The following is a 54113-nucleotide window of genomic DNA, read 5'->3' as shown; positions in this document are numbered from 1 at the left end:
GGCATCGACATAGATCGCGATCGGTCCGCTGGCGCTCGTCATCTCCCGGCCTTCGCATGCGCCGGGCGCACTGGCAAATCCGTGCCAATTCATGACGCTTCTGCAAAACATCAAGCAGTTGCGCTTGCGATCATCGACGCCTGGTCATAAACCTCGCGCGCGCCCGCTGGGGCGCATCCTGTCCTCTCCCCCGGAGACCAGTCCCATGGCCTTTCTTGCCGATGCCCTGAAGCGCGTGAAGCCGTCCGCGACCATCACGATCACGCAGAAGGCCCGGGACCTGAAAGCCCAGGGCAAGGACGTGATCTCGCTCTCCGTCGGCGAACCCGATTTCGACACGCCGGACAATATCAAGGAGGCGGCCATCGCCGCCATCCGCCGCGGCGAGACCAAATACACCCCGGTTCCCGGCATCCCGCAGCTCCGCGAGGCGATCACCCGCAAGCTGAAGCGCGAGAACGGGCTCGACTACAAGGCCAGCCAGACCATCGTCGGCACCGGCGGCAAGCACGTCATCTACAACGCGCTGCTCGCCACGCTGAACCCCGGCGACGAGGTGATCTGCGTCGCCCCCTACTGGGTGAGCTATCCGGAGATCGTCGCGCTCTGCGGCGGCACCGCGACCTTCGCCCAGACCCATCTCAAGGACGACTTCAAGCTCCAGCCCGAGGAGCTGGAGAAGGCGATCACGCCCAAGACCAAATGGGTGATCCTGAACTCGCCTTCCAACCCGTCGGGCGCCGCCTACAGCCATGACGAGCTGAAGAAGCTCACCGAGGTGCTGATGCGCCACCCGCATGTCTGGGTGCTGACCGACGACATGTACGAGCACCTGACCTATGGCGACTTCAAGTTCGTCACCCCGGCCCAGATCGAGCCCGGCCTCTACGAGCGCACGCTGACCATGAACGGCGTCTCGAAGGCCTATGCCATGACCGGCTGGCGCATCGGCTACGCCGCCGGCCCCGAGCATCTGATCAAGGCGATGGACCTGGTCCAGGGCCAGCAGACCTCGGGCACCTCGGCGATTTCGCAATGGGCGGCGGTCGAGGCCCTCGACGGCACCCAGGAGCACCTGCCGGTGTTCAAGAAGGCGTTCGAGCGCCGCCGCGACCTCGTCGTCTCGATGCTGAACCAGACCCGCGGCTTGAAGTGCCCGACGCCGGAAGGCGCCTTCTACGTCTACCCGGACTGCTCGGAGCTGATCGGCAAGACCATGCCGAACGGCAAGAAGATCGAGACCGACGAGGACCTCGTCATCGGCCTGCTGGAGGCGGAAGCCGTCGCGGCCGTGCACGGCTCCTCCTTCGGGCTTGGCCCGAACTTCCGCATCTCCTACGCCACCTCGGACGAGAAGCTGGAAGAGGCCTGCCGCCGCATCCAGCGCTTCTGCGCCGAGCTGCGCTGAGACGATGGGCGCTGGCGCAGCGACGCGCCGCATGCTTCTGGCCGGGAGCCTCGCGCTCCCGGCCGCTTTCGTTTTCGGGCAGGCGCTCCCGGCAATCTCCGCCCGCGAGGCCCATGAAGCGGCGCAGGCCGGGCGGATCGTCCTCGTCGACATCCGCAGCGCCGGCGAATGGGCCGATACCGGCCTGCCGCAAGGCGCGATCCCGCTCGACGTCGACGCCACGGCCTTCGAGGTCAGGCTGGCGGGCCTGCGCCTCGACCATCCCGGCACGCGCATCGCCCTGATCGACCGCACCGGCGCGCAGTCGGTTGCGACCGTGATGAAGCTCGCCGGCAGAGGCTGGCGCGACCTCGTCGCCGTGCGCGGCGGCATGCTCGGGCCGGGCGGCTGGCTGGCGGAAAAGCTGCCGGTGACGGCGTATCGTTAGCCTTCCTTCTCCCCCGAGGGGTGAAGGGAAAGAAGATCCGGCCTTCTCTCCCGCGTGATCCTCTCCGCCTGCTCGCGCCGCCATTTCGCGATGCGGGCATGGTCGCCGGAGAGCAGGGCCTCGGGCAGGCCGCGGCCTTCCCATTCGCGCGGCCGGGTATAGTGCGGATATTCGAGCAGGCCGTTCTCGAAGCTCTCATCCTCGCCGGAAGCGACCTTGCCCATCACCCCGGGGATCAGCCGCACACAGGCGTCGAGCAGCGTCAGCGCCGCCATCTCGCCGCCGGAGAGGATGTAGTCGCCGATCGAGACCTCGATCAGTCCGCGCCCCTCGATCACCCGCTCGTCGACGCCCTCGAAGCGCCCGCAGACGATGACGAGGCCGGCCCCCGCCGCCCATTCGCGCACCGTCTCCTGCTTCAGGGGCCGCCCGCGCGGCGACATCAGCAGGCGCGGACGCTGATCGTCCGGCGGCACGGCCGCGTCGATCGCCGCGGCCAGCACGTCGCAGCGCAGCACCATGCCGGCGCCGCCGCCGGCCGGGTTGTCGTCGACATTGCGGTGCCGGCCGATGCCGTGCTCGCGGATCTGGTGGGTTTCGAGCGACCACAGCCCCTTGCGCAGCCCCTCCCCCGCCAGCGAGAGGCCGAGCGGGCCGGGGAACATCTCGGGATAGAGGGTCAGGATCGAGGCGCGGAACGACATGGCGACCTTGGATTGAGGCAGTTGCTTCCAGCCTGTCTCCCCGGCGGAGCCCTCGGATCCGACCTTCGGCCGGCTCGAGGATAAACGCCGCGCAGAGCCGGGATCCATGCCGGAACGGTTCAGCCGGGGGCCCGGACCGGCGCGACGACGTCGCTCGTCCGGGATGGCCCGCGGTTGGAAAAGGCAAGCTAACTGAAGCGCAGCGCCGGCAGCCCGTCCAGCGCCGTGAAGTCGCGAACCGCGGCGATCAGGTTGTCGAAGGCGGAAAAAGCGTCCGCATCGAGCATGGTCAGCAGCGCCACGGCCCGCATGCCGGCGCGCCGCGCCGCCTCGACGCCGAGCGGCGCGTCCTCGAAGACGATGCAGTCGGCCGGGTCGACCTTCATCCGCTCCGCCGCCGCCAGGAACATGTCCGGATGCGGCTTGCCGCGGAAGCCCTGCGAGGGCGAGACGATGGTGGCGAAGCGCGGACGCAGGCCGAGCGTGTCCAGCACCACCTCGATATTCGCCGGCGGCGCGGCGGTGCCCACCGCCATCGGCACGCCGGAGCGGGCGGCGCGGGCGATCAGGTCCAGAAATCCCTGATTGGCCGCGACATGCGGCAAATAGGCCGCGCGATAGAGTGCTTCCTTGGCGTCGCTCATCGCCTCGAGCTCCGCCATCGCCGCCTGCGGGAAATAGGAGGCGATGATCTCGTGCCCGGCCATGCCGGCGGTGCGGGCCGCGAAGGTCGCGCGGTCGAAGGGCAGGCCGTTGCCGAGATGCCAGCTTTCCCAAGCATCGTCGTGGTAGCGCATATTGTCGACGATGGTGCCGTCCATGTCGAAGATCAGCGCGCGGGCAGGCCTATCGCTCGTCATCGTCGGGCTCGAACAATCCCAGGGGCGGCTCGGCCTCGATCCGCCGCGCGGCGATGTCGATGCGCGGCGCGAAGGCCTTGGTGAAGGGCATCAGGACGGAACGCCCGTCCGGGGTCGCGACGGCGAGCAGGTCGCCGGCGCCGTAATTCTCGACGGCGGTGACGGAGCCGAGCATGGCTTCGCCCGGTCCGACGACCCGGCAGCCGATGAGATCGGCCTGCAGGAACTCGTCCTCGTCCTCGCTCTCGGGCAGCCTGTCGCGGGCGACGAACAGCTCGACACCGTTCAGCGCCTCGGCCGCCTCGCGGGTGGCGACGCCCTTGAGCCGGGCGACGACGACCTCCTTGGCCGGGCGGACGTCGAGGATCTCGACGCTGCGGCCCTTGCCGTCGCTGAGCGGGCCGTAGCCGGCGATCGCGAGCGGGTCGCCGGTGAAGGTCTTGATCCTGACCTCGCCGCGCACGCCATGCGGCGCGCCGACGACGCCGAGCAGGATGAGGTTCTCGTCAGGCATCCCCGCACTCCGTCCTTCCGGGGCTTCGCGTCAGCGCGGAGCCCAAAACCCAGAACCGATGCCGAAACGCGGATGAACGCGGCGGCCGGCCGGGCTTTCCCGCGCCCTGCGATTCTGGATTGCGGGCTCGCGGCTGCGCCGCGCCCCGGAATGACGAAGCGAGGAGCAAGCGGCTCACGCCTCGGCGGCGGCTTCTTCGGCGGCCGGAGCGGCGGCCTTCTCGGCCTTCTTCTCGGCGCGCTCCTTGGCCTTCTCGCCCGGGAGGGCCTTCTTCGGATTGTTGCGCGCCGGGCGCTTGACGAGGCCGGCGGCGTCGAGGAAGCGCAGCACGCGGTCGGTCGGCTGGGCGCCCTTGGCGAGCCAGGCCTGGACCTTCTCGGTGTCGAGCACGACGCGATCCTCGGCGTCCTTGGCCTTCATCGGATCGTAGGAGCCGATCTTCTCGATGAAGCGGCCATCGCGCGGCGAGCGCGAATCGGCGACGACGATGCGGTAATAGGGGCGCTTCTTGGCGCCGCCACGGGTCAGGCGGATCTTGAGGGACATGGGTCTTCTCTTTCTTCGGTTCAGGGTTGATACAGGTTTTTCTCTTCGTCTTTCAATACAGCTCTCGCCTTGTCGATCAGGGGGCGCAAACTGTCTTCATCAATAAACTTGCCTTTGAAATCCCGTTTGAACTTATCGAGTGAAAGCCTGTGGCATTGGTCGATGATCTCTTCCAGGCCGGCATGCGTAACCTTATTGTGGTCGAGAAGAAGCTTGATGTTGGATCTCAAGCTCTGACTTTTCTCCGTCAGGTCGGAGAAATCCGAATGCTCGAAGCCGAAACCCTTGCTTTTGCCGTAAGCCATCACGCCCAACTGACACTGCACGGAATGAAATTCGGCGATCTGGGCTCTGAGGTTCTCGATCTGCTCCTTGCGAAACTCCGAAAGCTTATCGCGTGAGCTCGACCGTGCCGAGCGAAGCGCCACGATCGCCGTCACGAGAGCCAGGCAAAAGGTTCCGAGTCCGACGACGAGATTACCGAAATCGACCTGGGCATTGATGCCGAGGATCGTGCTGCTCACTTCTTCTTCCCCCCGAACGGATTGCCGCCCAGGCCGGGCAAACCGCCGCCGAGGCCCGGCAGTTTCGGCATCATCCCGGCCGGCGGGGTGACGCCCTTGGGCAATCCGGGGAAGCCGCCGGGCGGCAGCGGCGGAAGCCCGCCGCCGGCGCCGAGCTGCTTCTGCAGTTCGGCGAGCTGGGCCGGGTCCATCTTGGACGGGTCGGGCATGCCGGCCGGCAGCCCGCCGCCGAGCCCGAACATGCCGCCGAGCTTGCCGAGCATGCCGCCCTTCTGCTTGCTCATCATCTTCATGGCGTCGGCCATGCCGCGATGCATCTTGAGCAGCTTGTTGATCTGCTCGGCCGTGGTGCCGGAGCCGGCCGCGATACGCTTCTTGCGGCTGTTCTTGAGCAGATCGGGGTTCTTGCGCTCGGCCGGCGTCATCGAGTCGATCGCGGCGATCATGCTCTTGAACATCTTGTCGCCGACGCCGGCATTGGTGAGCTGGGACTGGGCCTGCTTCATGCCCGGCAGCATGCTCATCACGCCGCCGAGGCCGCCCATCTTCTCCATCTGCTGGAGCTGGGCGCGCATGTCGGAGAGGTCGAACTGGCCCTTGGCCATGCGCTGCGCGGTGGCCTGCGCCTGCGCGGCGTCGATCGTCTGCGCCGCCTTCTCGACCAGCGAGACGATGTCGCCCATGCCGAGGATGCGGTTGGCGACGCGGGAGGGGTGGAAATCGTCGAGCTCGTCGACCTTCTCGCCGATGCCGACGAGCTTGATCGGCTTGCCGGTGACGGCGCGCATCGAGAGCGCCGCGCCGCCGCGCGAATCGCCGTCCATGCGGGTCAGCACGATGCCGGTGAGGCCGACGCGGGCGTCGAAGGCGCGCGCCGTGTTGACCGCGTCCTGGCCGGTCAGCGCGTCGGCGACGAGCAGCACCTCATGGGGATTGGTCGCGGCCTTCACCTGCGCGACCTCTTCCATCAACGTGTCGTCGAGCGTGACGCGGCCGGCGGTGTCGAGCATGACGACGTCGAAGCCGCCGAGGCGGCCCGCCTCGATGGCGCGCCTGGCGATCTGCACCGCCGACTGGCCGGCGACGATCGGCAGCGTCTGCACGCCGACCTGCTGGCCGAGCACGGCGAGCTGCTCCATCGCGGCCGGGCGTCGCGTATCCAGCGACGCCATCAGCACCTTCTTCCTGTTCCGGTCCGTCAGGCGCTTGGCGATCTTGGCGGTCGAGGTGGTCTTGCCCGAGCCCTGGAGACCCACCATCAGCACCGGCACGGGCGGCACGGCATCGAGATTGATGCTCTCGCCCTCGCCGCCCAGCGTCTCGATCAGGACGTCGTTGACGATCTTGATGACCTGCTGGCCGGGCGTGACCGACTTGAGAACCTCGGCGCCGACGGCGCGCTCGCGCACCTTGTCGGTAAAGCTGCGGACGACCTCGAGCGCGACGTCGGCCTCGAGCAGCGCCCGGCGCACCTCGCGGAGCGCCGCGTTGACGTCCTCCTCGGTCAGCGAACCCCTGCGGGTCAGCCCCGAGAGGATGCCGGAGAGCCTGTCGCTCAGCGTGCCGAACATGCGGACCTGCCTGCTTGCCTCAGGGAGCCTCCAGCGCCGGAACCCATTGCCAAACGGTTTCGCGCCCGAGGGCGCAATCGCGCTGTCGGACGTTGACCTCCGGGCTCATGGAAGCCGCAAGGCGGCCCGGTCGGCGGATGCGGTTTCGGCGATGTCGGCGAAACGGATGGCGCCCTTAAAGCGGAAGAATGTGGCGAAAGTCAAGGTTGGCGGGCGCGTTTGCGCGCATGGCGGGGCGCTCCGGGGCGGCGGGATCGGACGTCCCGCCCCGCCTGCGGAACCTGCCCCGCCGCTTCTCTCCCCAGCCATGACGGCGCTCGGCCCCAGAATGGCCCTGATCTGGCGGCATCGCATCGCGCCCCGCAACGAAGCGAAGCCCATGAAGATCGTGATCGCCCTGCCCCTGCTGGCCCTCACCCTCCTCCTCGCCGGCTGCGGCGGCGAGGCCCGTCGCGAAGGACCGCTCGACCCCCGCATGGTCGAGCGCCTCGGCGCCGTCACCCTCGACCCGGCCCAGGCGGGACGCATCCTCAACGCCTACCGCGCCAGCCACGGCCTCGGCCCCGTCCGGCCGGACCCGCGGCTGATGGCGATGGCCCAGCGCCAGGCCGACGCCATGGTCGCGAAGAACGCCCTCTCGCACGAGGCCGGCGGCCGCTTCGCCGCGCGCGTCGAGGCGGCCGGCCTCGATTCGTCCCGCATCGCCGAGAATCTGGGCGGCGGCTATTTCTCGGTCGAGGAAGCCTTCGACGGCTGGCGCAAATCGCCGGGTCACGACGCCAATCTGCGCATGCGGGAAGCGACGCGCTACGGCATCGCGCTCTCCAAGGACCCGCGCAGCAGCTACCGCGCCTGGTGGGTGCTGGTCGTCGCCGCCGAGCCGGAAGCGCGCGTGACCCTGGGTGACGGTGACAGGGCTCCGCAACCTCGGTAACGGACGCCGTCCCTCCCGATTGCGAGCCCGATGATCATGATGCCGATTCGCCTGCTTTTTGCTCTTGGCGTTGCCGCCTGCGCCGCCTTCGCCGGCCCCGGTGCAGCCCGGGCGCAGCCCTGCGCCACCAATTTCAGCAGCTCCGGCGTGCCGATGGTCTCGCAGATCACCTATCGCACCTGGGACCTGTCCAGGAAGGCACCGGCCGCCGTGCTGCCGGCGATCGTCCGGGCGATCAAGGCCGACGGGGACTTCGTCGACATCCGTACCGACAAGGCGAGCGGCACGATCTCCGCCATGCAGGAGGTCACCGGCTCCGGCCGCCCGCAGATCCTCAAGGTGACCACTCGCAAGCAGGCGACCGGCACGCGCATCGACATCGCCTTCACCGTGCAGCCCGGCCAGGTCGCGCCGGAGGGCGCCGTTCGCAAGGCCCTCTGCGACCTCCTCCGCGGCACGCGCTGAAGCGGCGCGCGGCCCCGTCGCGCTCCGGCGCATGGGCGAACCCACCCGGCGCCAGGCCCTTTACAAAGCCCCGCATCTGGTGATGGCTCTGGAGTTTAGCGGAGCCATCGTCATGACCTTCCAAACCTGGGCCGCCTTCGCCGCCGCCACCGCCGTCCTGCTCGTCATTCCCGGCCCGACCATCCTGCTGGTCATCTCCTATGCGCTCGGCCAGGGCTGGCGCACCGCCTTTCCGGTGGCCCTCGGCGTGGCGCTCGGCGACTTCACGGCGATGACGCTCTCGATGCTCGGCGTCGGCGCCTTGCTCGCGACCTCGGCCAGCGTCTTCGCCGCGCTGAAATGGCTCGGCGCGGCCTATCTCGTCTGGCTTGGCGTCAAGCTCTTCCGCGCCGGCGGCACGCTCGACGCCAGGCCGCGCGCGGATGCCGCTCCGGCCTGGAAGATGCTCGGCCATGCCTGGCTGGTGACGGCGCTGAACCCCAAGAGCCTCACCTTCTTCGTCGCCTTCCTGCCGCAGTTCCTCGATCCGAAGTCCGGGTTCTGGACGCAGATGCTGATCTTCGAGGCCACCTTCATCGGCCTCGCCTTCGCCAACGCCATGGGCTATGCGCTGGTCGCCTCCCGGGCGCGGGCCGTGGTGCGCAATCCCCGCGCCGTCGGCATCTTCAACAAGGCGGGCGGGACGCTGCTGATCGGCGCCGGCATCGCGACCGCTGCGATCCGCTCCGGCAGCAACTGAGGCGACGCATGGCCACCCGGGACGACCGGACGCTCGACTTCTACGCGGCCGAGGCCGGCGCCTATGCCGGGCGGGAGCGCGAGGCCGAGCACCGCCGCATCGACCTCTTCGCCGGGCGGCTTCGGCCCGGCGCCCGCATCCTCGAACTGGGCTGCGGCGGCGGCCAGGACAGCGAGGCGATGCTGGCGCGCGGCTTCGACGTGGTCCCGACCGACGGTTCGCCCGAGCTCGCGCGCGAGGCCGGGCGCAGGCTCGGCCGGCCCGTCGCGGTGCTGCTCTTCGAGGATCTGAACGAGATCGCGGCCTATGACGGGATCTGGGCGCATGCCTGCCTGCTGCATGCGCCGCGTCCGGCCCTGCCCGGCATCGTCGACCGGATCCACGCCGCCCTGCGGCCCGGAGGCGTCGTCTATGCGAGCTTCAAGGCCGGGGAAGCGGAAGGCCGCGACGGGCTGGGCCGCTATTTCAACTATCTGTCGCGGCCGGAAGCCGTCGCCGCCTTCGGCGCCGCCTCGCGCTGGTCCTCCCTCGCCGTCGAGGAGGACGAGGGCTCCGGCTACGACAAGGTGCCGACGCGCTGGCTGCATGTGCTGGCGATCAAGGCGCCCGAGTCTTGACCGGAGGCCGCAGCGACCTACCTCTCTCGGGTCATGGATCGCCGCAAGCTTCTCTCCTTCATCGGCCTCGGCGCCCTGCTGGCCTCGACCGGCGCGGCCTGGGCGGCGATCTCGCGCTCGCGCAATCCCTATTACCAGGGGCCGGTCAGCGACCATTTCGACGGGCTGGTCTTCAGCGACGGCCGCCCCGCCGGCAAGGGGCTGCTGGACGTGCTGCGCTGGCAGGCCGGCAAGCGCGACCGCGAGGCCTTCCCCGCCGTCTATCCGGCCCCGCCGCAGGACAGGCCGCCGGCCCGCGTCGAGGGCGTGCGGATCGTCCATCTCGGTCACGCCTCCTTCCTCTACCAGATCGCCGGGCTCAACCTGCTGGTGGACCCGGTCTATTCGCAGCGCGCGAGCCCCTTCAGCTTCATGGGGCCGAAGCGCGTCAACCCGCCCGGCGTCGCCTTCGACGACCTGCCGCCGCTCGATGCGGTCCTGATCACGCACAATCATTACGACCATCTCGACATCGAGACGCTGGCCCGCCTGCACCGCCGCGACCGGCCGCGCATGATCATGCCGCTCGGCAACGACGCCATCGTCCGGGCGCGCATCCCCGACGCCCGCACCGAGGCGCATGACTGGTCGGACCGCCTGACGCTGTCGGACGGGCTCGCCGTCACCCTCGTGCCGACCTATCACTGGTCGGCGCGCGGCGCCTTCGACCGGCGCATGGCGCTGTGGTCGTCCTTCATCATCGAGGCCCGCGCCGCGAAGATCCTCCATGTCGGCGACACCGGCTATCACGACGGCTCGCTCTACGAGCGGCTGGGCGCCGAGCACGGCCCGTTCCGCCTCGCCGTGCTGCCGATCGGCGCCTATGAGCCGCGCTGGTTCATGTCGGACAACCACATGAACCCGGAGGAAGCGGTCAGGGTCATGCTGGCGCTGCGGGCCGAGGAGGCCCTCGGCCACCATTGGGGCACCTTCCAGCTCACCGACGAGGGCGTCGAACGGCCGCCGCAGGCGCTGAAGGCGGCGCTGGCCGCCGCCGGGCTGCCGCAGGAGCGCTTCAGGCCGATGCGGCCGGGGCTGAGCTGGACGGCCTGACATCCTGCCGGTCGCCCCGCGGCCGAAGGGAAGCCTTCCGCGGCTGACGCCGCTTGTCCGGGATGACGGCGGAAAGCCGTCGCGCTATTTCGGCTGGACGTAGACGTTGATCTCGAGGTTCGGATCGCCCGGATCGGCGAGGTCGCTGACATATTCCTCGAGGAAGGCGTCCTTCACCACGATGTTCTTCGCCTCGAGATAGGCGGTGATCGTCTCGTAGGTGGAATCGATGTCGTCATAGGGCGCCTGGTGCAGGAAGCGCAGCGCCGCGCCGGCCGGCGAGGTCGACATCCTGAAATCCGCGCCGACCGTGGGCGCCTGCCCGCCGGGCGGAATCGCGACCGGCAGCATCGCGTCGAAGCGGAAGCCTTCGTCCGTGGTCTCGACGAAGAGGGTCAGCGGCCGGCCGGCGACGGCGAGCCCCGCCCGCTGCGCCTCGGCCCGCAGCGCCTTGAAGCTGTCGGAGAGCTTCTGGAAGCCCTGGTCCCAGCTCGTCTGCCCGGACAGGACCAGCACCGGCTTGGGCGAGAGCGTCACCTCGGCGACGTCGCTGGTGTCGGTGCCCTTGCCGGCGAGCGTCGCATTCGGGTCCGGCACGCCGGTCTGCTGCTGCTGCGGAACGAGCGGCTGGCCCGGGGCCGGCACGGCCGGCGGCGGCTGCACGGGCTGCGGCTCCAGCGGCCCCTGCGGGGTCGGCGCCGGCTGCACCGGCTGCGGCGTCACCGGATTGGGCGCCGGCGGGGCCGGCTGGACCGGCTGGGGCGAGGGCTGCGGGTCGGGCACGGCCGCGGGCGGGCTCGGCACGGGAGCGGCGGGCGCCTGCGCGGGGGCGGCGCCCGGCGGCGGGGCGAGCGGGCTCGCCTGCACGGCGGAGGGCGCCGCCACCGTCGCCTGCGCCCAGGCCGTCGGCGCAAGGCCGATGGTGCCGGCGCAAGCCAGAACACAAATCCGGAAATACCGCATCGTCACGGCCCTGAGCTTCTCGCGATTCGCGCCCTTGCGGAGCAGCATAGAATGTCCACCTTGTCACAGGAACGGGATGAGGGTGGCTTTTTCACGCCGCCTCCGCCATAGACCCGCATTTCATGGGACATGTGACCAAATGAACGCTCTGGCGCATCGCCGGTTCCTGAAGATGAACGGGCTCGGCAATCAGATCACCGTGCTCGACCTGCGCGGCACGAAGCATCTGGTGAGCGCGCAGGAGGCCCGCGCCATCGCCGCCGAGCCGCGCGCCCGCTTCGACCAGCTCATGGTGCTGCACGACCCGCAGGCCGCCGGCACCGACGCCTTCGTCCGCATCTACAATGTCGACGGCACCGAGGCCGGCGCCTGCGGCAACGGCACGCGCTGCGTCGCCTGGGCGATGATGGCCGACCCGGAGATGGGCGACCCCGCCAAGACCGCGCTGACCCTGCAGACCAAGGCCGGGCTGCTGCCGGTGAAGCGCGAGAGCGAGACGGTCTTTACCGTCGACATGGGCGCTCCGCGCCTCGCCTGGGACGAGATCCCGCTGACCGAGCCTTTCGCGGACACCAGCCGTTTCGAATTGCAGATCGGCCCGATCGACGCGCCGATCCTGCACTCGCCCTGCGCCGTCAACATGGGCAATCCCCATGCGGTCTTCTTCGTCGAGGACCCCTATGCCTACAATCTCGAGCAGATCGGCCCGCTGCTGGAGAACCACCCGATCTTCCCCGACCGCGCCAATATCGAGCTCGCCGCCGTCACGGCGCCGGACCATATCGTGCTGCGCGTCTGGGAGCGCGGCGCCGGCATCACCCAGGCCTGCGGCTCAGGCGCCTGCGCGGCGCTGGTCGCCGCCGTGCGCCGCGAGCTCTCCGCCCGCAAGGCGGTGGTCAGCCTGCCGGGCGGCGATCTCACCATCGAATGGCGCGAGAGCGACGGCCGGAAGGATGCCGGCCATGTGCTGATGACCGGCGCGGCCGCCTTCGAATGGGACGGCAGGCTCGACCCCGCCCTGCTGGCGAGCGCGGCCTGATGGCGCTGGAGGTCGTCACCTTCGGCTGCCGCCTCAACATCGTCGAAAGCGAGGCGCTCCGGCTCCAGGCAGAGGCCGCCGGGCTGAAGGACGCCGCCATCGTCAACTCCTGCGCCGTCACCGCGGAGGCGACGCGCCAGGCCCGGCAGGCCATCCGCCGCCTCAGGCGCGAGCAGCCGGACCGGCCCGTGATCGTCACCGGCTGCGCCGCGCAGATCGAGCCTGCCCGCTTCGCCGCCATGCCGGAGGCCGACCGCGTGCTTGGCAACGACGAGAAGCTGGATCCGGCGCAGTGGCTGGCGCTCGCGCGCTCGAACAGCCTCGGCCGCGACGCGGCTGCGCCTGCCGACAAGCTCGCCGTCGGCGACATCATGGCCCGCCCGGCCATGCGCGCGGCGCCGACCGGGCGCCTCGCCGGCCATACGCGCGGCTTCGTCCAGGTGCAGAACGGCTGCAACCATCGCTGCACCTTCTGCGTCATCCCCTTCGGGCGCGGCCATTCCCGCTCGCTGCCGGCGGACGACGTCCTCGCCCAGTGCCGACGGCTCGTCGAGGCCGGCGCGCGGGAGATCGTGCTCACCGGCGTCGATCTCACCAGCTATGGCCAGGACCTGCCGGACGGCCTCCGGCTCGGCGCGCTCGCGGCGCGGATCCTGCGCGAACTGCCGGAGCTGCCGCGCCTGCGCCTCTCCTCGATCGACGCCGTCGAGGCCGACGACGCCCTGCGCGACCTGCTCGCGAGCGAGGCGCGGCTGATGCCGCATCTGCACCTGTCGCTGCAGCATGGCGACGACCTCATCCTCAAGCGGATGAAGCGGCGCCACAGCCGTGACGATGCCATCCGTTTCTGCGCGCAGATGCGCGGCCTGCGGCCCGACCTCGTCTTCGGGGCGGACCTGATCGCCGGCTTCCCGACCGAGGACGAGGCGATGTTCGCCCGCTCGCTCTCGCTCCTCGAGGCCTGCGGGCTGAGCTATGTCCACGTCTTTCCCTATTCGGCGAGGCCCGGCACCCCGGCGGCGCGCATGCCGCAACTGCCGGGCGCGGTCGTGGCGGAGCGCGCGGCGCGCCTGCGGGCCGCGGCCGAGGCGGCGCAGCGGCGTCACCTCGAGGCGCGCATGGGCCGGCCGCTTTCGGTGCTGACGGAGCGCGGCAACAGCGGCCGCGCCGAGGATTTCACGCTCGTGCGCTTCGACCGCGAGATCGAGCCCGGCCGGATCGTCTCCGCCACCGGCCATGCCAGCGACGGGCGCGCCCTGCTCGCGGCATAGGACGAGGCCCAGCCCTGACGGATGACGCCGTGGAGGCGTCCGAGGAAGAGAGAGCGCCGCCTCGGTCGCCGATGGGAGGGGGAGTGACCGAGGCGGCAGAGCCGTGCCCCGAACGGCAGACTCGATGAGTGAGACGCGCCAGCGCGGGAAAAGGTTCAAGCCGCCGCGCGGATTTTTTTAGTGCCCTCCGTTCAGCCGGCGCGCGCCACGACCCGGCCGCTGACGCGCTGGACCTGGTTGTTGCAATAGCCGCGCGGATTCCACGGCATCTCCAGAGGCTGGCGATTGCCGGCGGCGTCATGGGCGCGGGCCATGACGGTGAGCGTGCCCGGCTGCCCGGCCGGCAGGCGCGCCTCGAAGCGCCGCCAGGCGTAAGGCCCCTCGCCCGGCTCCAGCGCGACCGCGCGCCAACTGCGCCCGCCATCGCAGGAGAGTTCGAGCCCGGCGAGCGGAACTGCCCCACTCCAGGCGAAGCCGGCAACCGTGACCGTCTCCCCCGCGGCGACGGTGAAGCCGTCCGCCGGGCGGGTGATCAGCGACTTCACCGGCATGTCGGTGATGACGGCAAAATCGGCGGGGTCGAGGGCCTCGCCGGGGCGCAGCGGGCGGATCGGCATTCGGTAGTCGGTGCCGCGCATCTTCTCGCCGTCATGCTCCTGCGCCCGCAGGCTGATGCGGTCGAGCCACTTCTGCCAGGCCGAGCCCGGATAGCCCGGAGCGACAATGCGCAGCGGCCCGCCATGCAGGCGCGGCAAGGGCTCGCCGTTCATGCCGAAGGCGATCAGCGTCTCGGGCGCGAGCGCCTTGGCGATCGGCAGCCCGCGCGACAGCGCCGCCTTCTCCGGCTTGCCGATCTGCCTGTCCGGCGCATGGTGGCCGGTATAGACGGCGCCCGGCTTCACGCCCGCATGCCGCAGGACGTTGGCGAGCCTGACCCCGGTCCAGCGCGCGCAGCCGACTGCCCCGAGCCGCCATTGCAGCCCGTCCGTCGCCGGCGAGAATTGCGAGCGGCCGTTGCCGGCGCATTCCAGCACGGCGGTCTGCGTGACCGTCTCGAACGTCTCGCGCAGCGCCGCCAGGCTCCAGACGGCCGGGCGCTCGACCTCGCCGTCGATGGTCAGCGTCCAGGCGCCGGCATCGACGATCTCGGGCAATGCGCCGTTGTTGCGGATGAAGAAGGCGCCGAGCGGGGTGATCGCCTCGTCGAGCAGGTCGAGCGAGGGCTCGGCGTTCAGCGCCTCCTCGTCATGGACATGCAGGCCCGGCTTCAGGCTGCGCAGAAGAGGCAGTTCGACGAGGCGGCGTGGCAAGCGTGAATCATCTCCGCTGGCGGCAGGTGCGGAGACAGACAACACGCTGCGCGCCGCGCTGTCGACCTCGGGCGGCCGTCAGCGCTGGGCGACGACCTCCTCGCGCAGGGCCCGGCGCAGGACCTTGCCGACATTGGTCTTGGGCAGGCTCTCGCGGAAGAAGATCTGCTTGGGCACCTTGTATCCGGTCAGGTTCTCCTTGCAGTAGGCGCGCAATTCCTCGGCGGTGAGGACCTGGTCCTTGCGCACGACGAAGGCCGCGACGACCTCGCCGGAATGCTCGTTCGGCAGGCCGATCACCGCCGATTCCAGCACGCCCGGATGCGCGGCCAGCACGTCCTCGACCTCGTTCGGATAGACGTTGAAGCCCGAGACCAGGATCATGTCCTTCATCCGGTCGACGATCTTGAACTGCCCGTCCGGCAGCATCACGCCGACGTCGCCGGAGCGGAAATAGCCGTCCGCCGTCATCGCCTTGGCGGTCTCGTCGGGGCGGTTCCAGTAGCCGCGCATCACCTGCGGCCCGCGGATGCAGATCTCGCCGGGCTCGCCGGCCGGCATGTCGTTGCCGTCGCCGTCGCGCACGGCGATGTCGGTCGAGGGGATCGGATAGCCGATCGTCCCGGTGAACTCCTGGATGTCGGGCCGGTTGATGGTCGCCACCGGCGAGGTCTCGGAAAGCCCGTATCCCTCGATGATCGGGCGGCCGGTGACGGCCTTCCAGTGCCTGGCGACGGCGGCCTGGGTCGCCATGCCGCCGGCCACGGCGAAGCGCAGCTCGCCGAAATTCACCGAGCCGATCTCGGGATGGTTGGCGAGGGCGTTGTAGAGCGTGTTGACGCCGGAGATCAGCGTGAAACGGCTCGCCTTCAGCGTCTTTACGAAGCCGGGAATGTCGCGGGGATTGGCGATCAGCAGGCTCCGCGCGCCGATCCGCAGCAGGAACAGGCAACAGCAGGTCAGCGCGAAGATGTGGTAGAGCGGCAGCGCCGTCACCATGACATGCTGGTAGGCGCCCTGCCCCTGCGGCGGCTCGAGCGTCCATTCGAGCCACAGCCCCGCCTGCTGCACATTGGCGGCGACGTTGCGATGGGTCAGCGTCGCGCCCTTGGCGACGCCGGTCGTCCCGCCGGTATATTGCAGGAAGGCGACGTCCTCCGGCGCGATGGCGGCCGGCTTCATCCCCGCCGTCCGCGACAGGATATCGCGCAGCCTCGCCGCGCCCGGCAGCGCGAAGGGCTTGACCACCTTCTTGATGCGGCGGGCGACGAAATTGACGATCGTCCCCTTGAACCCCATCAGGTCGCCGGCCGTGGCGACGACCGCCGTGTCGAGCTTGAGATGAGGCCAGGCCTCCTCGACGACATGGGCGAAATTCTCGATCACCACCAGGATGCGCGCCCCCGCGTCGTTGAGCTGGTGGGTCAGCTCGCGCGCCGTGTAGAGCGGGTTGACGTTGACCACGGTGAAGCCGCCGATCAGCGTGCCGAAGATCGTCGCCGGATAGGCCAGGATGTTCGGCATCATCAGCGCGACCCGGTCGCCCTTCTGCAGGCCCTGCGCCTGGAGCCAGCCGGCGAAGGCCTCGGCCGCGCGCAAGGTCTCGGCGAAGCTGATCGTCTTGCCGAAGCTCTCGAAGGCCGGACGGTTGGCATAGGTCGCGCAGGACCAGCGGATAAGGCTTTCCAGCGTCCCGATCCGCGCCTCGTCGAGCTGGTGCGGGACGGCCGGCGGATAATGCGCAAGCCACGGGCGCGCATCCTCTCCCGTCTGCGCGGCTCGGGTCGCAGTCATGGTCTCCTCCCTCTCGCATGGCTCGACCCGCTCGCGCGGAGCCGCAATGCGTTGTTTTCACGACCACAGAGTGCGAAACGCCGGCCCGCCGCGCAAGCGCGGCCTGCGAGCCTTCCGCACAATGTTCATATCTAAACAGTTCAGGATGGAAAGAAGCAAGCCTCGGGCGGCGCTGCCGCCGCCGGAAGCCTTTTCCGCAAGCCGTCAGCGCGCCTGCGCCGCCGCAAGCGCCTGGGCCGACACCACCGCCTCCGCCGGCTTGCCCGCGAGCTCCGCCAGATGGTCGAAGCGGGCGCTGAAGGTGCCGACGCCGGAGGTGGCTGAGCGCAGCTCGACGATCAGCCCGGACATCTCCGCCTCCGGCACGAGGGCGTTGATCTGGTCCCAGCCGCGCCAGCCTGGCCGCGTGTCGTAGCCGAGGATCTGCCCGCGCCGCGCCGAGATCAGCGCCGAGGCGCGCGACATCGCCTCCGACGGAATCACCACCTCGACGGAGAGGATCGGCTCCAGCAGCACCGGCTTCGCCTGCGGCATCGCCTCGGCCATCGCCAGCCGCGCCGCCTGCCGGAACGCCATGTCGGAGGAATCGACGGTGTGGTAGGAGCCGTCGGTCAGCGTCACTGCGACATCGACGACCGGGAAGCCGAGCGGCCCCTTCTCGCAATAGTCGCGCATGCCGGCCTCGACCGAGCCGATATACTGGCGCGGCACGACGCCGCCGGCGATCCTGTCGACGAAGCGGACGCCCTCTCCGCGCGGCAGCCCGGCGACGTCGATCACCACGTCGCCATACTGGCCATGGCCGCCGCTTTGCTTGCGGTGGCGCCCGCGCGCACTGGCCTGGCCGCGGATCGTCTCGCGATAGCCCACCTGCGGCGGCCTGCTCGTGACGGTGACGCCGTAGCGCCCGGCGAGCTTCTCCAACGTGACGCGCAGATGCATCTCGCCCTGCCCGGAAAGCCGCGTCTCGCCGAGCTCCGGCACCTGCGTCACCAGCAGGGCGCCGTCCTCCTCGGCGATCTTCTGGAGCGCGGCCGCGAGCCGGACGTCGTCCTTGCGGTCCTTCACCGCGATGGCGAGCGTATGCACCGGCTCGGGCGGCGCGACCGCGCTGACCACGCCGGCGCGCCCCTTGCCGAGCATGAAGGCCTCGCCGGTGCCGATGCCGTCGAGCTTGGAGAAGCCGGCGACCTCGCCCTCCTCGGCGGCCGGCTGGCGGATCTGCTCGCCGCCCTTGAGCGTGACGATGCCGGCGATCCGCGCCTCGACCCCGCCGGAGGAGGTCACCACGTCGCCCTCGGCCAGCCTGCCGCGCATGACCCGGGCGAGCGAGAGCTTGCCGCCCTGCCCGGCATGCCAGCTCTTCATCACCTGCGCCAGCGGCGGCCCGTCATCGACGATGCCGACCCGGCCGCGCGTCTCGGCCAGTCCCGGCGCCTCGTGCCGCAGCGCCTTGAGCAGGCGCGTCACGCCGTTGCCGCGCTCGGCCGCGCCGATCAGCACAGGCACGACATGGCGGTGCTGCAATTCGCGGGCGAGATCGTCGAAGATGCGGTCGCGCGGCGGCTCCATGTCGCCGAGCAGCTCCTCCATCAATTCGTCGTCGTAATCGGCGAGCTTCTCCAGCATCGAGAAGCGGGCATCCTTCTCGCGGCCGGCCTCGTCCTCGGCGAGCGGCACGATCTCGCTCGGCGCGTGCTCGCGATAGATGAAGGCCCGCTCCAGGGCGAGGTCGATGAAGCCGATGGCGATGCCCTTCTGCCAGATCGGGATCTGGCGCAGCAGCAGCGGTGTGCGCGAGGCGCGCTGCAGGATGGCGAGGGTCTCGCGCACCCGGCGCGAGGCCGTGTCGATCTTGTTGAGGAACAGGAAGCGCGGGATGTCGGCCTCCTCCAGCTCGCGCAGGACGAGCTCCAGCGCCGGCGCCTTGCGGTCATCCGCCTCGCAGACGACCACGGCGGCGTCGACCGCCGGCAGCACATGGCGCATCTCCTGCAGAAACTCGACCGAGCCGGGGCAGTCGATGAACTGGAAGCGGTCGCCCAGGAACTCGACGCTGGCGACATTGGGCTCGACGCTCATCTGGTGCGCCCGCGCCTCGGGCGAGGCGTCGCCGACGCTGTTGCCGGTCTTGACCGAGCCGGCGCGCGAGAGCGCGCCGCAGCGCATCAGGATGCTTTCGAGCAGCGTCGTCTTGCCGCTCTGGAAGGGGCCGACGATCGCGATGCATCGCGGCCCCGCGCGTCTGGTGCCGGGCGCCGCATTCCCCCTGCCGTTCTGTGCTGCCATGACGTCCTCCTTCGGGTTGGTCCGCGGGGACGAAAGGCTCCTGGCCTCGCATCGGCGCGGATGGAGGCCGGCGCTTCGGGCGGGAAGGGCCCGCGGCACCGGTCGGGCGGCGGTCGCACCGGCCCGAACGGGCCGGCGGCCGTCGAAGAGGCATGTCGGGGAAGGTTCGCGCCGTTCTGCGCCGGCCGCAAGGAGAATATATGTCGCGCTGCCGGCCGCGGCGCCGGAAGGCGTCCTGGCCTGAGGCCGCGGTCGCGGGATCTGGACGGGGAGGCCCGCGCCGCGAGGATCCGGCTCGCGAACGGCCCGGGTTGACGCGAAGACCGCCATGGGTCGCCGGACGCGGCCGGCTTCGCGAGGCACGGCGCAAGGGCGCCCCGGCAGGTGAGAGCGCCGCCGCCGTGGAAGAAGCTCTCTAGCCTTTGTCTTCGGCCAGCGTATCGGCGACGATGGCGTTCGCGTGCCCGTGTCCCAGCCCGTGCTCGTTCTTGAGCATCGCGACGAGTTCCATGTGCTTTGCCGGATAGCCGGCCCGCACCAGCGCTTTCCATTCGGCGATGGGACGTCCGTATTTCTTCTCGATGGATGGGAAATAGGATGCCGGTCCCTTGATCGGTTGTTCGGTCATCGCGGGCCTCCTTGTGGAACGGCGCTCGTTTCGTCGCGGGCCGCGGGCCGGAAACCGCCGGCCGGGCAACCCAGGCTGCTGGGCATGGCGGCCGAAGGCAAGCCCCGGAATCGCCGAAGCCCATCTGCTTCACAGATTCCGGCGCTCGCCGCGCAGCGTCGCGAGCCCGATGCCGGCGGCGTCGAAGCCGCCATCGACCGCCAGAACCTGGCCGGTGATATAGCTCGCCCTGTCCGAGCACAGGAAGAAGATCGACTCGGCCAGCTCCTCCTCGAGCCCGTAGCGGCCGAGCGGGATGGCGTCGCGGTAGTCGGCGCGGATCTCGGGAGAGTGCACCGCCCTGGCCATCGCCGTCTCGACCGGCCCGGGCGCGACCGCGTTGACGCGGATGCCCAGCCCCGCCAGCTCCGCCGCCTGCTGCTTGGTCAGATGCGCCAGCCCCGCCTTGGAGGTGCCGTAGGCGACGCGCAGCGTCGAGGCCCTCAGCCCCGAGATCGAGGTGATGTTGACCACCGCGCCGCCGCCCGCATCGGCCATCAGCGGCGCGGCCTGCTGCGTCGCCAGGAACGGGCCGGTGAGGTTCACCGCCAGCACGCGCTGCCATTCCTCGTGGCTCGTCTCCAGCAGCGGCTTGAACACGGCGGTGCCGGCATTGTTGACCAGCGCGTCGAGCCGCCCGAAACGCGCGGTCAGCGCCGCGAAGGCGGCCGCGACCTGCTGCGGCTCGGCGATGTCGCAGGGCAGCGCCAGCGTCTGCTCCGGCTTGCCGATCGCCGCGACCGCCGCTTCCAGCCCGGCCGCGTCGATATCGAGCAGGCCGGCGCGCCAGCCCTCGGCGAGGAAACGCTTCGCCGTCGCCAGCCCGATGCCGCGCGCGGCGCCGGTGACGAGAGCGACCTTGGAAACTGTGCTGCTCATGGAATGTCCGAAGGCTCTGACGGGTGGAGGATCGAGGCGGCGCAGGCTATGCTCCGCGGCCCCCCTGCGGCAAGGCGGGGAGCCGGCCTGCGCTTTGCCGGCATTGCCGCTCGACAAATGCGCCGCGCTCCTGTATGGCCGCGCTCTCAACTGAAAACAGCGCGCCGTAACGCCCGCGTGCCAGCACGCGAACACGGCCATGGAGAGACCCATGAACATCATCGAGCAGCTCGACGCCGAGCAGATCGCCAGGCTCAGCGAGAGCAAGGAGATCCCCGCCTTCCAGCCCGGCGACACCGTGCAGGTCAACGTCAAGATCAAGGAAGGCGAGCGCAGCCGCGTCCAGGCCTATGAGGGCGTCGTGATCGCCCGCAATGGCGGCGGGCTGAACCAGAGCTTCACCGTCCGCAAGATTTCCTACGGCGAAGGTGTCGAGCGCGTCTTCCCGCTCTTCTCGCCGAACCTCGATTCCATCAAGGTCATCCGCAAGGGCAAGGTCCGCCGCGCCAAGCTCTATTACCTGCGCGACCGCCGCGGCAAGTCGGCCCGCATCGCCGAACGCGTCGACGCCAAGGGCGGCAAGAACGCGAAGGCCAACGGCAAGTAAGCCGCCGACCCCGGCGCACGGAATTCGGAAACGCGGTCCTTCGGGGCCGCGTTTTTTATTGCGCGCGGCAGGCGGCAGGCGGCCCGCCCCGGCGAAATGCGGATGGCGCAGGCCCGAATGCCAGGCCGCACCATTCATGCAAAAAACGCATACTGATAGACAATATCGTCAGTTGCCATGCGTACTCCAGCTATATAAGTAAGCCAATCATTAGCTTGCTACTTATGTTCACCCTATGGATGTCACGGACCTCAGAGCCGCCTTCACGGCCGAACTCGCCGCGGTCAACCGCAAGCTGCGCGCCCTCGTCGACGAGCGGGCGCGGGGCATGGGGCTGACCCTCGCCCGCGCCCGGCTGCTGATGGAGCTGGCGCGGGAGGACGGGCTGATCCAGTCCGATCTCGCCGGCCTGCTCGAGATCGAGCAGCCGACGTTGGTGCGGTTGCTCGACGGGCTCGAGCGCAACGGCATGATCGAGCGCCGCGCCGTCGAGGGCGACCGGCGGGCCCGCCAGGTCTTCCTGACCCCGATGGCGCGCGGCCAGGCCGAGGACATCCTGGCTTTCCTCGCGGAGCTGCGCGCCGATATCCTGCACGGCATCGCGCCGCAGGAGCTGGAGATGGCGCTCGACGTCCTGCGCCGGACCTCGCGCAACATCGCCGCCGGGCGGAGCAGCGCCTCATGAGCGCCACCGCACCAGCAACCGCACCCGCCCCGGCCCCGACCTGGTTCACCATGCCTGTGCCGCGCGCGCTCGGCTATATGCTCGCCTCGGTGACCCTGGCGATGACCCAGCAGATCGGCCAGAACATCGTCAACACCAATGTCTACCAGATCCAGGGCGATCTCGGCGCCACCGTCGCCGAGACCAACTGGCTGATCGCCGCCTATATGGCGCCGAACGTCTCGCTCTCGATCGCGCTGATCAAGATCCGCATGCAGTACGGGCTGCGCAACTTCGCGGAGATCAGCATCGCCGGCCTGCTGCTGGCGGCCGTGCTCAACTTCTTCGTGCACGACCTGCAATCGGCCGTGGCGGTGCGCTTCATGAGCGGCATCGCGGCGGCGCCGATGTCCTCCCTCGCCTTCTTCTACATGATCGAGCCGATGCAGCCGCAGCGGAAGCTCACCGCCGGCCTCTCGCTGGCGCTGACCAACACCACGCTCGGCATCCCGGTGACGCGGCTGATCTCGCCGCATCTGCTCGACGTCGCGGGCTTCCACGGCCTCACCATGTTCGAGGTCGGCCTCGCCATGCTCGCCTTCGGCTGCGTCTACGCCCTGCCGCTGACGACGCCGCCGCGCGTCAAATGGATCGGTCCGCTCGATGTCGTGAGCTATCTGCTGATCGCGATCGGCTTCGGCGCGATCGCGGTCGCGCTCAGCCTGGGCCGGATCTACTGGTGGTTCGAGGCGCCCTGGCTGGGCCTGCTCTTCGCGCTCGCCATCCTCTGCCTGACGCTGGCCGGCATCATCGAATTGCACCGCAAGAGCCCGCTCATCGACATCCGCTGGCTGACGAGCCCGACGACGCTGCATTTCGCCGGCGTGCTGCTGGTCATGCGCCTCGTCCTGGCCGAGCAGACGGTCGGCGCCTCGAATTTCTTCCAGGCGCTCGGCATCCAGAACGAGCAGACCGTGCCGCTCTACGCCGTCATCCTCTGCGCCATCCTGGCGGGCGGCCTGATCTGCGCGGCCTTGCTGCGGCCGGGCCGCGAGAACTGGTTCCACGGCACGGCGCTGGCCTGCGTCGCGCTCGGCGCCTGGCTCGACAGCGGCGCCACCAGCCTGACCCGGCCGCACGACATCTGGGTGAGCCAGTCGCTGGTTGCCTTCGGCTCGGCGCTGTTCCTGCCGGCGGCGATGGCGCAGGGCATGGGCAGCGCGATCGTCCGCGGCCCGCTCTACATCCTGAGCTTCATCACCGTCTTCCTGTTCACCCAGAGCATCGGCGGCCTGCTCGGCTCGGCGATCTTCGGCAGCTTCATCACGCTCCGAACCACCTTCCACTACAATGTGCTGACCGAGCATTTCGCCTTGTCCGACCCGCTCGTCGCCCAGCGCGTAGGCCAGCTCGGCGGCGCCTACGGCCATGTGCTGACCGACCCGACGCTGACACGGGCGGAGGGGGTCTCGCTGCTCGCCCAGCAGGCGACGCGCGAGGCGACCGTGCTCGCCTATAACGACGCCTTCCTGCTGATCGCGCTGATCGCGGGGCTGGCGCTCGCCGGCCTGCTCCTCCACCTCGCCTTCCTGACGCTGAAGGCGCGTTTCGCCACACCGGCCGCCGCAACGGCCGCCTGACCCATCGCTCGACCATGACCAGCGCCTTCCGCTCCGTTTCGACCTATATCGCCCTGGCGATCGGCCTCGTCGGCCTCGCCGTCATCCTCTACGCTTGGCGGCTGCCGCCCTTCCGCAGCAGCATCGAGATGACCGAGAACGCCTATGTCCGCGGCCAGGTGACGGTGATCGCGCCGCAGCTCGCCGGCTATGTCGCGGAGGTGCCGGTGCAGGACTTCGCCGCCGTGAAGCAGGGTGACCTGCTGCTGCGCATCGACGACCGCATCTTCGCGCAGAAGCTGGAGCAGGCCCGCGCCGGCCTCGCCGCGCAGCGCGCCGCCCTCGCCAATTCGGACCAGGCCCGCGCCGCCGCCGAAGCCCGCCTGCGCGCCGCCGTCGCCAATGTCGCCAGCGCCGAGGCTGCTTTGCGCACCGCCGAGGCGAACTGGGGCCGCATCGAGCCGCTGCGCCAGCGCGGCGTCGTCAGCCAGACCAGCACCGACCAGAGCCAGCAGGCGCTCGACCAGGCCCGTGCCTCCCTCGCGGCCAGCAATGCTGCCGCCGAGGTCGCGCGGCAGGATATCCAGACCGCCATCGTCAACCGCCAGTCGCTCGTCGCTGCGGTAGAGGGCGCGCAGGCCGCGGTCCATCTCGCCGAGATCGACCTCGGCAACACCCGCATCGTCGCCCCGCAGGACGGGCGGCTCGGCGAGGTCCAGGCCCGGATCGGCCAATATGTCTCGGCCGGGACGCAGGTGATGGCGCTGGTGCCGAACCAGGTCTGGGTCATCGCCAACTTCAAGGAGACGCAGCTCGCGGGAATGCGCGTCGGCCAGCCGGTGAGCTTCACGGTCGACGCTCTGCGCCATGCCAGCCTCACCGGCCATATCGAGCGTTTCTCGCCCGCGGCGGGCTCCGAGTTCAGCGTGATCCGGCCCGACAACGCCACCGGCAACTTCATCAAGATCGCCCAGCGCGTGCCGGTGCGCATCGCCGTCGACCCCGACCAGCCCCTCGCCGGGCGCCTGGCGCCGGGGATGTCGGTGGTGGTCAGCGTCGACACCGCGGCGCCGGGCTCCGCGCCCGGCAGATGACGGACCGGCAAGGAGGTCGATTGTCCGGCTTCCTTGGAACTGCTAAACAGTAGCCATGTCGCCATGCGTGCACCAGTTCCAGCGCTTCTGCGCCGTGCAGGGAGAGGGCCATCTGCCCCCCCTGCCGACGACGCAGGATTTTGCCGCGCTGCATGACCATGCCCGCCTGCCCTGGCGCTTCTTCGGCCGCTACATCGCCTCGCTGGCAGCAGGCCTTACCGGCGCCTGAGACCGGCCGCTTCTACGCGGCCGGCGACAGGCGGACCGTTCCTGCGAGCCGGCGCCATGGCCGGCCGACCCGTTTCCAGATCAGACTTCAGCAGACCGAGACCAAGCCATGACTGCGACCTCAGCGCCCCGCACGCTCTACGACAAGATCTTCGACGACCACGTCGTCGACCGGCAGGAGGACGGCACCTGCCTGCTCTATATCGACCGCCACCTCGTCCATGAGGTGACCAGCCCGCAGGCCTTCGAGGGGCTGCGCATGACCGGCCGCCAGGTCCGCGCGCCCAGCAAGACGCTCGCCGTCGTCGACCACAACATCCAGACCACCGACCGCTCCAAGGGCATCCAGGAAGAGGAGAGCCGGATCCAGGTCGAGGCGCTCGCCAGGAACGCCAAGGACTTCGGCATCGAGTATTTCAACGAGCTCGACAAGCGCCAGGGCATCGTCCACATCGTCGGTCCCGAGCAGGGCTTCACCCTGCCCGGCACCACCATCGTCTGCGGCGACAGCCACACCTCGACGCATGGCGCCTTCGGCGCGCTCGCCCACGGCATCGGCACCTCGGAGGTCGAGCACGTGCTCGCCACCCAGACGCTGATCCAGAAGAAGGCGAAGAACATGCTCGTCCAGGTGGACGGCACGCCCGCGCCTGGCGTCGGGGCCAAGGACATCACGCTCGCCATCATCGGCGAGATCGGCACCGCCGGGGGCACCGGCTCGGTGATCGAATATGCCGGCGAGGCCATCCGCGGCCTGACCATGGAAGGCCGGATGACCCTCTGCAACATGTCGATCGAGGGCGGCGCCCGGGCCGGCATGGTCGCGCCGGACCAGAAGGCCTTCGACTATCTCAAGGGCCGTCCCAAGGCGCCGCAGGGCGCCGCCTGGGACGCCGCCACCCGCTACTGGGAGACGCTGCACAGCGACGAGGGCGCGCATTTCGACCGCGTCGTGAAGCTCGACGCCGCCAACCTGCCGCCGATCGTCTCCTGGGGCACCAGCCCCGAGGACGTCGTCTCGGTCACGGGCGCGGTGCCGGACCCCGACCTGATCGAGGACGAGGTCAAGCGCGCCTCGAAGAAGCGGGCGCTGGAATATATGGGCCTGACCGCCGGCACGAAGATGACGGAGATCCCGCTCGACGTGATCTGGATCGGCTCCTGCACCAATGGCCGCATCGAGGATCTGCGCATCGTCGCGAAGATCGTCGAGGGCAAGAAGATGCATGAGAGCCTGGACTATGTGATGATCGTGCCGGGCTCCGGCCTGGTGAAGCAGCAGGCGGAAGCGGAAGGGCTCGACAAGATCTTCCTCGCCGCCGGCTTCGAATGGCGCGAGCCCGGCTGCTCGATGTGCCTCGGCATGAACCCGGACCAGCTCAAGCCCGGCCAGCGCGCCGCCTCGACCTCGAACCGCAATTTCGAGGGCCGCCAGGGCTATCGCGGCCGCACCCATCTGGTCTCGCCGGCGATGGCGGCGGCGGCGGCCCTGACCGGCCGCTTCGTCGACGTCCGCACGCTGGGCTGAGGCGGCAAGGCGGGGAGCGCAGCATGTCGGACGATCCCCGCGAAGAGGCCCGCGCCGCCGAAGCCAGGGCCGCGCTCGAGCGCGTCAAGCGCGACAGCGAGACCCTGCTCGGCTCCTCGATGGGCCGGGCGGCGCAGCATTTCTCCGGCGCGGACGCGCCGGAGGGCGACAAGGTCGAGCTCTGGGGCCGGCGCATCGGCCGCGCGCTCTCGCTCCTCGGCGTCGTCGTGCTGGCCTGGTGGCTGGGCCACCAGCTCAAGATCTGGTGACGGAGATGGACGCCGCCGTGGCGAGGACAGCGCAGATCGACTGGGACCGGGCGAAGGCCCCGTCGCTGGAGGCGTTCGAGGATCTGGCCCAGGCCGCCTTCGACCGCCTGCCGCAGGCGTTCCGCGCGCTCTGCGCCGACGTGATCTTCAACGTCACCGAGTTCCCGGAGGACGATGTCCTGAAGGAGCTGGAGGCGGAGAGCCCCTTCGACCTGCTCGGCCTCTTCACCGGCGTCGGCCTGCCGCAGCAGGGCTATGCTCCGCAGACCGGCCAGATGCCCAACACCATCCACCTCTATCGCCGGCCGATCCTCGACTACTGGGCCGAGCACGACGAGAGCCTCGGCAGCATCGTCAGCCACGTCATGATCCACGAGATCGGCCACCATTTCGGCTTCTCCGACGAGGACATGGAAGCCATCGAACAGGCAGCCGGCTGAGCCGGCCAAAGCAAGGACAGAAACCATGCAGCCCTTCACCACCCTGACCTCGACCCCCGCCCCCCTGAAGGTGATCAATGTCGACACCGACATGATCATCCCGAAGCAGTTCCTGAAGACGATCAAGCGCACCGGGCTGGGCACCGCGCTGTTCGCCGAGATGCGCTACAAGGAGGACGGCTCGGAGAATCCCGATTTCGTGCTGAACCAGCCGGCCTATCGCAAGGCGCAGATCCTGGTCGCCGGCGACAATTTCGGCTGCGGCTCCTCGCGCGAGCACGCCCCCTGGGCGCTGCTCGATTTCGGCATCCGCTGCGTGATCTCCACCAGCTTCGCCGACATCTTCTACAACAACTGCTTCAAGAACGGCATCCTGCCGATCAAGGTCACGCCCGAGCAGCTCGACATGCTGTTCGACGATGCCGAGCGCGGCTCCAACGCAACGCTGACGGTCGATCTCGCGAACCAGACGATCAAGGGCCCCGACGGCGGCGAGATCCGCTTCGAGATCGACCCCTTCCGCAAGCACTGCCTGCTGAACGGGCTCGACGATATCGGCCTGACCCTGGAGAAGGGCGGCAAGATCGACGCCTATGAGGAAAAGCTGAGGCAGCGCGAATGGGCCTGAGCTTCCCTTCTCCCCTCCGGGGAGAAGGATTCAAACCACCAGCCCCTGCACCGGCTTGAGATCGCCAGTTCCCGGAAACACCTTCTCCGCCAGGACCGGCCCCGACAGCCCGAAGAGATCGGCCACCACGCCCTTCGCCACGGCGCGGATGTCGGTCGTCGGCTTGAGGTCGCGGTTCTGGTAGAGCTGCTCGGGGTTCAGGCCGGGCCAGTCGGCGATCATGCGCCCGCCCTTGACCGCCCCGCCGACCAGGAAAGCGACGGTGCCCGTGCCGTGATCGGTGCCGACCGTGCCGTTCACCGCGGCGGTGCGGCCGAACTCTGTCACCACCATCACCACCGTATCCTTCCAGACCGGCGCCAGCCCCGTCTCGAAGGCGGCGAAAGCCCCGTCCAGCCCGCCGAGCAGATTGGCGAGCCGGCCCTTGGCTCCGCCTTCATTGGCGTGGGTATCCCATCCTTCGAAGGCCAACGCGGCGATGCGCGGCCCGTCATCGGCGCCGACGAGCCCCGCCGCCCCCGCGGCGATGCGGCGCATGCCCTCGGCCGAATCCGGCCCGCCCCCGCCCGTCTTGCCCTCCATGCCGTGCCGCTGCGCCAGTCCTTCGGTCTCGACCGCCTGCTGCAGCGCAGCGGACAATCCGGGGTCGCGCTGGGCATAGAGGTCGGCGAGCCGCATCGCCAGATCGCTTCCCGCCCGCGCCATCCGCGGCGGCGCCCAGCCGAGCACGGGCGCATCGCCGCGCACCACCAGCGGCGGCACGACGCCGACGCCGAGCACGCCCTTGCGCGCGATGCTCTCCCCGGCCGGCAGGCTGGCGAGCAGCCGGTTGAGCCAGCCGCTCGCGGTATGGCCCGGCCCGGGCTGGCCGCTCTCCAGCACGTCCTGCCCGTCGAAATGCGAGCGCTCGCGGTAACCGGTCGCGGCCGCGTGCACGATCGCGGCCTGCCCTCGGCCGTAGAGCCGCGCGAGATTGGGCATCGCCGGGTGCAGGTAGAAGAAGCCGTCGAGCGGCAGCGCAGCCTCCGGCCCGTCCTTGCCGAGCGCGATGCCCTCGCGCAGCGCCGCATAGCCCGGATCGCCGATCGGCGGCACGGCCGAAAGCCCGTCGAGCGCGCCGCGCAGCACCACGACGACGAAGCGCGGATCGCGCGCGCCGGCCGCCGCATAAGCGAATTTCGGCACGAAGGACCAGGCGAAGAGCGCGCCCGCCGCACCGAGAACGGCGCGCCGCGACGGCGTCATCCGTTCGCAATCGTCATCGTCGCGATGATCGAACATCGTCACCTCCGCTGGAATTCGGGCGACATCAGCAGGAGCGCGATCGCCTGTGGTCGGCTCTCGGCCCGCGCCACCGCCTGTCTCGTCTCGGCCGAAAGCATCGGCCCGAGGATGTCATCGGCGAGGCCGCGCGGATCCGGCACCGCATTGGCGGCCTGCCGGCCCCAGCCGGCGGCGACGTCGATGCGCGTCTTGAGCCCCTCGGCCGAGGCCCAGGCGGCGTTGGTGTCGGCATAGCCGTTCGGCCCCGGAGGCTGCCAGAAGGGTTGGCCCATCGCCGCGAGCGGCCCCAGGATCTGGCCGAAATTCGGCTTCAGCCCGGTTGCGCGGTAAGAAGCGAGCAGGAATTCCTGCGGCGAGCGCATCTTGGTCGCCGGCGCCTTCCAGGCGTCGTCGCTGTTGATCAAGGCCCGGTAGACCGAGGGCAGATCGCCTTCGCTCCGGCGGAAGGTCGCGGCCAGTAATTCAACCAGCCTAGAGGGAGGATCATCGGCCACGAAATGCCGCACGAGCTTGGTCGCGATGAACTGCGCGGTCGCGGGATGGTGGGCGAGATCGGTCAGTGCCGCCACGCCCTGCGCCAGATCCGGCTGCCCATAGGCCCGGCCGAGCAAGGGCGTCGCGCCCGGCTCATGCAAACCGGGATTGAAGACGAAGGAGCCGGGAAAGCCGAGCCGGCCGTCGCGTCCCGCCATGGTCCAGCCGGTGAGGATGCGGGCGAGATTGGTGACGTCCTCTTGGCTGTAGCCGCCGGAAACGCCGAGCGTATGCAGTTCCATGATCTCGCGCGCGAAATTCTCGTTGAGCCCGCGGCCGCGCCGGCGGCCGGCGGGCGAGTTCGGGCCGATCGACTCGCGGTTGTCGAGGAAATCGAGCATCGCCGGATGGCTCTCCGCCGCCAGCAGCAGATCCTCGAACCGGCCGAAGACATGCGGGCGGATCGCCTCGCGCTCATAGACGCCGGCCATCATCCGGCCGATATTGCTCTTGGCCACGCTGACGCAGAAATGGTTCGACCAGAAGAGGGTGAGCCGCTCGCAGAGGCCGGTCTCGGCCGCGAGAGCGAGGTCGACGCGCGCCTTCACCTCGTCGCGATAGGTCCGGAACGGCAGGGCCGGTTCCTTCGGCTGCGGCTTTGCGGGCTGCGCCATCTCGCTCCGACCCGCCGGATTCGGGCCGGCCGTGCCCTGCTCCGCCTGCGGCGGCATGCCTTGGCTCTCCGGCGACGCGGCTGGCGCGGCGGCGCTTTTCGCCTCGCGTTCTCTCTTCTGCTCATCCGCGAAGGCAAAGAGCGCCCGCCCGATCTCGGCGACGCCGGGGAACGGAACGCCCTGCGGCTGCGGCGCGCTGCCGGCCGCGACCTCGGCGAGCAGACGGTCGCGGGCCTCCCGGCGCATCGCCTCGCCCTGCCCCGGCCGGGCCCCGAGACCGAAGCGCTGGAGGGCGATGCCGCCGGCCGTCAGATTCCCGGTTTCCGCCACGGATCTCGCCTCCGCTGATAGGTCGGTGGAGAATCGGCGCCGACTATGGCGAAAAACTGGGGACTTTCATGACAAATCGGCAATGTTCGGCGCTGCGCCGCGCATCCCGTTGCGGCGGCGCGACGCCGCTGTCACCGTGCGGGCGGGAGGGGCCATGACCATGGACGAAAACGACATCGACCGCCGATCCGGGAGAGCTTCGCCCGGCAGGGCCTGATGCGGACGCTCGGCGCCAGCCTCGTTCATGTCTCGCCGGCCGGGTGGAGATCGCGCTGGCGCCCCGGCCGGAGATCGCGCAGCAGCACGGCTTCGTGCATGCGGGCGCGGTCAGCGCCATCGCCGACACCGCTGCGGGCTATGCCGCCCTCGGCATGATGCCGGCGGGGCGCGGCGTCCTGACGACGGAGTTCAAGATCAACCTGCTGGCCCCGGCCGCCGGCGAGCGCATCGTCGCGCGCGGCAAGGTGGTCAAGGCCGGCCGCACCCTGACACTCGCCCAGACCGAGGTCCTTGCCGAGAACGACGGCAAGGAGCGCCTCGTCGCCTTGCTGACGGCGACGCTGATGGCGATCGAAGGGCGCGAGGGCATCGTCGATTGATGGAAGGCTTGCCGTCCTACATCACCACCGTGATCGTCTCGGCCGCGCGCGTCAGCCCGGTATAGAGCCAGCGCGCCCGGTGCTCGCGGAAGGCGAAGCTCTCGTCGAAGAGCACCACATCGTTCCATTGCGAGCCCTGCGCCTTATGCACGGTCAGCGCGTAACCGAAGGTGAATTCGTCGGTGTGCTTGCGCAGCTCCCAGGGAATCTCCTCCTCGGTGCCGTCGAAGAAATTGGGCAGCACCGAGACCTTCACCGCCTTGCCGCCGGCGTCGTCCTCGGGCGTGACGCGCATCGTCACCAGCCCCTTCTTCGAGGTCTTGATCTCCTGCACGATCCAGGAGCCGCCATTGAGCAGCCCCTTGCTCTTGTCGTTGCGCAGGCAGACCAGCTTCTCGCCGGCGACCGGGTTGGTCTCGGCATGGCCCATGAGCTGGCGGATGCGGGCATTGTAGTTGCGCCGGGTCTTGTTCATGCCGACCAGCACCTGGTCGGCGCTCATCACGATCTCCGGATTGACCGCGTCGCGCCGGATCACCCGGCTCGGCCCGTAATCGCCGAGTTCGAGCCGCCCGCCCTCGCGCACGATCATCGACATCCGCACGATCGGGTTGTCCGCCGCCTGGCGGTGGACCTCCGTCAGCATCACATCGGGCTCCTGCTCGGTGAAGAAGCCGCCGCCCTTCACCGGCGGCAACTGCGCCGGATCGCCCAGCACCAGCACCGGCGTGCCGAAGGAGAGCAGGTCCCGCCCCAGCTCCTCGTCGACCATCGAGCATTCGTCGATGACGATCAGCTTGGCCTTGGCCGCAGCGCTGTCGCGGTTGAGCGCGAAGACCGGGCTCTCCTCGTCGACGCCGCGCGAGCGGTAGATCAGCGAGTGGATGGTCTGCGCGTCGGTGCAGCCCTTGTTGCGCAGCACCAGCGCCGCCTTGCCGGTATAGGCGGCGAAGACGACCTCGCCGTCCACCGCCTCGGCGATATGGCGCGCCAGCGTGGTCTTGCCCGTGCCGGCATAGCCGAACAGGCGGAACACCTGCGGCGTGCCGGCCTGGAGCCAGCGGGCGACGGCCGACAGGGCGGCATCCTGCTGGAGCGACCAGCTCATGGGGCGAAGGCGATCGGGACGGACATGCCGCAGATGGGGCCGAGTCGCGCCGAGAAGGCAAGCCCGCCGCGCCGGTCCCCGATCAGGCGGCGCGCAACTGCGCCACGAAGGCGCGCGCCTCGGCCCTGAGCGCGGTGATCCGCTCGTCGAGCTCGCGCGCGCTGAGCGCCCCCATATCGGCCTGGTCGACGGTCTGCATGTTGGCGGTTGCGATCTCCGCCATCGCCATCACCGCCGTGCCGGTGACGTCGGAGATCCGCGCCACCGTCTCGCTCAGGGAACCGAGCAGCTCGGCATGGGAGCCGACCATGGTGGCGATCTCCGTCCCGGTCTGCTCGACGGCGGCGATGCTGCTGCCGATGGTCGAGACCGCGCCGGCGGCATGGGACAGCGCCTCGTCGACCTGGGCGATGCGCCCGACGATGCGCGAGGCCGCCTCCGCCGTCTGGCCGGCGAGCGCCTTGACCTCGGAGGCCACCACGGCGAAGCCGCGCCCATGCACGCCGGCGCGCGCCGCCTCGATGGTGGCGTTGAGCGCCAGCAGGTTGGTCTGGCGTGCGACGGCCTCGATGATGCCGACGACATCGCGGATCTGCGCCGCCTTCTCGGTCAGCGCGACGACCAGCCGATGCGTGCCGAACGCCTCCTGGCTCGCGGCGCTCGCCATCACCGAGACGCGCCGGACCTCGTCGTTGATCTGGCCGATCACCTGCTCCATGCGCAGGGCGGCCTCGGTGGTGCGGTTGGCCTCCACCCCGGCGCCGGTGACGGAGGTCGCGGCGATCTCCGAGCTCTTCGAGACCTGCTCGACCCGTACTGCGGCATCCTGCAGCGTCGTGCGCAGCACCTCGCTCGCCTGCCCGATCTCGCCGAGCAGAACGCCAAGCCGCCCCTCGAACTCGTCGGCGATGCGCGCCAGCTCCCGGCTGCGCAGCCGCTGAAGCTGGCGGGCCTGGTCCGCCTCGGTCTCGCGCGTCACCAGCGTGGCGCGCACCTCGCTGAGCTGCCGGACGGTGCGGGCGAGCTCGCCGATCTCGTCGGAGCGGCCGCAATGCGGCACCTGGATGACCTCGCTGGAGCGCGTCGCCTCGCGGATCGCCCCCATCAGCTCGCGCAGCGGGCGCGTCAGATGGCGGCGCAGCAGGACGAGCGCGGCGAGCCCTCCACCCAGCGGCAGGAGCAGCGCCAGCGCGATGGTCCGCAGCCGCATCAGCGCGGCCTCCTCGCCGGCGCGGCTCGCCGCCGCCTCCGCCGTCTTCGCCATCGTGTCGCGCATCGCCGAGGTGGTGGCGATGATCTGGCTGACATTGCGGCGGGCCTCCTCCGCGCCGGCCTCCAGCACCGCGGCCCTGGCGGAGACGCGCCGGCCGATATCGACGACGCCGCGCTGGAAGGCGATGAAAGTGTCGATGCGGGCATTCAGGGTCGGATTGGCCTCGCGCATCGCCCGGGGCAGCGTCGCCATGAAATGCGCGCGCGCCGCGTCGACGAGCTCGATCGCGCCGTCGAGCTTTTCCAGCGCGCCGTCGATATCGGCGGCGCCCGCATCGGGGTCGAGCCGGCCGAGCAGCGCCGCATTGGCGACGCGGCTGGCCAGCAGCGAGGCGCCGCTGGCGAGCGCGATGCCGGAAAAGGCTTCCCGGTCGATGCGGCGGACATCGTCGAGGCCGCGCAGCACGCTGACGAGCCCGAGCGCCGCCGCGACGCTCAGCAGGGCAAAGAGCATCAGGATCTTCGCCGTCAGTCCCAGTCGCCGTCTCATCGTTCCCGTCCGTAGCCCGGCCCTGTTTCGCCGATGCACCCAAACGAGCGGTTAACGGGGCAGAAAAAAGAAAAGGATTCAGTTATTTAGCCAGGAAATAGGCGAAATATCCCGCTCCTGCCCGACGAGGTCCATCGCAGAGGGCCCGCGGCGCGCGGCCGGCCTCTGCCGCGCAGCCACGGCCGCCTTTGCAGGCTCCGATCTATCCCCTTGTTATCGCGCCGTTTCTCGCCGGCCGCGGATTCCCCTTTGCCGGCCGATGCGATAGCGTCCGCCCATGAAACCGCGCGCGATCCGAATCCTCCTGCTCTGCCTCGGCGTCGCCTTCGCCGTCTACGCGGCTTTCGCGCTCTCGCCCTGGCCTTCGGCGCTGCTGGTACGGGGCATCTTCGCCTATGGCGCCTCGAAGACCGGCGAGGCCCTGGCCAGGCACGTCCCGGCCGGCATCCGCGCGCAGCGCGACATCGCCTATGGCGCGGGCGCCGACGAGCGGCTCGATCTCTATCTGCCGCCGGACGGAGCCCGGCCGGGGCGGCCGACGCTGGTCTGGTTCCATGGCGGCGGCTTCGTCGGCGGCGACCGGCGGGATGTCGCGCCCTATCTCGAGATCCTCGCCGGCAAGGGCTACGCGGCCGTGGCGGTCGGCTACAGTCGCGCCCCTGCCGCGCGCTACCCGACGCCAGTGCTGCAGGCGAACGCGGCCCTCGGCTTCCTGGAGCGGGAAGCCGGCCGGCTCGGCATCGACGCCGGCGCTATCGTGCTCGCCGGCGATTCCGCGGGAGCGCATATCGCCGCCCAGCTCGCCGCCGGCCTGACCGGCGCGGATTATGCGACGCTGCTCGGCCTGCGCCCCGCCATCGAACCGGGCCGGCTCAAGGCCACCGTGCTGTTCTGCGGGGTTTTCGACCCGACGGCCTTCACCTTCACAGGGCCTTTCGGCGGCCTGGTCCGGTCGGTGCTCTTCGCCTATTTCGGCAGCGCCAACCCGCTGGAGAGCGGCCGGATCACCGAGGCCGCCGTGCCGCGCTACGTCACCGAGGCCTTTCCGCCGAGCTTCCTGTCGGTCGGCAACGACGATCCGCTGGCGCCGCAATCGGCGGCGATGGCGCAGGCGCTGCGCGACCGCGGCGTCAGGGTCGAGACGCTGTTCTTCCCGCCCGAGGCCGAGCCGAAGCTGCCGCACGAATACCAGTTCGATCTCGACCGGTCGGAGGGGCGCCAGGCGCTCGACCGGCTGACGGGGTTCCTGGACGGCATCGCGCGCTGACGCCGCAAGCGCGGCGGGCCCCGGCACGCTCGCCCCGGCCCCGGCGGGGCGTCGCCGGCCTCACCAGGCGATCGGCTCGCCCCTGTAGTCGCGAAAGCTGTTGGTCTGCGCCATGCCCGAGGCGTCGATGGTGCGGATCAGGCCGGCGGCGCTTTCGGCCGGCGCGATGTCGGCACCGCCTCCGCCCATATCGGTCTGGACCCAGCCGGGATGGAACAGCAATACGGCGACGCCCCTCGCCCTGACGGCGTTGCCGAACACCACCATCGTCATGTTCACCGCCGCCTTCGAGGAGCGGTAGATCAGCGCGCCGCTCGGATTGGCGCCGATCGAGCCCATGCGGCTGGTGATCGTCGCGATCTTGCGGCCCTGCCCGGCCTCGACATTGGGCAGGAAGGCCTGCGCCACCCTGAGCGGCGCATAGACATTGACCTCGAAGACCTCGCGCCAGGCGTCGAAATCGACATCGAGGCCGCTCTGACGATCGCGCGGGCCGTAGACGCCGGCGTTGTTGAGCAGCACGTCGATGGCGCGGCCCGCGAGCGCCGCCCTGGCAGCGGCGACGCTCTCATCCGAGGTGACGTCGAGCGCAAGCGGCGTGAGCCGGCCCGGATGCGCGGCGGCGAGCTGCGCCAGCGCCTTCGCCCGCGGGTCGCGCGCCGCGGCGACGACATGGTCGCCCCGGCGCAGGAGTTCGGTCGTGACGGCAAGCCCGATGCCGCGATTGGCGCCGGTGATCATCCAGGTCTGGGGCATGCGGATCTCCTTGAGGACGATTCCCAGCTATGCCCGCGGGGCCGCGGTTTCCAGAGCGGCCGGCGCCGCGCCTTCGTCACCTGGGCCTGCCGTAGCCGCCGGCCGTGGGCGTGATCACCGTCACCGCCTCGCCGGCCTGGAGCAGGGTCTGGTCGGAGGGCTTCAGTTCCTCGACCGCGCCCGAGAGCCGCCGCACCAGCGTCCTGCCGACCTCGCCCGGCTCGCCCCCCTTCACGCCGAAGGGGCGGACCTTGCGATGCGAGGCGAGGATCGCGCAATCCATCGTCTTCAGGAAGCGGATGGTGCGGCTGGTGCCGTCGCCAGCCGTCCATTCGCCCTTGCCGCCGGAGCCGGGGCGGATGTGGAAATCCTCCAGCACGACCGGGAAGCGCGTCTCCAGGATCTCCGGGTCGGTCAGGCGCGAATTGGTCATGTGGACATGCACGCCCGAGGTGCCGTCGAAGCCGGGCCCGGCCGGCGAGCCCGAGCAGATCGTCTCGTAATACTGGTACTGGTCGTTGCCGAAGGTGAGATTGTTCATCGTGCCCTGCGAGCAGGACATCGCCTGAAGCGCGCCGAACAGCGTGTTCGTCACCGCCTGCGAGACCTCGACATTGCCCGCCACCACCGCCGCCGGGTAGCGCGGGCTGAGCATCGTCCCCTCCGGCACGACGATCCGGATCGGCCTGAGGCAGCCGGCATTCATCGGGATCGCGTCGTCGACCATGACGCGGAAGACATAGAGCACGGCGGCGCGCGTCACCGGCGCCGGCGCGTTGAAATTGTCGGGCCGCTGCTCCGAGGTGCCGGTGAAATCGACCGTCGCCTCGCGCTTCTCGCGGTCGATGGTGATCTTCACCTTGATCGCGCAGCCCTGGTCCATCGGATAGGTGAACTCGGCATCGTGCAGCCGGGTCAGCAACCGCGCCACGCTCTCGGCGGCGTTGTCCTGGACATGGCCCATATAGGCCTGCACCACGTCGAGCCCGAAGGAGCCGATCATCTTCCTCAGCTCCGCCACGCCCTTTTCGTTGGCGGCGATCTGCGCCTTGAGGTCGTTGACGTTCTGCACGACGTTGCGCACCGGATAGCGCGCGCCGGTGAGGAGCCTGACCAGCTCCTCCTCGCAGAAGCGGCCCTGGTCGACGATCTTGAAATTGTCGATATAGACGCCCTCTTCCTCGATATTGGTCGCCAGCGGCGACATCGAGCCCGGCGCCGTGCCGCCGACATCGGCATGGTGGCCACGGCTCGCCACCCAGAACAGGATGTCCCTGTCCTCGGCATCGAAGACCGGGGTGCAGACCGTGATGTCGGGCAGATGCGTGCCGCCATTATAGGGGGCATTCAGGCAATAGACGTCGCCGGGCCGGATCACCGGATTGTTGGCGATCACCGTCTCGACCGAGCGGTCCATCGAGCCGAGATGCACCGGCATGTGCGGCGCATTGGCGACGAGCGCGCCGGTCTGGTCGAAGACCGCGCAGGAGAAGTCGAGCCGCTCCTTGATGTTCACCGAATAGGCGGTGTTCTGCAGCGTCACGCCCATCTGCTCGGCGATCGACATGAACAGGTTGTTGAAGATCTCGAGCATCACCGGGTCTGCCCTGGTGCCGATCGCGGCCTGCTGCACCAGCGCCTCGGTGCGGGTCAGCACGAGATGATCCTTGGCGGTGAGCCTGGCGCTCCAGCCCTGCTCGACCACCACGGTCTGGTTCGGCTCGATGATGATGGCGGGGCCAGCGACGCTCTGGCCGGGCTTCATCGCCTCGCGCTTCACCACCGCCGCGTCGTGCCACTGCCCCTTGGAGAAGAAGCGCGTGCGCTCCGCCGCCTCCGGCGTTCCCGGCGCCTCGCCGGCCGCCGCCTCCTCGAACCTCGCCCCGCCGCCGACCGCCTCGACCTCGACCGCCTCGACGACCAGCGCCTTGGTCTCGTCCATGAAGCCGAAGCGGGCCTTGTGCGCCGCCTGGAAGGCCTCCTGCATCGCGGCGCGGGTTCCGGCCGGCACGGCGATGGCGGTGTCGGTGCCGGCATAGCGGATATGGGCGCGGATATGGATGGCGATGTCGCCCTCCGCCACGCCCTGCCCCCCGACCTCCGCGCGCGTCTCGGCGGCGAGCCCGCCGGCCAGCGTCTCGATCGCCTGCTTCGCCCCGGCATCGAGCGGCACGTCGAGCGCCGCCGTCCGGGTCGAGCGGATTTCGGCGAGACCCATGCCGTAGGCCGAAAGCAGGCCGGAGAAAGGATGCAGCAGCACCGTCCTGATGCCGAGCGCATCGGCCACGAGGCAGGCATGCTGTCCTCCGGCGCCGCCGAAGGAGTTCAGCGCATAGCGGGTGATGTCATAGCCGCGCTGCACCGAGATCTTCTTGATCGCCTCGGCCATGTTGGCGACGGCGATCTGGATGAAGCCGTCGGCGACGTCCTCGGCCGAGCGGCCGTCCCCGACCTCCGCCGCGAGCACCGCGAATTTGTTGCGGACGATGTCGACGTCGAGCGGCTCATCCTGCTTCGGCCCGAAGATGGCGGGGAAATGCGACGGGATCAGCTTGCCGACCATGACATTGGCGTCGGTCACGGCGAGCGGCCCGCCGCGGCGATAGGCGGCGGGCCCCGGATTGGCGCCGGCCGAATCCGGGCCGACGCGGAAGCGCGCGCCGTCGAAATGCAGGATCGAGCCGCCGCCGGCCGCGACCGTATGGATCAGCATCATCGGCGCGCGCATGCGCACGCCGGCAACCTCCGTCTCGAAGGCGCGCTCATAGGCGCCGTCGAAATGGGCGACGTCGGTCGAGGTGCCGCCCATGTCGAAGCCGATGACCTTGTCGAAGCCGGCCGAGCGGCCGGTCTCGGCGAGGCCGACCACGCCGCCGGCCGGGCCGGAGAGGATGGCGTCCTTGCCCTGGAAGAGATCGGCGGCGGTGAGCCCGCCGGAGGACATCATGAACATCAAACGCGCCCCGGTGCGGGCAACGTCGAGCTCCTCCGAGACCTGGCTCACATAACGGCTCAGGATCGGCGAGAGATAGGCGTCGACCACGGCGGTGTCGCCGCGCCCGACCAGCTTGATCAGCGGCGAAACCTCGTGGCTGACCGAGACCTGGGGGAAGCCGATGGCGCGGGCGATGCGGGCGGCCGCCTGCTCATGCGCCGTATAGCGATAGCCGTGCATGAAGACGATGGCGACGGCGCGGAAACCGGCATCGTACTGCACCTGCAGCGCGGCGCGCAGCGCCGCCTCGTCGAGCCCGCTCTCGACCGTGCCGTCGGCGAGCACGCGCTCCTCGACCTCGAGCACGTCCTCATAGAGCTGTTCGGGCTTGACGATCCGCTTGGCGAAGATGTCGGGCCGGGCCTGGTAGCCGATGCGCAGCGCGTCGCGGAATCCTTTTGTGGTGACCAGCAGCGTCCGGTCGCCCTTGCGCTCGAGCAGGGCGTTGGTGGCGACGGTGGTGCCCATGCGCACCTCCCCGACCGTCCCAGCCGGGATCGGCTCGCCGGCCTTCAGGCCGAGAAGGTCGCGGATGCCCTGCACGGCGGCGTCGCGATACGCTGCGGCATTCTCCGAAAGCAGCTTCCTGGCATGGAGATTGCCTGACGGATCACGGCCGATCACGTCGGTGAAGGTGCCGCCACGATCGATCCAGAAATCCCAGCGCGCCGCCATCGGAACCTCTCCCCAATTTTTTCTGGCGGCACCGATGCCGACATTTCATCGATAAATCGTCGATGTTGTGTTGACAAGGAGATTTCGCCGGCTACGATCGCAATTATGCTGGAAGAAGGCTGAGGGGCCTCACCGGCGGAAGGCGGAGGATGCGACGATGCGAAGGGTCCTGACAACCAGGGGCGCGTGCCCCGGCGTACAGGGAGCAGCGCCGCGATGATCCGCCGGACGCTCGACCTGCTTTACCTTGCCGCCGGGTACCTCGCTGGATTGTTTCTGATCGTCATCTTCGGGCTGATGATGCTGCTGTCCATCGGGCGCCAGATCAACCTCAATGTGCCCTCGGGCGACGACTTCACGGCCTGGTCCCTGGTGGCGATGGCCTTTCTCGGCCTCGCCCACACCTTCAAGAGGGGCGAGATGATCCGCGTCGGGCTGCTGCTCGAGCGCCTGCACGGACGCAGGCGGCGGGGCGCTGAGCTGACCGCCCTGACGGTCGCCGCCGCCTTCATCGCCTATTTCACCTGGCAGGCTGGCCGGCTCGCCTATGATTCCTGGCGCTTCTTCGACATGTCGACCGGCGTGATCTCCGTGCCCTTGTGGATTCCGCAGAGCGGCATGGTCGTCGGGCTCGCGATCCTGCTCGTCGCCATCGCGGAGGAATGGCTCATCGTGGCGCGCGGCGGCCGGCCGAGCTACGAGCCCGAGCCGGCGCAGACGACCGAGGAGCTGATCGAGCGCGTCGCGCAGGGCGGCGGGGTCTGAGCCGATGAGCCTGCCCATTCTCTCGGTCACCCTGCTCGGCTTCCTGGTCGTCATCCTCGCCAGCGGCGTCTGGATCGCGGTCGGCCTCGGCCTCGTCGGCCTGCTCGCGATGATCCTCGTTACCGACGTGCCGATCGGGCAGGTGCTGGCGACGACGATCTGGAGCGCCTCCGCCTCCTGGACGCTGGCCGCGCTGCCCCTCTTCATCTGGATGGGCGAGATCCTGTTCCGCACCCGCCTCTCCGCCCAGATGTTCCAGGGCCTCTCGCCCTGGCTGCAATGGCTGCCGGGGCGGCTGATCCACACCAACATCATCGGCTGCGGCATCTTCGCCGCTGTGTCGGGATCCTCGGCCGCCACCGTCGCCACCATCGGCAAGATCTCGCTGCCGGAATTGAAGAAGCGCGGCTATGACGAGCGCCTCAGCCTCGGGACCCTCGCCGGGTCCGGCACGCTCGGGCTGCTGATCCCGCCCTCGATCCCGATGGTGGTCTACGCCGTCACCGCCAACGTCTCCGTGCTGCAGGTCTTCCTCGGCGGCTTCCTGCCCGGCCTCGTCGTGATGTCGCTCTATATGGGCTACGTCATCGTCTGGTCGCTGCTGAACCCGGGCAAGTCGCCGCCGCGCGACCCGGCCCTGCCCTTCCGCGAGAAACTGCGCCAGTCGGCCAAGCTGATGCCGGTGCTGGTGCTGATCGCGGCTGTCTTCTTCTCGCTGATCCTCGGCTTCGCGACCGCGACCGAATGCGCCGCCTGGGGCGTGACCGGCGCGCTCTTCCTGGCCTGGTGGAGCGGCACGCTGAACTGGCAGACCTTCTTCGAAAGCGTGATGAGCGCGACGCGGCTGACCTGCATGATCATGCTGATCCTGGCCGGCGCCGCCTTCTGCACCGCGGCGATGGCCTATACCGGCATCCCGGCGGCGCTGGCGGAATGGGTCAAGGGCCAGAACCTCTCGCCGCACATGCTCGTGCTGGCGCTGACCTGCATGTACATCATCCTCGGCTGCCTCATCGACGGCATCTCGATGATCGTGCTGACCGCCGTGATCGTCCTGCCGATGGTCAAGGAGGCCGGCTTCGACCTCGTCTGGTTCGGCGTCTACCTCGTCATCCATGTCGAGATGGCGCAGATCACCCCGCCGGTCGGCTTCAACCTGTTCGTGCTGCAGAACATGAGCGGCAAGGACACCTGGACCGTCGCGAAAGCGGCCTTCCCCTTCTTCCTTCTGCTCAACGTCGCCGTCATCATCATCACGACCTTTCCGGAAATCGTGCTCTATCTGCCGAAGCTCGCTTTCCCGGACTGACGACCAACGCAATCAACGGAGAGGGGACGACATCATGATCAATCGCAGAACTCTGACGGCGGCGGCTTTCGCCTGCGGCGCCAGCCTGCTCGCCTTCGCCATGCCGGCCGCCGCGCAGACCAAGTGGAACCTGCCGAACGCCTACCCGTCCGACAACCCGCACACGGAAAACCTCGTCCTCTTCGCCAAGGACGTCGAGGCGGCGACCGGCGGCAAGCTCCAGATCACCGTCCACGCCAACGCCGTCCTGTTCAAGGCGCCGGAGATCAAGCGCGCCGTCGCGAGCGGGCAGGCGCAGATGGGCGAGATCCTGATGTCGCTCCACGAGAACGAGGACCCGGTCTACGGCATCGACGTCGTGCCCTTCCTGGCGACCAGCTTCGCCGATGCGAAGAAGCTCTACGACGCCTCGAAGCCGGCGATCGAGAAGAAGCTCGACGCGCAGGGCATCAAGCTGCTCTTCATGGTGCCCTGGGCGCCGCAGGGCGTCTACGCCAAGAAGGACATCAACACGGTCGAGGACATGAAGGGGCTGAAATGGCGCGCCTACAATGTCGGCACGGCGCGCCTTGGCGAACTGCTCGGCATGCAGTCGGTGACGATCCAGGCGGCCGAATTGCCGCAGGCGCTGGCGACCGGCGTCGTCAACTCCTTCATGTCGTCGGGCGGCACCGGCTACGATTCCAAGGTCTGGGAGACGCTCGACCATTTCTACGACGTGCAGGCCTGGATCCCGAAGGACGCCACCTTCGTCAACAAGGCCGCCTTCAACGCGCTCGACAAGGCGACGCAGGACGCGATCCTGAAGGCCGCCGCCGCCGCCGAGGAGCGCGGCTGGAAGATGTGGCAGGAGAAGTCCGGCTGGTATCTCGACCAGCTCAAGGCCAAGGGCATGAAGGTCCAGGCGCCCTCGCCGGAGCTCGCCGCCGGCTTCAAGAAGGCCGGCGAGACGCTGACCGCCGACTGGCTGAAGAAGGCCGGCGCCGACGGCCAGGCGATCATCGACGCCTATAAGAAGATGTGAGACGCAAGCCTCCAGCAACGGCCCTCGCCGCTCGTCATGGTCGGCCTTGAGCCGGCCATCCCCCGACCAGAGATTCCCGGGTCGGCGCCAGGCGCCGGCCCTGGAATGACGCGAGCCTCAGCCATGTCCCAGTCTCCGCTGCCCGACACGCTCGGACCGATCGTCTCCTCCGGCCATCTCGCCTCCGGGGCGCTGCCGGCCCTGTCGGAGTTCGAGTTCGCGCTGAGCATGACGGTGCACGCTTTCCAGCGCTGGATCGTGCGCGGCATGGCGGCGGCCGGCATACCCGATCTCTCGCCGCTCGACGTATTGGTGCTGCACAACGTCAATCATCGCGGCAAGGCCAAGCGGCTCGCCGATATCTGCCTCGTCCTCAACATCGAGGACACGCATCTGGTGAATTATTCGCTCAAGAAGCTCGAACGGCTGAAGCTGCTCAAGGGCAGCCGCAAGGGCAAGGAGAAGACGGTCGAGGTCACGCCGGCCGGAGAGGAAGCCTGCCGGCGCTACGCGCAGATCCGCGAGCAGCTTCTGGTCAAATCCGTCCGCGCCGCCGGCGCAGACCCGGCCCGCCTGTCGGAGATCGCCGCCGTCATGCGCTCGCTCTCCGGCCAGTACGACCAGGCCGCGCGCGCCGCGGCCAGCCTGTAGGCCGATCCCCGGCCCGGCACGGAGCCGGACTCCGCGAAATCGACGCGCCGCGGCCGCAGCCGGGCATCCCGGCGGTGGATTCGGTTTTTCGGCGGATGCTATAGCCGGTTGCGTCGCGATCGGCTCCCGGAGAATGGACGAGATGGCCCGCCCAGGCAGAATGCGCTTGCTCCGGCGTTCCCGCGCCCTGGTCGTCACGCCGCGCTACTGGCGGCAGCGGCTGGTCTTCTGGCTCGGTGCGCTGGCGATCGGCATCGTCAGCGCGGGCTTCGCCCGGCTCGCCGACGGGGCGCAGCATCTGTTCTCCCTGGTGGCGACACGGCAGGACGGGCTGCGCTTCCTGCCGCTGCTGGTGACGCCGCTTGGCTTTTGCCTGTGCGCCTTCGTCGCGGCGCGCTTCGTCCAGGGCTCGCAGGGCAGCGGCATTCCGCAGGCGATCGCTGCGCGCCATCTGCGCGACGACGCCGAGCGCTCCGGCTTCCTGTCGCTGCGGATCGCCGCCGGCAAGATCGTCATGACCGTGCTCGGCCTGCTCTGCGGCGCCTCGATCGGCCGCGAGGGCCCCACGGTGCAGGTCGGCGCCTCGATCATGCTGCAGGCGGCCCGCTGGGGCGGCATGGCCCAGGCGCGGGGACTGATCCTGGCCGGTTCCGCCGCAGGCATCGCCGCCGCCTTCAACACGCCGCTCGCCGGCATCGTCTTCGCCATCGAGGAGATGAGCCGGACCTACCAGGCCCGCACCAACGGCATCGTGCTCTCGGCGGTCATCATCGCCGGCCTCGCCTCGCTCGCCATCGTCGGGAACTACACCTATTTCGGCGTCACCCACGCCACCGCCGAGCTGAAGCGGGACGGCCTGCTCGTTCTCTGCTGCGGCGTCATCGGCGGCGGCTTCGGCGCCTGCTTCAGCAGCCTCATGGTCGGGCTGACCCGGCGCATCCGCCGCTGGCGGGGAAGGACGCCGCTGGCGCGCACGCTGATCGTCGCGGTGCTCGCCGGCGGCCTCGTCGCCGTGGTCGGCGTCCTCACCGGCGGCATGACCTTCGGCACCGGCTACGCGCAGGCGCGCGGCGCCATCGAGGGCGCGCCGCTGCCGGCCTCCTTCTTCCTGGCGAAGTTCCTGGCGAGCCTCGCCTCCTCCGTCTCCGGCATTCCCGGCGGCCTGTTCGCGCCTTCCCTCTCGGTCGGCGCCGGTCTCGGCAGCACGCTCGGGCACCTGCTCGGCTCGCCGATCGGGCTTGCCGCCCTGCTGGGCATGGCCGGCTACTTCTCCGGCGTCGTCCAGGCGCCGATGACGGCCTTCGTCATCATCCTCGAAATGACCGGGAACCACGACAACGTCATCGCGCTGATGGCCGCTTCGGTGCTGGGCTACGGCACGGCGCGGCTGATCACGCGCGAGCCGCTCTACCACGCGCTCTCGCGCCTCTTCATCGCCGATGTCCTGCGCCAGCGGCGTGCCCAGGCCGCGCCCTCGCCGGCATAGCCCCATCCGAGCGAAAAGGCCCGGCGCAGGCCGGACCTTCCGCGACGGTACCGCGCCGCTCAGACCGGCGCATCCTTCAGGCGCTCGGCATATTCCGCCTCGAGCCGCTGATGCACCGACCAGAAGCCGCGCGGCGGCGCCCCGGCGAGCAGGTCCTCCAGCAGGCCGAGATGCAGGTGCCAGCCGCTGGAGACCAGCGCCATCCGGCTCCGCGTCGCCAGCCGCCGATGCGTCAGCACCAGCCGGACCTTGTCGCCGACCTGCGACAGCACGAACTCGACGTCCGAATCCGGCTCTCCCATCCCGATCCAGTTGAAGGCGAAGCGGTGCGGCGGCTCCCAGGCCGTCACCGTGCCCGCCATCAGCTTGCCCCGGTCGTTCATCTCGCGGGCGCTTTCCGGCGGCGGCTCGTCGGTGATCTGCGAATGCTTGAAGAACAGCGCGACGCTGCCGCCGACCCGCGGCTCGACCTCGCCCCCGCAGAACCATTTCGACCGCTTGTCGCCTTCGGTGACATGGGCCCAGACCCGCTCGATCGGGCCCGGCAGCAGCCGCTCGAAGCGCACCGCCCCGCTTTCCAGAACAACGCCATACGCGCTCATCGTCATTCTCCCTCTTCCGCTTCGGGCTTGCCCAGCTCCGTCTCCAGCAGGTCGAGACGCGCGTTCCAGAAGCCGCGCACCTTGCGCACCCAGCTCTCGAAGGCGTCGAGGCCGGCTGTGTCGAGGCTGTAGATCCGCCTCTGGCCCGCGACCTCGACCCGCACCAGCCCCGCCTCCTTCAGCACCTTGAGATGCTGCGAGACGGCGGGGGCGCTGATCCTGAACCGCGCCGCGATCTCGCCGGCGGCCAGCGGTCCCTCCCCCAGCATCTCCACGATCTGGCGGCGCGTCGGTTCGGCGAGGGCGGCAAACTGATCCATGGCCAATAATTAACGTTTCACTTAATTAAGTCAATCGTTAAATTATTGACCGCATGACGCCCCCTCCCGCGCGGGACTTGCCAGCCGCGGCGGGCCGGGCCAGTGGAGGGTTCCCGAGGAACCGCCAGCCGTCATGACCGCCCGCAACGCCTCCCTGCTCGGCATCGCCACGATGCTGTTCGGCATCCTGCTGTTCTCGCTCAACGACGTGATGGGCAAATGGCTGGTCTCGACCTACACGCCGGGCCAGCTCATGCTGGTGCGCAGCGCCGCGGCGCTTCTCGTGCTTGCGCCCTTCATCCTGAAGCAGGGCCTGCGCCGGACGCTGCGGCCGGAGCGCCCGGGGCTGCAATGGCTGCGCGTCGCGATCGGCGCGAGCGAATCGACGCTCTTCTATGTCTGCGTCGTCTATCTGCCGCTGGCCGACACCATGACCCTATGGATGGCCGCTCCCGTCTGGGCGGTGCTGCTCGCGGCGCTGCTGCTCGGCGAGAAAGTCGAGCCCGCCCGCTGGGCGGCGGCGGGCCTCGGCTTCCTCGGCGTGGCGCTGGCGCTCGCCCCCTCGGGCGCGAGCTTCTCGCCCCCGGCGCTGCTGGCGCTCGCCGGCAGCCTCCTCTTCGCCGGGCTGCTGATCGCCGGGCGCAAGCTGCGCGGCACGCCCGACGTCACGCTGGTCGCCTGGCAGACCTTCGGCTCGCTCCTGCTCGGCCTCGCGCTCCTGCCCTTCGGCTGGGTGACGCCCACCTTGCGCGACTTCGGCCTGCTCGCCCTGCTCGGCATCGTCGCCCTGCTCGGCCATCTCTGCGTCACGCGCTCGCTCAAGCTCGCCGAGGCCTCGGTGGTGGCGCCCTATCAGTACACCTTCATCATCTGGGCGCTGCTCTTCGGCTGGCTGTTCTTCGGCGACTGGCCCACGCTGACGATGCTCTGCGGCGCCGCCCTGATCGTCGTCGCCGGGCTGGCGCTGATCCTGCTGGAGCGGCGCTCGGCGCGCCTGGAAGGAGGCCGCCTTCCGGCGACGCCCCCGGCCGCGCCGCGCCAGGGCCCGGCATCGGCCCGGCCGGCCGTCGAAAAGGTCTGATCCCGCTGCGGCGCCGGGCCGCCTCTCAATAAAGGCGGCTGCGATAGCCCTCCTCCAGGTTGCGGTCGGCCTCGCCCGCCTCGACCAGCCTGGTCTGCTCGGCGACGATGCGGCCGAGCGTCGGGAAGCTGTGGCGCGGCACCTGCGCCGCGGGGTCCCACAGCTTCGAGCGGATCAGCGCCTTGCCGCAATGGAAATAGGCTTCCTCGACGGAGACCAGGAAGCCGGTCAGCGGCGGCCGCTGCTGCACCGTCGAGGGCTCCAGCAGCGCCGCGTCCCGCGTCACCCGCGCCTTGCCGTTGACCCGCAGCGTCTCGTTGATGCCCGGCACCATGAAGACGATGCCGATCCCGGGCGAGGCGACGACATTGCCGAAGCTGTCGACCCGGTTGTTGCCCCTGCGATCGGGAATGAGCAGGGTGCGATCGTCGAGCACGCGCACGAAGCCGGGGGCGTCGCCGCGCGGGCTCGCATCCACGCCGCCCGCGCCGTCGCTGCTCGCCAGCACCAGGAAGGGCGAAAGCGCGATGAAGTCGCGGCAGAAGTGGTCGAGCCGGTCGAACACCTTGTGCTGCACCACCGGGCTCACGGCGCCGATATGCGCGCGCAGCGTGGCGTCGTCCGCGATGCGGCTCGCCGGGTCGTCGAAGCAATCGTCCATGTGACCTCCTTCGTCGCCGCGACTGTCGCCGATCCGCCGCCGTCCCGCCACCCTGTCCCGTGCCGGTCGCGACCGGCGCCGCGCGCAGGGCCGAACCGGGCCGAAATGCCACAGCCAGCGCCGGGCGACGCCGTGCCGTAACGGCGCGCCTTGACCCCCGGCGGGCGGACCGCCATCGTAAGCGCAACTCGCATTCGCCTTTAAGAGGCCCGATTCCATGCGCCGCGCTTTCATCCGCACCGCCCTCGTCTCGCTCGCCTGCCTGGCCGGCTTCGCCCATGCCGAAGCTGCCGGCCGCCGCCATGTCGCGCCGCCCGACCGCGCCGAGGAACGCATCGTGCCGATGTATGGCGACCTGCCGGGCTGCACCGACCCGGCCGTGCTCTCGGAGCTGACGAGCTGGTTCAATTCGCGCGAATCGACCTATTGGGGGCCGTTGCAGGCGCTCTCCTACGACCGGATCGCGCAGATCGGCTACCGCCCCTGGGGCGACGACATGATCCCGCGCCGCTTCTGCACCGCACGGCTGATGCTGAACAACGGCGTCTATCACCGCGTCGACTACTCGGTCCGGGAGAATCTCGGCCTCTTCGGCATGACCTGGAACGTCAACTGGTGCGTCGCCGGGCTCGATCGCGAGCTTTCCTACGCGCCCGACTGCAAGATGGCCCGCCCCTGAGCCGCGCCCGATGCTCCGGCGCCTGGCCGTCGCGGCCCTGACCTGGCTCTGCCTCGCCGGCCCGTCCCAGGCGCAGGGCTTCGGCTTCGGTTTCGGCCGCGGGGGTGGCGCTCCGGCGGGGAATTTCGATTTCTACGTGCTGGCGCTGTCCTGGTCTCCGGGCTTCTGCGAGCTCGACGGCGACCGCTCGCGCAACCGTGAGCAATGCAACGCCGGCAACGGGCTGGGCTTCGTCGTCCATGGATTGTGGCCGCAATATGAGCGCGGCTATCCGAGCGACTGCTCCTCCGCGAATCGCTCGCCCTCGCGCCTGGCCATGGCGGAGGCCGAAGGCGTCTATCCGAGCCAAGGCCTCGCCCGCTACGAATGGCGCAAGCACGGCACCTGCACCGGCTCCAGCCCCGCCGATTATTTCCGCGACGTTCGCCGCGCCCGCGACAGGGTCGCGATCCCGCCGGCCCTCGCCGGGACCGACGGCGAAAGGAGCTGGACGGTGCTCGATCTCGAACGTGCCTTCGTCGCCGCCAATCCCGGCCTGCGCACCGACATGATGTCGGTCTCATGCCGGCGCGGCATGCTCCAGGAGGTCCGCATCTGCTTCAGCAAGGATCTGCGCGGCTTCCGGAGCTGCCCGGAAGTCGACCGTTCCGGCTGCCGCGCGCGCTCGCTGACCGTCCTCGCCCCACGCTGACGCCGCGCTCGCTCCCGCGGCCGGTTATGGTCTAGAAGCGGCGCATGAACTATCGCCACGGCTTCCACGCCGGAAATTTCGCCGATGTGCTCAAGCACGCCGTGCTCGCGCGCATTCTCCTGCATCTCGACGCCAAGCCGACGCCCTATCGCGCGATCGACACCCATGCCGGGGTCGGGCGCTACGATCTCGGCTCGGAGGAGGCGTCGCGGACCCATGAATGGAAGGACGGCGTGGCGCGCCTCGACCGCTCGCCGCTATCGGCCGCGGCCGAGCCCCTGCTCGCCCCCTATCGCGCCGCGCTCGCCGCCATCCGCTCCGCGTACGGGCCCGATGCCTATCCCGGCTCGCCCTGGTTCTGCCGCCACGCCATGCGGCCCTTCGACCGCCTGATCGCGGCCGAGCTCCACCCGCCGACCTATCGCAGGCTCGCCGAGGTTCTGGCCCGCGATTCGCGCTGCAAGGCCCTGGCGATCGACGGCTGGACGGCATTGCGCGCCAATATCCCGCCCAAGGAACGCCGCGGCCTGGTGCTGATCGACCCTCCCTTCGAGGAGAAGGACGAATTCGCGACGCTGACGGCCCAGTTCGTCGCCGCGCATCGCAAATGGCCGACCGGCATCTACATGCTCTGGTATCCGCTGAAGGACCGGCGCGCCGCCGCGGCGATGGTCGACGATGTGCTCGACGCCGGTATCGGCCGCCTGCTGCGGCTGGAGATCGACGTCGACCGGCCGGAAGCGGCCGGCGGTCTCGGCGCCACCGGGCTGCTGATCGCCAACCCGCCCTGGAAGCTCGCCGAGGAAGCCGAATTGCTGCTGCCCGCCCTGACCGAACGCCTCGCGCAGGGGCAGCGGCCGCGCTATCTATGCGAGCCGATCCGCCCCGACGGCTGATCGTCCTTCCCCTTCCCCTCCGGGAGTTCCCATCGATGCTCGTCCTGCGCTCCTCACCCGCCTCGCCCTTCGGCCGCAAGGTCAAGATCGCGGCCCTCGTCCTCGGGCTGATGGACCGCATCGAGATCGTCGTCGCCGACACGACCGACCCGTCCGAGCCGCTGCGCCAGCAGAATCCGCTGGGCAAGATCCCGGCCCTCGTGCTGGAGGACGGCACGACGCTGTTCGATTCGCGGGTGATCGTCGACTATCTGGACTTCCTCGCCGGCGGCGGAAAGCTCATCCCCGCCGGGCAGGAGCGCTTCGCCCAGCTCCGCCTGCAGGCGCTCGCCGACGGCATCTGCGACGCGGCGCTGCTGCAGGTCTACGAAGCCCGGTTCCGGCCGGAAGAGGGACGCAACGCCGACTGGCTGGCGCATCAGGGCGGAAAGGTTTCGCGCGCGCTCGCCGTGCTGGAGGCCGAGCCGCCGCGCTTCGACGGCGCCCCGCGAATCGGCGAGATCGCGCTCGCCTGCGCGCTCGGCTATCTCGACCTGCGCTTCGCCGGAACCTGGCGGGCAGGCCACCCCCGTCTCGTCGCCTGGCTCGACGATTTCGCGGCGCGAATCCCCGCTTTCGAGAGCACGCGCGTGAAGAGCTGAGGCGCCTGCCGCCGCTCCGCGGAACATCGGCCTGCCGGCGCGCTGTCTCACGCCCTGCCGGCGGGCATCGCCTCCATGCGGAAAGGAAAGCCCGGCGCTCCCGCGAGCGCCGGGCTTTTCTTCACCTTGGCGGAACATGGCCGCCGGCAACAAAAAACCCGGTGGCCGAGGCCACCGGGTCGCTCAAATCCGATGTGGATCGGATCAGAACTTGTAGCTCAGGCGGGCGCGCACGACCGAGAAGTCCGTGCCGACCTTGGTGCCGGCGCCGAGGATGTTCTTCTCGCCGAGGTCGACGTAGAGGTACTCGACGCCCGCGATCAGGTTGTTGGTGACAGCGTATTCGAGACCGCCACCGAGAGCCCAGCCGCCGGTGTGCGAACGGTCGGACGAGTAGCCGATCGACGGGATCGAGGTCTTCACGTTGCCATAGGCCCAACCACCGGTGACGTAGGGCAAGAACCGGTCGAAGGCGACGCCGACGCGAGCGCGGACGGTGCCGAAGTAGTCGGTCTTGACGCCAACCAGACCCAGGTTGTTGCCGCTGGAGAGGTCGGCGCCCTGGATGTCGGCCTCGAGTCCGAGGACGAACTGACCCATCTGGTAGTTGTAGCCGATCTGGCCGCCGCCGACGAAGCCGTCGATGTCACCGACGCTGACGCCGAAGCTGTTGTTCACGTTGCCCCAGCCGTAGCCGGCGTTGGCACCGACGTAGAAACCCGTCCAGGTGAAGACCGGCGGGATATAGACCGGAGCCGCGACCGGGCCCTTGCGCGACGGCAGGTCGGCAGCGGAGGCGGCGCCGGCGGCGATGAGACCGAGAGCGGCAACGCTCGCGAGCAGATACTTCTTCATGACATACTCCTTAGTCGTCGCGGTCACCGGAAAGCCCGGCCGTTGATTTCGATGCTGACTGTATAGAACCAGCCGCCGCCTTTGTCTGTTGCACCGGAAACACATCTGCCTTGCAGACCGCGGCAGAAATGCGGCACGAATGCGATAACTGAACTCAAATAGGTAAAACCGGGTTAACCAGAACCGCGAAAGCCGCCATGGTAAATCGAATACTAATAAAACGCGGGTGGCGCCTGCACGATCACGGAGAACCCGGTGTGGAACGCGATGGCTGCTCCAAGGTTCCTGCCCCGGCCCGAAAAGTTTCGACCTGCGCCTTGCTGCTCTTGTTCAGGCGTGCTTAAGCCTTGGAATTCCAGAGGTTCAATGAGACTGTGCCGCCTCTTTCCGTCTTCATCATCGCGCAGAACGAAGCCGACCGGATCGGCCTGACCATCGCCGCCGCCCGCCCCCTGAGCGACGACATCGTCGTCGTCGATTCCGGCTCGACCGACGGCACGCAGGCCGTGGCGGAAGCCCTGGGCGCGCGCGTGATCTTCAACCCCTGGCCGGGCTACGGCCAGCAGAAGCGCTTCGCCGAGGAGCAGTGCCGCCATGACTGGCTGCTCAACCTCGATGCCGACGAGGTGCTCCCGGCCGATCTCGCCGCCGAGATCGCGGCCCTGTTCGCGGCGGGCGAGCCGGCGGCCGACGCCTACAAGCTGCGCATCGCGGAGATCTTCCCGGGTGAGAAGGCGCCGCATCGCTTCGCCTATACGCTCGCGCCCGTGCGGCTCTACCGCAAGTCGAAGGGGCGCTATTCGCCCTCGCCGGTCCATGACCGCGTCGAGCTGCGGCGCGGGACCCGGGTCGGAAGGCTGAAAGGCACCATCCACCACTTCTCCGTGCGCTCGCTCGGCGAGCAGATGGACAAGCTCAACGCCTATAGCGACGCGCAGGCGGACGATCTCGACGCCCGCGGCGCGACCCTCTCCGCCTTCCGGCTGATCGCCGAGTTCCCGGCGAATTTCGTCAAGGCCTATATCGGCCGCCGCCACGCCCTGCGCGGGCTCTACGGCTTCATGACGGCGATGAACTACGCCTTCTATCGCTATCTGCGCGCCGCCAAGCACTGGGAAAGGCGCCTGCGCCGCGACGCCGGCATCACGCCGGGCGCGGATCCGGCCGGGAAGCGGCCCGACGATGGCTGAGGTCGCGCTGGTGACGGGCGGGGCGCAGCGAATCGGCCGCGCCATCGTCGAGAGGCTGGCCTCCGCCGGCTTCGCCGTGGCGATCCACCACGGCAGCCACCGCGACGAGGCCGAGGCGCTGGCGCAGAGCCTGGCCCGGGCCGGAGCGAAGGCCGCGGTCGTCCAGGCCGATCTGGCGGATGTCGCGGCGGTCGAGGCCCTGCTGCCCGCGGCCGAGGCGGCGCTCGGCCCGGTCACGCTGCTGGTCAACAACGCCGCGACCTTTCTCGTCGACGACGTCCGCGCGCTCGACCCCGGAATCTGGGAGCATCAGTTCGCCGTCAATCTGCGCGCGCCCTCCCTGCTCGCCGGCGCCCTGGCGAATCGCCTGCCGGCGGCGCGCGCCGGAGCGATCGTCAACCTCATCGACCAGCGCGTCTGGAAACTGACCCCGCAATATTATTCCTACACCCTGACCAAGGCCGCCCTGCTCGCCGCCACGACGACGCTCGCCCAGGCGCTGGCGCCGCGCATCCGCGTCAACGGGGTTGGCCCCGGCCCGACCTTCGCCAATCCGCATGACGGCGAGCAACTCCTCGCGCAGGAGGCGGCGGGGACCCTGCTCGGCCACCGCATCGATGTGCGCGAGATCGCCGAGGCGGTGCTCTATCTCGCCCGCGCCCCCTCGGTCACAGGCCAGATGATCGCCGTCGATGCCGGCCAGCATCTCGGCTGGCGCACCCCGGACATCGTCGGGCAGGAGGGGGCGGACGGCGCTCAGGCCGCCCCGTCCGGGCGGTAGGGCGCCCGGCCGCTCGCCAGCGCCGAATCGAGCAGTTCCAGCCGATCCTGTCCCCAGAACACCTCTCCGTCGCGGACATAGCTCGGCGCGCCGAAGACGCCGGCCTCCACCGCTTGCGGGAGGGTCTCGTCATAGCGCCGCCGGACGGACGCGCCATCCGCCTGCGCCAGCAGGGCATCGGCATCGAGCCCCGCGCGCAGGATGCAGGCGCGAATCGCTTCGGGGCTGCGCATGTCCTCCTCGCGCGCCCAGACGCCCGCCATCACATCGGCGATGAAGCCGGCCGGGCTGCGGCCCGCCGCCACGATCGCGAGGGTGACGCGATCCGCCAGCGAGGGGTCGAACGGGAAATGGGCCGGCTCGAGGACGAGCGGCAGTCCCCGCCGCTCGCGCCAGCGCTGCAGCTCGACCAGCCGGTAGCGCTGGCGGACAGGATGCCGCTTCGGCAGCGGCAGGCCGCCGGTCTCGTCGAAGACCGCGCGCAGCGGCATCGGCCGATAGTCGATGCTCATGCCGTGCCGCTGCGCGATCTCGTGGAAGAGCCCGTTGCCGAGATAGGTCCAGGGCGAATGCAGCGAGAAATAATACTGGAGCGAGCGCGGCATGGCGAAACCTGCAGGCGGAGCGGAAGCGGCTCGGGCATCGGCCCGAAAAACGGAAGGGGATTTTCGGGAAAAGCCCATGCAAAATCGAAAAGCCGAGAGCATCGGACTGAATGCGCTATTCAGTCCGATGCTCCAAGCTTCGCAGCACCACCCCGACTTGGGCAACGCCGATGCGCGCAACCCCGCCCTGCGGAAGGCCGGCGGACGGCCGGCCGCCGCAGGGGAGATGCCCTCACGCCGCGCGGTTCTTCACCGCGCCGAT

General features: G+C 69.6%; 57 protein-coding genes (2 of these 57 running past the window's edge). 32 read left to right on the top strand and 25 right to left on the bottom strand.

The window, feature by feature from the left end:
• Positions 1-42 carry the 5' portion of a YaiI/YqxD family protein gene (locus ACWH43_RS07450; protein ID WP_158443508.1) on the bottom strand. It extends 435 nt beyond the left edge of the window, so the window shows 42 of its 477 coding nt (coding positions 1-42); its start codon is at positions 40-42; its stop codon lies off the left edge, out of view.
• 163 nt (positions 43-205) lie between these two features.
• Here ACWH43_RS07450 and ACWH43_RS07445 point away from each other — a divergent pair, with 163 nt between their 5' ends.
• Together ACWH43_RS07445 and ACWH43_RS07440 are read left to right on the top strand one after the other, a co-directional pair.
• Positions 206-1408 carry a pyridoxal phosphate-dependent aminotransferase gene (locus ACWH43_RS07445; protein ID WP_158443507.1) on the top strand — a complete coding sequence of 401 codons (1203 nt, stop codon included), beginning with the start codon at positions 206-208 and terminating at the stop codon, positions 1406-1408.
• Between the two features lie 31 nt (positions 1409-1439).
• On the top strand, positions 1440-1835 hold the full coding sequence (locus ACWH43_RS07440) for a rhodanese-like domain-containing protein (RefSeq protein ID WP_158443506.1): 396 nt from the start codon (positions 1440-1442) through the stop codon (positions 1833-1835).
• Here ACWH43_RS07440 and trmD read toward each other — a convergent pair.
• From trmD to ffh, 6 genes are all read right to left on the bottom strand, one after another.
• Positions 1832-2539, bottom strand: a complete 708-nt coding sequence (gene trmD, locus ACWH43_RS07435; RefSeq protein WP_158443505.1) for a tRNA (guanosine(37)-N1)-methyltransferase TrmD — start codon at positions 2537-2539, stop codon at positions 1832-1834. The genes ACWH43_RS07440 and trmD overlap by 4 nt on opposite strands.
• 188 nt (positions 2540-2727) lie before the next feature.
• A complete protein-coding gene (locus ACWH43_RS07430; protein ID WP_158443504.1) occupies positions 2728-3399 on the bottom strand; it encodes an HAD family hydrolase in 672 nt (223 codons plus the stop codon).
• Positions 3386-3913, bottom strand: coding sequence for a ribosome maturation factor RimM (gene rimM / locus ACWH43_RS07425; RefSeq protein ID WP_158443503.1), 528 nt, complete (start codon positions 3911-3913; stop codon positions 3386-3388). Before rimM ends, ACWH43_RS07430 begins: the two co-directional genes overlap by 14 nt.
• Positions 3914-4087: 174 nt before the next feature.
• The gene (gene rpsP, locus ACWH43_RS07420) at positions 4088-4459 is read right to left on the bottom strand and encodes a 30S ribosomal protein S16 (RefSeq protein WP_158443502.1); all 372 of its coding nucleotides are present in this window, start codon (positions 4457-4459) and stop codon (positions 4088-4090) included.
• 20 nt (positions 4460-4479) lie between these two features.
• Positions 4480-4983: a hypothetical protein gene (locus ACWH43_RS07415; protein ID WP_158448068.1), complete on the bottom strand. Its 504-nt coding sequence runs from the start codon at positions 4981-4983 to the stop codon at positions 4480-4482.
• Positions 4980-6554, bottom strand: coding sequence for a signal recognition particle protein (gene ffh / locus ACWH43_RS07410; RefSeq protein ID WP_158444511.1), 1575 nt, complete (start codon positions 6552-6554; stop codon positions 4980-4982). Before ffh ends, ACWH43_RS07415 begins: the two co-directional genes overlap by 4 nt.
• Positions 6555-6933: 379 nt before the next feature.
• Between ffh and ACWH43_RS07405 the strand changes: the two genes are divergently transcribed.
• The 5 genes from ACWH43_RS07405 (at position 6934) to ACWH43_RS07385 (ending at position 10401) form a co-directional block, all read left to right on the top strand.
• Positions 6934-7488 carry a CAP domain-containing protein gene (locus ACWH43_RS07405; RefSeq protein WP_260347713.1) on the top strand — a complete coding sequence of 185 codons (555 nt, stop codon included), beginning with the start codon at positions 6934-6936 and terminating at the stop codon, positions 7486-7488.
• 36 nt (positions 7489-7524) lie between these two features.
• A complete protein-coding gene (locus ACWH43_RS07400) occupies positions 7525-7953 on the top strand; it encodes a hypothetical protein (protein WP_158444513.1) in 429 nt (142 codons plus the stop codon).
• 112 nt (positions 7954-8065) lie between these two features.
• Entirely contained in the window at positions 8066-8692 is a 627-nt protein-coding gene (locus ACWH43_RS07395; RefSeq protein WP_158444514.1) for a LysE family translocator, read from the top strand.
• Positions 8693-8700: 8 nt separating this feature from the next.
• Positions 8701-9309 (top strand): class I SAM-dependent methyltransferase, encoded by a 609-nt coding sequence (locus ACWH43_RS07390; protein ID WP_158444515.1) that lies wholly within the window; start codon positions 8701-8703, stop codon positions 9307-9309.
• 33 nt (positions 9310-9342) lie between these two features.
• Positions 9343-10401, top strand: a complete 1059-nt coding sequence (locus ACWH43_RS07385; RefSeq protein WP_158444516.1) for an MBL fold metallo-hydrolase — start codon at positions 9343-9345, stop codon at positions 10399-10401.
• A gap of 84 nt (positions 10402-10485) precedes the next feature.
• Here the strand turns inward: ACWH43_RS07385 and ACWH43_RS07380 are convergent, their stop codons facing one another.
• Positions 10486-11412 (bottom strand): GyrI-like domain-containing protein, encoded by a 927-nt coding sequence (locus ACWH43_RS07380; RefSeq protein WP_158448069.1) that lies wholly within the window; start codon positions 11410-11412, stop codon positions 10486-10488.
• Positions 11413-11503: 91 nt separating this feature from the next.
• Between ACWH43_RS07380 and dapF the strand changes: the two genes are divergently transcribed.
• Positions 11504-12403: a diaminopimelate epimerase gene (gene dapF / locus ACWH43_RS07375; protein ID WP_158446317.1), complete on the top strand. Its 900-nt coding sequence runs from the start codon at positions 11504-11506 to the stop codon at positions 12401-12403.
• Positions 12403-13674, top strand: coding sequence for a tRNA (N(6)-L-threonylcarbamoyladenosine(37)-C(2))-methylthiotransferase MtaB (gene mtaB / locus ACWH43_RS07370; RefSeq protein WP_158448070.1), 1272 nt, complete (start codon positions 12403-12405; stop codon positions 13672-13674). The genes dapF and mtaB overlap by 1 nt, the downstream gene beginning before the upstream one ends.
• Positions 13675-13865: 191 nt before the next feature.
• Here the strand turns inward: mtaB and ACWH43_RS07365 are convergent, their stop codons facing one another.
• The 5 genes from ACWH43_RS07365 to ACWH43_RS07345 form a co-directional block, all read right to left on the bottom strand.
• The gene (locus ACWH43_RS07365) at positions 13866-14984 is read right to left on the bottom strand and encodes a sulfite oxidase (RefSeq protein ID WP_448153427.1); all 1119 of its coding nucleotides are present in this window, start codon (positions 14982-14984) and stop codon (positions 13866-13868) included.
• A 78-nt stretch (positions 14985-15062) separates the two neighbouring features.
• Positions 15063-16778, bottom strand: coding sequence for an AMP-binding protein (locus ACWH43_RS07360; RefSeq protein ID WP_158446315.1), 1716 nt, complete (start codon positions 16776-16778; stop codon positions 15063-15065).
• Positions 16779-16982: 204 nt separating this feature from the next.
• Positions 16983-19067 (bottom strand): elongation factor G, encoded by a 2085-nt coding sequence (locus tag ACWH43_RS07355; protein WP_260347711.1) that lies wholly within the window; start codon positions 19065-19067, stop codon positions 16983-16985.
• A gap of 415 nt (positions 19068-19482) precedes the next feature.
• Positions 19483-19695 (bottom strand): DUF4287 domain-containing protein, encoded by a 213-nt coding sequence (locus ACWH43_RS07350; protein WP_158446313.1) that lies wholly within the window; start codon positions 19693-19695, stop codon positions 19483-19485.
• Between the two features lie 129 nt (positions 19696-19824).
• On the bottom strand, positions 19825-20613 hold the full coding sequence (locus tag ACWH43_RS07345; protein WP_158446312.1) for an SDR family NAD(P)-dependent oxidoreductase: 789 nt from the start codon (positions 20611-20613) through the stop codon (positions 19825-19827).
• Between the two features lie 211 nt (positions 20614-20824).
• On the opposite strand from ACWH43_RS07345, the gene rplS reads away from it, so the two are divergent.
• From rplS to leuD, 9 genes are all read left to right on the top strand, one after another.
• Positions 20825-21220 (top strand): 50S ribosomal protein L19, encoded by a 396-nt coding sequence (rplS, locus tag ACWH43_RS07340; protein WP_158446311.1) that lies wholly within the window; start codon positions 20825-20827, stop codon positions 21218-21220.
• A gap of 235 nt (positions 21221-21455) precedes the next feature.
• Positions 21456-21905: a MarR family winged helix-turn-helix transcriptional regulator gene (locus tag ACWH43_RS07335; RefSeq protein ID WP_158446310.1), complete on the top strand. Its 450-nt coding sequence runs from the start codon at positions 21456-21458 to the stop codon at positions 21903-21905.
• Complete coding sequence (locus ACWH43_RS07330) at positions 21902-23524, top strand: MFS transporter (protein WP_158446309.1); 1623 nt, start codon at positions 21902-21904, stop codon at positions 23522-23524. The genes ACWH43_RS07335 and ACWH43_RS07330 overlap by 4 nt, the downstream gene beginning before the upstream one ends.
• Positions 23525-23538: 14 nt before the next feature.
• On the top strand, positions 23539-24597 hold the full coding sequence (locus tag ACWH43_RS07325; RefSeq protein ID WP_158446308.1) for an HlyD family secretion protein: 1059 nt from the start codon (positions 23539-23541) through the stop codon (positions 24595-24597).
• A gap of 55 nt (positions 24598-24652) precedes the next feature.
• On the top strand, positions 24653-24826 hold the full coding sequence (locus tag ACWH43_RS07320; RefSeq protein ID WP_260347710.1) for a hypothetical protein: 174 nt from the start codon (positions 24653-24655) through the stop codon (positions 24824-24826).
• A 108-nt stretch (positions 24827-24934) separates the two neighbouring features.
• Positions 24935-26353 (top strand): 3-isopropylmalate dehydratase large subunit, encoded by a 1419-nt coding sequence (leuC, locus tag ACWH43_RS07315; RefSeq protein WP_158446307.1) that lies wholly within the window; start codon positions 24935-24937, stop codon positions 26351-26353.
• Positions 26354-26376: 23 nt separating this feature from the next.
• On the top strand, positions 26377-26622 hold the full coding sequence (locus ACWH43_RS07310; RefSeq protein ID WP_158446306.1) for a hypothetical protein: 246 nt from the start codon (positions 26377-26379) through the stop codon (positions 26620-26622).
• A gap of 17 nt (positions 26623-26639) precedes the next feature.
• Positions 26640-27062, top strand: coding sequence for a metallopeptidase family protein (locus ACWH43_RS07305; protein ID WP_260347709.1), 423 nt, complete (start codon positions 26640-26642; stop codon positions 27060-27062).
• Positions 27063-27087: 25 nt separating this feature from the next.
• Complete coding sequence (gene leuD, locus ACWH43_RS07300; protein WP_158448071.1) at positions 27088-27690, top strand: 3-isopropylmalate dehydratase small subunit; 603 nt, start codon at positions 27088-27090, stop codon at positions 27688-27690.
• 30 nt (positions 27691-27720) lie between these two features.
• Here the strand turns inward: leuD and ACWH43_RS07295 are convergent, their stop codons facing one another.
• Together ACWH43_RS07295 and ACWH43_RS07290 are read right to left on the bottom strand one after the other, a co-directional pair.
• On the bottom strand, positions 27721-28971 hold the full coding sequence (locus ACWH43_RS07295) for a DUF1501 domain-containing protein (RefSeq protein ID WP_260347708.1): 1251 nt from the start codon (positions 28969-28971) through the stop codon (positions 27721-27723).
• Positions 28972-28973: 2 nt separating this feature from the next.
• A complete protein-coding gene (locus ACWH43_RS07290) occupies positions 28974-30452 on the bottom strand; it encodes a DUF1800 domain-containing protein (RefSeq protein WP_260347707.1) in 1479 nt (492 codons plus the stop codon).
• A 260-nt stretch (positions 30453-30712) separates the two neighbouring features.
• Here ACWH43_RS07290 and ACWH43_RS07285 point away from each other — a divergent pair, with 260 nt between their 5' ends.
• Entirely contained in the window at positions 30713-31051 is a 339-nt protein-coding gene (locus ACWH43_RS07285; protein WP_260347706.1) for a PaaI family thioesterase, read from the top strand.
• Positions 31052-31067: 16 nt separating this feature from the next.
• Here the strand turns inward: ACWH43_RS07285 and ACWH43_RS07280 are convergent, their stop codons facing one another.
• Both ACWH43_RS07280 and ACWH43_RS07275 read right to left on the bottom strand, forming a co-directional pair.
• Complete coding sequence (locus ACWH43_RS07280; RefSeq protein WP_158444199.1) at positions 31068-32159, bottom strand: ATP-dependent DNA helicase; 1092 nt, start codon at positions 32157-32159, stop codon at positions 31068-31070.
• A gap of 82 nt (positions 32160-32241) precedes the next feature.
• Positions 32242-33921, bottom strand: a complete 1680-nt coding sequence (locus tag ACWH43_RS07275) for a methyl-accepting chemotaxis protein (RefSeq protein WP_158448072.1) — start codon at positions 33919-33921, stop codon at positions 32242-32244.
• Positions 33922-34198: 277 nt separating this feature from the next.
• Here ACWH43_RS07275 and ACWH43_RS07270 point away from each other — a divergent pair, with 277 nt between their 5' ends.
• On the top strand, positions 34199-35188 hold the full coding sequence (locus tag ACWH43_RS07270; protein ID WP_158448073.1) for an alpha/beta hydrolase: 990 nt from the start codon (positions 34199-34201) through the stop codon (positions 35186-35188).
• A gap of 60 nt (positions 35189-35248) precedes the next feature.
• On the opposite strand, the gene ACWH43_RS07265 is transcribed toward ACWH43_RS07270, so the two are convergent.
• Entirely contained in the window at positions 35249-35944 is a 696-nt protein-coding gene (locus tag ACWH43_RS07265; protein ID WP_158448074.1) for an SDR family oxidoreductase, read from the bottom strand.
• A 76-nt stretch (positions 35945-36020) separates the two neighbouring features.
• A complete protein-coding gene (locus tag ACWH43_RS07260; protein WP_260347705.1) occupies positions 36021-39614 on the bottom strand; it encodes a hydantoinase B/oxoprolinase family protein in 3594 nt (1197 codons plus the stop codon).
• A 216-nt stretch (positions 39615-39830) separates the two neighbouring features.
• Between ACWH43_RS07260 and ACWH43_RS07255 the strand changes: the two genes are divergently transcribed.
• The 5 genes from ACWH43_RS07255 (at position 39831) to ACWH43_RS07235 (ending at position 44849) form a co-directional block, all read left to right on the top strand.
• Positions 39831-40379 carry a TRAP transporter small permease gene (locus tag ACWH43_RS07255; RefSeq protein ID WP_158444505.1) on the top strand — a complete coding sequence of 183 codons (549 nt, stop codon included), beginning with the start codon at positions 39831-39833 and terminating at the stop codon, positions 40377-40379.
• Positions 40380-40383: 4 nt separating this feature from the next.
• A complete protein-coding gene (locus tag ACWH43_RS07250) occupies positions 40384-41688 on the top strand; it encodes a TRAP transporter large permease (RefSeq protein ID WP_158444504.1) in 1305 nt (434 codons plus the stop codon).
• A 100-nt stretch (positions 41689-41788) separates the two neighbouring features.
• Positions 41789-42712 (top strand): TRAP transporter substrate-binding protein, encoded by a 924-nt coding sequence (locus tag ACWH43_RS07245; RefSeq protein WP_375796981.1) that lies wholly within the window; start codon positions 41789-41791, stop codon positions 42710-42712.
• Positions 42713-42835: 123 nt separating this feature from the next.
• Positions 42836-43363, top strand: a complete 528-nt coding sequence (locus ACWH43_RS07240) for a winged helix DNA-binding protein (protein ID WP_158444502.1) — start codon at positions 42836-42838, stop codon at positions 43361-43363.
• 142 nt (positions 43364-43505) lie between these two features.
• Positions 43506-44849 carry a chloride channel protein gene (locus ACWH43_RS07235; RefSeq protein ID WP_375796973.1) on the top strand — a complete coding sequence of 448 codons (1344 nt, stop codon included), beginning with the start codon at positions 43506-43508 and terminating at the stop codon, positions 44847-44849.
• 59 nt (positions 44850-44908) lie between these two features.
• On the opposite strand, the gene ACWH43_RS07230 is transcribed toward ACWH43_RS07235, so the two are convergent.
• Entirely contained in the window at positions 44909-45457 is a 549-nt protein-coding gene (locus ACWH43_RS07230) for an SRPBCC family protein (RefSeq protein ID WP_158444500.1), read from the bottom strand.
• Positions 45454-45771 (bottom strand): metalloregulator ArsR/SmtB family transcription factor, encoded by a 318-nt coding sequence (locus tag ACWH43_RS07225; RefSeq protein ID WP_158444499.1) that lies wholly within the window; start codon positions 45769-45771, stop codon positions 45454-45456. The genes ACWH43_RS07230 and ACWH43_RS07225 overlap by 4 nt, the downstream gene beginning before the upstream one ends.
• A gap of 133 nt (positions 45772-45904) precedes the next feature.
• Between ACWH43_RS07225 and ACWH43_RS07220 the strand changes: the two genes are divergently transcribed.
• Positions 45905-46852 carry a DMT family transporter gene (locus tag ACWH43_RS07220; RefSeq protein WP_260347703.1) on the top strand — a complete coding sequence of 316 codons (948 nt, stop codon included), beginning with the start codon at positions 45905-45907 and terminating at the stop codon, positions 46850-46852.
• Positions 46853-46877: 25 nt separating this feature from the next.
• Here ACWH43_RS07220 and ACWH43_RS07215 read toward each other — a convergent pair whose 3' ends face one another.
• Positions 46878-47513 carry a pyridoxamine 5'-phosphate oxidase family protein gene (locus ACWH43_RS07215; protein WP_158444498.1) on the bottom strand — a complete coding sequence of 212 codons (636 nt, stop codon included), beginning with the start codon at positions 47511-47513 and terminating at the stop codon, positions 46878-46880.
• Between the two features lie 217 nt (positions 47514-47730).
• On the opposite strand from ACWH43_RS07215, the gene ACWH43_RS07210 reads away from it, so the two are divergent.
• The 4 genes from ACWH43_RS07210 to ACWH43_RS07195 are packed head-to-tail and all read left to right on the top strand — an operon-like array spanning position 47731 to position 50420.
• A complete protein-coding gene (locus ACWH43_RS07210) occupies positions 47731-48192 on the top strand; it encodes a hypothetical protein (RefSeq protein WP_158444497.1) in 462 nt (153 codons plus the stop codon).
• A 10-nt stretch (positions 48193-48202) separates the two neighbouring features.
• Complete coding sequence (locus ACWH43_RS07205; protein ID WP_158444496.1) at positions 48203-48883, top strand: ribonuclease T2 family protein; 681 nt, start codon at positions 48203-48205, stop codon at positions 48881-48883.
• A 44-nt stretch (positions 48884-48927) separates the two neighbouring features.
• Positions 48928-49779: a 23S rRNA (adenine(2030)-N(6))-methyltransferase RlmJ gene (locus ACWH43_RS07200; protein WP_158444495.1), complete on the top strand. Its 852-nt coding sequence runs from the start codon at positions 48928-48930 to the stop codon at positions 49777-49779.
• A 35-nt stretch (positions 49780-49814) separates the two neighbouring features.
• On the top strand, positions 49815-50420 hold the full coding sequence (locus ACWH43_RS07195; RefSeq protein WP_158444494.1) for a glutathione S-transferase: 606 nt from the start codon (positions 49815-49817) through the stop codon (positions 50418-50420).
• A 204-nt stretch (positions 50421-50624) separates the two neighbouring features.
• On the opposite strand, the gene ACWH43_RS07190 is transcribed toward ACWH43_RS07195, so the two are convergent.
• Positions 50625-51275, bottom strand: coding sequence for an outer membrane protein (locus ACWH43_RS07190; RefSeq protein ID WP_260347701.1), 651 nt, complete (start codon positions 51273-51275; stop codon positions 50625-50627).
• Positions 51276-51649: 374 nt separating this feature from the next.
• On the opposite strand from ACWH43_RS07190, the gene ACWH43_RS07185 reads away from it, so the two are divergent.
• Together ACWH43_RS07185 and ACWH43_RS07180 are read left to right on the top strand one after the other, a co-directional pair.
• On the top strand, positions 51650-52465 hold the full coding sequence (locus ACWH43_RS07185) for a glycosyltransferase family 2 protein (RefSeq protein WP_158444492.1): 816 nt from the start codon (positions 51650-51652) through the stop codon (positions 52463-52465).
• The gene (locus ACWH43_RS07180) at positions 52458-53246 is read left to right on the top strand and encodes an SDR family oxidoreductase (protein WP_158448075.1); all 789 of its coding nucleotides are present in this window, start codon (positions 52458-52460) and stop codon (positions 53244-53246) included. Before ACWH43_RS07185 ends, ACWH43_RS07180 begins: the two co-directional genes overlap by 8 nt.
• Here ACWH43_RS07180 and ACWH43_RS07175 read toward each other — a convergent pair.
• A complete protein-coding gene (locus ACWH43_RS07175; protein WP_158448076.1) occupies positions 53222-53851 on the bottom strand; it encodes a 2-hydroxychromene-2-carboxylate isomerase in 630 nt (209 codons plus the stop codon). The two genes, ACWH43_RS07180 and ACWH43_RS07175, sit on opposite strands and share 25 nt — an antisense overlap.
• Positions 53852-54083: 232 nt before the next feature.
• Positions 54084-54113, bottom strand: partial view of a hypothetical protein gene (locus tag ACWH43_RS07170; protein ID WP_260347700.1) — the final stretch only. It continues 240 nt past the right edge of the window; 30 of the gene's 270 nt are visible here — the last part of the coding sequence; its start codon lies off the right edge, out of view; its stop codon occupies positions 54084-54086.

Source organism: Allobosea minatitlanensis (assembly GCF_964020775.1).
This window is presented reverse-complemented; position numbering and strand designations above follow the sequence as displayed.

Coding starts and splice junctions, on each gene's coding strand:
- ACWH43_RS07445 (WP_158443507.1), top strand. CDS start 206: ATGGCCTTTCTTGCCGATGCCCTGAAGCGCGTGAAGCCGTCCGCGACC.
- ACWH43_RS07440 (WP_158443506.1), top strand. CDS start 1,440: ATGCTTCTGGCCGGGAGCCTCGCGCTCCCGGCCGCTTTCGTTTTCGGG.
- trmD (WP_158443505.1), bottom strand. CDS start 2,539: ATGTCGTTCCGCGCCTCGATCCTGACCCTCTATCCCGAGATGTTCCCC.
- ACWH43_RS07430 (WP_158443504.1), bottom strand. CDS start 3,399: ATGACGAGCGATAGGCCTGCCCGCGCGCTGATCTTCGACATGGACGGC.
- rimM (WP_158443503.1), bottom strand. CDS start 3,913: ATGCCTGACGAGAACCTCATCCTGCTCGGCGTCGTCGGCGCGCCGCAT.
- rpsP (WP_158443502.1), bottom strand. CDS start 4,459: ATGTCCCTCAAGATCCGCCTGACCCGTGGCGGCGCCAAGAAGCGCCCC.
- ffh (WP_158444511.1), bottom strand. CDS start 6,554: ATGTTCGGCACGCTGAGCGACAGGCTCTCCGGCATCCTCTCGGGGCTG.
- ACWH43_RS07405 (WP_260347713.1), top strand. CDS start 6,934: ATGAAGATCGTGATCGCCCTGCCCCTGCTGGCCCTCACCCTCCTCCTC.
- ACWH43_RS07400 (WP_158444513.1), top strand. CDS start 7,525: ATGATGCCGATTCGCCTGCTTTTTGCTCTTGGCGTTGCCGCCTGCGCC.
- ACWH43_RS07395 (WP_158444514.1), top strand. CDS start 8,066: ATGACCTTCCAAACCTGGGCCGCCTTCGCCGCCGCCACCGCCGTCCTG.
- ACWH43_RS07390 (WP_158444515.1), top strand. CDS start 8,701: ATGGCCACCCGGGACGACCGGACGCTCGACTTCTACGCGGCCGAGGCC.
- ACWH43_RS07385 (WP_158444516.1), top strand. CDS start 9,343: ATGGATCGCCGCAAGCTTCTCTCCTTCATCGGCCTCGGCGCCCTGCTG.
- ACWH43_RS07380 (WP_158448069.1), bottom strand. CDS start 11,412: ATGCTGCTCCGCAAGGGCGCGAATCGCGAGAAGCTCAGGGCCGTGACG.
- dapF (WP_158446317.1), top strand. CDS start 11,504: ATGAACGCTCTGGCGCATCGCCGGTTCCTGAAGATGAACGGGCTCGGC.
- mtaB (WP_158448070.1), top strand. CDS start 12,403: ATGGCGCTGGAGGTCGTCACCTTCGGCTGCCGCCTCAACATCGTCGAA.
- ACWH43_RS07360 (WP_158446315.1), bottom strand. CDS start 16,778: ATGACTGCGACCCGAGCCGCGCAGACGGGAGAGGATGCGCGCCCGTGG.
- ACWH43_RS07355 (WP_260347711.1), bottom strand. CDS start 19,067: ATGGCAGCACAGAACGGCAGGGGGAATGCGGCGCCCGGCACCAGACGC.
- ACWH43_RS07350 (WP_158446313.1), bottom strand. CDS start 19,695: ATGACCGAACAACCGATCAAGGGACCGGCATCCTATTTCCCATCCATC.
- ACWH43_RS07345 (WP_158446312.1), bottom strand. CDS start 20,613: ATGAGCAGCACAGTTTCCAAGGTCGCTCTCGTCACCGGCGCCGCGCGC.
- rplS (WP_158446311.1), top strand. CDS start 20,825: ATGAACATCATCGAGCAGCTCGACGCCGAGCAGATCGCCAGGCTCAGC.
- ACWH43_RS07335 (WP_158446310.1), top strand. CDS start 21,456: ATGGATGTCACGGACCTCAGAGCCGCCTTCACGGCCGAACTCGCCGCG.
- ACWH43_RS07330 (WP_158446309.1), top strand. CDS start 21,902: ATGAGCGCCACCGCACCAGCAACCGCACCCGCCCCGGCCCCGACCTGG.
- ACWH43_RS07325 (WP_158446308.1), top strand. CDS start 23,539: ATGACCAGCGCCTTCCGCTCCGTTTCGACCTATATCGCCCTGGCGATC.
- ACWH43_RS07320 (WP_260347710.1), top strand. CDS start 24,653: ATGTCGCCATGCGTGCACCAGTTCCAGCGCTTCTGCGCCGTGCAGGGA.
- leuC (WP_158446307.1), top strand. CDS start 24,935: ATGACTGCGACCTCAGCGCCCCGCACGCTCTACGACAAGATCTTCGAC.
- ACWH43_RS07310 (WP_158446306.1), top strand. CDS start 26,377: ATGTCGGACGATCCCCGCGAAGAGGCCCGCGCCGCCGAAGCCAGGGCC.
- leuD (WP_158448071.1), top strand. CDS start 27,088: ATGCAGCCCTTCACCACCCTGACCTCGACCCCCGCCCCCCTGAAGGTG.
- ACWH43_RS07295 (WP_260347708.1), bottom strand. CDS start 28,971: ATGTTCGATCATCGCGACGATGACGATTGCGAACGGATGACGCCGTCG.
- ACWH43_RS07280 (WP_158444199.1), bottom strand. CDS start 32,159: ATGAGCTGGTCGCTCCAGCAGGATGCCGCCCTGTCGGCCGTCGCCCGC.
- ACWH43_RS07275 (WP_158448072.1), bottom strand. CDS start 33,921: ATGAGACGGCGACTGGGACTGACGGCGAAGATCCTGATGCTCTTTGCC.
- ACWH43_RS07270 (WP_158448073.1), top strand. CDS start 34,199: ATGAAACCGCGCGCGATCCGAATCCTCCTGCTCTGCCTCGGCGTCGCC.
- ACWH43_RS07265 (WP_158448074.1), bottom strand. CDS start 35,944: ATGCCCCAGACCTGGATGATCACCGGCGCCAATCGCGGCATCGGGCTT.
- ACWH43_RS07260 (WP_260347705.1), bottom strand. CDS start 39,614: ATGGCGGCGCGCTGGGATTTCTGGATCGATCGTGGCGGCACCTTCACC.
- ACWH43_RS07255 (WP_158444505.1), top strand. CDS start 39,831: ATGATCCGCCGGACGCTCGACCTGCTTTACCTTGCCGCCGGGTACCTC.
- ACWH43_RS07250 (WP_158444504.1), top strand. CDS start 40,384: ATGAGCCTGCCCATTCTCTCGGTCACCCTGCTCGGCTTCCTGGTCGTC.
- ACWH43_RS07245 (WP_375796981.1), top strand. CDS start 41,789: ATGCCGGCCGCCGCGCAGACCAAGTGGAACCTGCCGAACGCCTACCCG.
- ACWH43_RS07240 (WP_158444502.1), top strand. CDS start 42,836: ATGTCCCAGTCTCCGCTGCCCGACACGCTCGGACCGATCGTCTCCTCC.
- ACWH43_RS07235 (WP_375796973.1), top strand. CDS start 43,506: ATGGCCCGCCCAGGCAGAATGCGCTTGCTCCGGCGTTCCCGCGCCCTG.
- ACWH43_RS07230 (WP_158444500.1), bottom strand. CDS start 45,457: ATGACGATGAGCGCGTATGGCGTTGTTCTGGAAAGCGGGGCGGTGCGC.
- ACWH43_RS07225 (WP_158444499.1), bottom strand. CDS start 45,771: ATGGATCAGTTTGCCGCCCTCGCCGAACCGACGCGCCGCCAGATCGTG.
- ACWH43_RS07220 (WP_260347703.1), top strand. CDS start 45,905: ATGACCGCCCGCAACGCCTCCCTGCTCGGCATCGCCACGATGCTGTTC.
- ACWH43_RS07215 (WP_158444498.1), bottom strand. CDS start 47,513: ATGGACGATTGCTTCGACGACCCGGCGAGCCGCATCGCGGACGACGCC.
- ACWH43_RS07210 (WP_158444497.1), top strand. CDS start 47,731: ATGCGCCGCGCTTTCATCCGCACCGCCCTCGTCTCGCTCGCCTGCCTG.
- ACWH43_RS07205 (WP_158444496.1), top strand. CDS start 48,203: ATGCTCCGGCGCCTGGCCGTCGCGGCCCTGACCTGGCTCTGCCTCGCC.
- ACWH43_RS07200 (WP_158444495.1), top strand. CDS start 48,928: ATGAACTATCGCCACGGCTTCCACGCCGGAAATTTCGCCGATGTGCTC.
- ACWH43_RS07195 (WP_158444494.1), top strand. CDS start 49,815: ATGCTCGTCCTGCGCTCCTCACCCGCCTCGCCCTTCGGCCGCAAGGTC.
- ACWH43_RS07190 (WP_260347701.1), bottom strand. CDS start 51,275: ATGAAGAAGTATCTGCTCGCGAGCGTTGCCGCTCTCGGTCTCATCGCC.
- ACWH43_RS07180 (WP_158448075.1), top strand. CDS start 52,458: ATGGCTGAGGTCGCGCTGGTGACGGGCGGGGCGCAGCGAATCGGCCGC.
- ACWH43_RS07175 (WP_158448076.1), bottom strand. CDS start 53,851: ATGCCGCGCTCGCTCCAGTATTATTTCTCGCTGCATTCGCCCTGGACC.